The 57,671-nt window shown below is 70.5% G+C and carries 40 protein-coding genes and 4 pseudogenes (2 of these 44 running past the window's edge); 20 read left to right on the forward strand and 24 right to left on the reverse strand.

All coding sequences use genetic code 11. The features are described from left to right. A protein-coding gene (locus ABZX90_RS10770) for a TetR/AcrR family transcriptional regulator C-terminal domain-containing protein (RefSeq protein ID WP_351135010.1) crosses the window boundary here: on the forward strand, positions 1-40 show its end. It extends 704 nt beyond the left edge of the window; the window shows 40 of its 744 coding nt (coding positions 705-744); its start codon lies beyond the left edge, outside the window; the stop codon is at positions 38-40. Between the two features lie 71 nt (positions 41-111). Here ABZX90_RS10770 and ABZX90_RS10775 read toward each other — a convergent pair whose 3' ends face one another. From ABZX90_RS10775 to ABZX90_RS10800, 6 genes and pseudogenes are all read right to left on the reverse strand, one after another. Continuing rightward, the gene (locus ABZX90_RS10775; protein ID WP_355203435.1) at positions 112-1,302 is read right to left on the reverse strand and encodes a DUF2235 domain-containing protein; all 1,191 of its coding nucleotides are present in this window, start codon (positions 1,300-1,302) and stop codon (positions 112-114) included. 352 nt (positions 1,303-1,654) lie between these two features. Beyond that, complete coding sequence (locus tag ABZX90_RS10780) at positions 1,655-1,903, reverse strand: hypothetical protein (RefSeq protein ID WP_355203625.1); 249 nt, start codon at positions 1,901-1,903, stop codon at positions 1,655-1,657. A gap of 330 nt (positions 1,904-2,233) precedes the next feature. Beyond that, positions 2,234-2,332 (reverse strand): annotated as a pseudogene (locus ABZX90_RS10785) (serine hydrolase); the annotation flags it as partial. Between the two features lie 41 nt (positions 2,333-2,373). Continuing rightward, a pseudogene (locus tag ABZX90_RS10790) lies at positions 2,374-2,808 on the reverse strand (serine hydrolase domain-containing protein); the annotation flags it as partial. A gap of 170 nt (positions 2,809-2,978) precedes the next feature. Then, positions 2,979-3,965, reverse strand: coding sequence for an alpha/beta hydrolase (locus ABZX90_RS10795; protein WP_355203438.1), 987 nt, complete (start codon positions 3,963-3,965; stop codon positions 2,979-2,981). A gap of 214 nt (positions 3,966-4,179) precedes the next feature. After that, on the reverse strand, positions 4,180-4,677 hold the full coding sequence (locus tag ABZX90_RS10800; protein WP_355203441.1) for an AMP-binding protein: 498 nt from the start codon (positions 4,675-4,677) through the stop codon (positions 4,180-4,182). Between ABZX90_RS10800 and ABZX90_RS10805 the strand changes: the two genes are divergently transcribed. Next, positions 4,662-5,324 (forward strand): helix-turn-helix transcriptional regulator, encoded by a 663-nt coding sequence (locus tag ABZX90_RS10805; protein WP_355203444.1) that lies wholly within the window; start codon positions 4,662-4,664, stop codon positions 5,322-5,324. The genes ABZX90_RS10800 and ABZX90_RS10805 overlap by 16 nt on opposite strands. A 203-nt stretch (positions 5,325-5,527) precedes the next feature. Here ABZX90_RS10805 and map read toward each other — a convergent pair whose 3' ends face one another. Continuing rightward, the gene (map, locus tag ABZX90_RS10810) at positions 5,528-6,310 is read right to left on the reverse strand and encodes a type I methionyl aminopeptidase (RefSeq protein ID WP_355203447.1); all 783 of its coding nucleotides are present in this window, start codon (positions 6,308-6,310) and stop codon (positions 5,528-5,530) included. 66 nt (positions 6,311-6,376) lie between these two features. Between map and ABZX90_RS10815 the strand changes: the two genes are divergently transcribed. Further along, complete coding sequence (locus ABZX90_RS10815) at positions 6,377-6,661, forward strand: helix-turn-helix transcriptional regulator (RefSeq protein ID WP_351135000.1); 285 nt, start codon at positions 6,377-6,379, stop codon at positions 6,659-6,661. A gap of 127 nt (positions 6,662-6,788) precedes the next feature. Here ABZX90_RS10815 and ABZX90_RS10820 read toward each other — a convergent pair whose 3' ends face one another. Beyond that, positions 6,789-7,394 carry an SMI1/KNR4 family protein gene (locus ABZX90_RS10820; RefSeq protein WP_355203450.1) on the reverse strand — a complete coding sequence of 202 codons (606 nt, stop codon included), beginning with the start codon at positions 7,392-7,394 and terminating at the stop codon, positions 6,789-6,791. A gap of 261 nt (positions 7,395-7,655) precedes the next feature. On the opposite strand from ABZX90_RS10820, the gene ABZX90_RS10825 reads away from it, so the two are divergent. Together ABZX90_RS10825 and ltaE are read left to right on the forward strand one after the other, a co-directional pair. Next, complete coding sequence (locus tag ABZX90_RS10825; RefSeq protein WP_355203453.1) at positions 7,656-9,059, forward strand: NucA/NucB deoxyribonuclease domain-containing protein; 1,404 nt, start codon at positions 7,656-7,658, stop codon at positions 9,057-9,059. Between the two features lie 78 nt (positions 9,060-9,137). Next, positions 9,138-10,265 (forward strand): low-specificity L-threonine aldolase, encoded by a 1,128-nt coding sequence (gene ltaE / locus ABZX90_RS10830; RefSeq protein ID WP_355203456.1) that lies wholly within the window; start codon positions 9,138-9,140, stop codon positions 10,263-10,265. Positions 10,266-10,456: 191 nt separating this feature from the next. Here ltaE and ABZX90_RS10835 read toward each other — a convergent pair whose 3' ends face one another. From ABZX90_RS10835 to ABZX90_RS10845, 3 genes are all read right to left on the reverse strand, one after another. Next, entirely contained in the window at positions 10,457-11,320 is an 864-nt protein-coding gene (locus tag ABZX90_RS10835) for an endonuclease/exonuclease/phosphatase family protein (protein WP_355203459.1), read from the reverse strand. A gap of 105 nt (positions 11,321-11,425) precedes the next feature. Continuing rightward, positions 11,426-13,144 (reverse strand): acyl-CoA dehydrogenase family protein, encoded by a 1,719-nt coding sequence (locus tag ABZX90_RS10840; protein ID WP_351134382.1) that lies wholly within the window; start codon positions 13,142-13,144, stop codon positions 11,426-11,428. 67 nt (positions 13,145-13,211) lie between these two features. Continuing rightward, on the reverse strand, positions 13,212-13,814 hold the full coding sequence (locus ABZX90_RS10845; protein ID WP_355203462.1) for a PadR family transcriptional regulator: 603 nt from the start codon (positions 13,812-13,814) through the stop codon (positions 13,212-13,214). Between the two features lie 193 nt (positions 13,815-14,007). Here ABZX90_RS10845 and ABZX90_RS10850 point away from each other — a divergent pair, with 193 nt between their 5' ends. The 5 genes from ABZX90_RS10850 to ABZX90_RS10870 all read left to right on the forward strand — a co-directional run bounded on the left by ABZX90_RS10850 (position 14,008) and on the right by ABZX90_RS10870 (position 19,122). Further along, positions 14,008-15,369 (forward strand): histidine-type phosphatase, encoded by a 1,362-nt coding sequence (locus ABZX90_RS10850; RefSeq protein ID WP_355203465.1) that lies wholly within the window; start codon positions 14,008-14,010, stop codon positions 15,367-15,369. 289 nt (positions 15,370-15,658) lie between these two features. Next, positions 15,659-16,891, forward strand: coding sequence for a cytochrome P450 (locus ABZX90_RS10855; RefSeq protein WP_355203468.1), 1,233 nt, complete (start codon positions 15,659-15,661; stop codon positions 16,889-16,891). 42 nt (positions 16,892-16,933) lie between these two features. Beyond that, positions 16,934-17,608: a DUF6461 domain-containing protein gene (locus tag ABZX90_RS10860; RefSeq protein WP_355203613.1), complete on the forward strand. Its 675-nt coding sequence runs from the start codon at positions 16,934-16,936 to the stop codon at positions 17,606-17,608. Between the two features lie 209 nt (positions 17,609-17,817). Continuing rightward, a complete protein-coding gene (gene hemC, locus ABZX90_RS10865; protein WP_355203471.1) occupies positions 17,818-18,750 on the forward strand; it encodes a hydroxymethylbilane synthase in 933 nt (310 codons plus the stop codon). 105 nt (positions 18,751-18,855) lie between these two features. Continuing rightward, entirely contained in the window at positions 18,856-19,122 is a 267-nt protein-coding gene (locus tag ABZX90_RS10870) for a hypothetical protein (RefSeq protein ID WP_355203474.1), read from the forward strand. Positions 19,123-19,232: 110 nt separating this feature from the next. Here ABZX90_RS10870 and ABZX90_RS10875 read toward each other — a convergent pair whose 3' ends face one another. After that, the gene (locus ABZX90_RS10875) at positions 19,233-20,237 is read right to left on the reverse strand and encodes a helix-turn-helix domain-containing protein (RefSeq protein WP_355203477.1); all 1,005 of its coding nucleotides are present in this window, start codon (positions 20,235-20,237) and stop codon (positions 19,233-19,235) included. Positions 20,238-20,309: 72 nt separating this feature from the next. On the opposite strand from ABZX90_RS10875, the gene ABZX90_RS10880 reads away from it, so the two are divergent. Next, positions 20,310-21,797, forward strand: a complete 1,488-nt coding sequence (locus tag ABZX90_RS10880) for an MFS transporter (RefSeq protein WP_355203480.1) — start codon at positions 20,310-20,312, stop codon at positions 21,795-21,797. A gap of 42 nt (positions 21,798-21,839) precedes the next feature. Here ABZX90_RS10880 and ABZX90_RS10885 read toward each other — a convergent pair whose 3' ends face one another. The 4 genes from ABZX90_RS10885 to ABZX90_RS10900 form a co-directional block, all read right to left on the reverse strand. Continuing rightward, positions 21,840-23,069 (reverse strand): sigma-70 family RNA polymerase sigma factor, encoded by a 1,230-nt coding sequence (locus tag ABZX90_RS10885; RefSeq protein WP_355203483.1) that lies wholly within the window; start codon positions 23,067-23,069, stop codon positions 21,840-21,842. Next, positions 23,066-23,389 (reverse strand): YciI family protein, encoded by a 324-nt coding sequence (locus tag ABZX90_RS10890; protein WP_351134366.1) that lies wholly within the window; start codon positions 23,387-23,389, stop codon positions 23,066-23,068. Before ABZX90_RS10890 ends, ABZX90_RS10885 begins: the two co-directional genes overlap by 4 nt. A gap of 293 nt (positions 23,390-23,682) precedes the next feature. After that, positions 23,683-23,868: a DUF1737 domain-containing protein gene (locus tag ABZX90_RS10895; protein ID WP_355203486.1), complete on the reverse strand. Its 186-nt coding sequence runs from the start codon at positions 23,866-23,868 to the stop codon at positions 23,683-23,685. Between the two features lie 148 nt (positions 23,869-24,016). Then, positions 24,017-24,763 carry a phosphotransferase gene (locus ABZX90_RS10900; RefSeq protein WP_355203489.1) on the reverse strand — a complete coding sequence of 249 codons (747 nt, stop codon included), beginning with the start codon at positions 24,761-24,763 and terminating at the stop codon, positions 24,017-24,019. Between the two features lie 202 nt (positions 24,764-24,965). On the opposite strand from ABZX90_RS10900, the gene ABZX90_RS10905 reads away from it, so the two are divergent. Continuing rightward, on the forward strand, positions 24,966-25,898 hold the full coding sequence (locus ABZX90_RS10905; RefSeq protein WP_355203492.1) for a hypothetical protein: 933 nt from the start codon (positions 24,966-24,968) through the stop codon (positions 25,896-25,898). Between the two features lie 90 nt (positions 25,899-25,988). On the opposite strand, the gene ABZX90_RS10910 is transcribed toward ABZX90_RS10905, so the two are convergent. The 6 genes and pseudogenes from ABZX90_RS10910 to ABZX90_RS10935 form a co-directional block, all read right to left on the reverse strand. Beyond that, positions 25,989-26,567 carry a dihydrofolate reductase family protein gene (locus tag ABZX90_RS10910; RefSeq protein ID WP_355203495.1) on the reverse strand — a complete coding sequence of 193 codons (579 nt, stop codon included), beginning with the start codon at positions 26,565-26,567 and terminating at the stop codon, positions 25,989-25,991. Positions 26,568-26,754: 187 nt separating this feature from the next. Then, positions 26,755-28,233, reverse strand: a complete 1,479-nt coding sequence (locus ABZX90_RS10915) for a glutamate--cysteine ligase (protein ID WP_351134358.1) — start codon at positions 28,231-28,233, stop codon at positions 26,755-26,757. Positions 28,234-28,463: 230 nt separating this feature from the next. Beyond that, positions 28,464-29,932: pseudogene (locus tag ABZX90_RS10920) on the reverse strand (SMI1/KNR4 family protein); the annotation flags it as partial. A gap of 100 nt (positions 29,933-30,032) precedes the next feature. Continuing rightward, positions 30,033-30,650 (reverse strand): VOC family protein, encoded by a 618-nt coding sequence (locus ABZX90_RS10925; RefSeq protein ID WP_355203498.1) that lies wholly within the window; start codon positions 30,648-30,650, stop codon positions 30,033-30,035. Between the two features lie 114 nt (positions 30,651-30,764). Beyond that, entirely contained in the window at positions 30,765-31,523 is a 759-nt protein-coding gene (locus ABZX90_RS10930; RefSeq protein WP_355203501.1) for an SDR family oxidoreductase, read from the reverse strand. 554 nt (positions 31,524-32,077) lie between these two features. After that, positions 32,078-32,422, reverse strand: coding sequence for a hypothetical protein (locus ABZX90_RS10935; protein ID WP_355203504.1), 345 nt, complete (start codon positions 32,420-32,422; stop codon positions 32,078-32,080). Between the two features lie 294 nt (positions 32,423-32,716). Between ABZX90_RS10935 and ABZX90_RS10940 the strand changes: the two genes are divergently transcribed. The 3 genes from ABZX90_RS10940 to ABZX90_RS10950 all read left to right on the forward strand — a co-directional run bounded on the left by ABZX90_RS10940 (position 32,717) and on the right by ABZX90_RS10950 (position 35,582). Then, the gene (locus ABZX90_RS10940) at positions 32,717-33,511 is read left to right on the forward strand and encodes a hypothetical protein (RefSeq protein ID WP_351134350.1); all 795 of its coding nucleotides are present in this window, start codon (positions 32,717-32,719) and stop codon (positions 33,509-33,511) included. Next, positions 33,504-33,935, forward strand: a complete 432-nt coding sequence (locus tag ABZX90_RS10945; protein ID WP_355203507.1) for a GntR family transcriptional regulator — start codon at positions 33,504-33,506, stop codon at positions 33,933-33,935. Before ABZX90_RS10940 ends, ABZX90_RS10945 begins: the two co-directional genes overlap by 8 nt. 195 nt (positions 33,936-34,130) lie before the next feature. Further along, positions 34,131-35,582, forward strand: coding sequence for an amidase (locus ABZX90_RS10950; RefSeq protein WP_355203510.1), 1,452 nt, complete (start codon positions 34,131-34,133; stop codon positions 35,580-35,582). A gap of 229 nt (positions 35,583-35,811) precedes the next feature. Here ABZX90_RS10950 and ABZX90_RS10955 read toward each other — a convergent pair whose 3' ends face one another. Continuing rightward, positions 35,812-36,510 carry a 2-phosphosulfolactate phosphatase gene (locus ABZX90_RS10955; protein ID WP_355203513.1) on the reverse strand — a complete coding sequence of 233 codons (699 nt, stop codon included), beginning with the start codon at positions 36,508-36,510 and terminating at the stop codon, positions 35,812-35,814. A 150-nt stretch (positions 36,511-36,660) separates the two neighbouring features. Here ABZX90_RS10955 and ABZX90_RS10960 point away from each other — a divergent pair. After that, positions 36,661-36,827 (forward strand): annotated as a pseudogene (locus ABZX90_RS10960) (FAD-linked oxidase C-terminal domain-containing protein); the annotation flags it as partial. Positions 36,828-36,890: 63 nt separating this feature from the next. Here the strand turns inward: ABZX90_RS10960 and ABZX90_RS10965 are convergent. Continuing rightward, complete coding sequence (locus ABZX90_RS10965) at positions 36,891-38,222, reverse strand: beta-1,3-glucanase family protein (RefSeq protein ID WP_355203616.1); 1,332 nt, start codon at positions 38,220-38,222, stop codon at positions 36,891-36,893. Positions 38,223-38,758: 536 nt separating this feature from the next. Here ABZX90_RS10965 and ABZX90_RS10970 point away from each other — a divergent pair. From ABZX90_RS10970 to ABZX90_RS10985, 4 genes are all read left to right on the forward strand, one after another. Further along, positions 38,759-40,039 carry an MFS transporter gene (locus tag ABZX90_RS10970; RefSeq protein ID WP_351134340.1) on the forward strand — a complete coding sequence of 427 codons (1,281 nt, stop codon included), beginning with the start codon at positions 38,759-38,761 and terminating at the stop codon, positions 40,037-40,039. Between the two features lie 257 nt (positions 40,040-40,296). Further along, positions 40,297-41,421 carry a S8 family peptidase gene (locus ABZX90_RS10975; RefSeq protein WP_355203516.1) on the forward strand — a complete coding sequence of 375 codons (1,125 nt, stop codon included), beginning with the start codon at positions 40,297-40,299 and terminating at the stop codon, positions 41,419-41,421. 491 nt (positions 41,422-41,912) lie between these two features. Next, on the forward strand, positions 41,913-43,685 hold the full coding sequence (locus ABZX90_RS10980) for a fatty acyl-AMP ligase (protein WP_355203519.1): 1,773 nt from the start codon (positions 41,913-41,915) through the stop codon (positions 43,683-43,685). A gap of 303 nt (positions 43,686-43,988) precedes the next feature. Then, positions 43,989-57,671 carry the 5' portion of an SDR family NAD(P)-dependent oxidoreductase gene (locus tag ABZX90_RS10985; RefSeq protein ID WP_355203522.1) on the forward strand. The gene runs 948 nt beyond the window's last position, so only the first 13,683 of its 14,631 coding nucleotides appear in the window; the start codon lies at positions 43,989-43,991; its stop codon lies beyond the right edge, outside the window.

Below are 57,671 nucleotides of genomic sequence, written 5' to 3' on the forward strand. Positions count from 1 at the left end.
GCGGCAGTATCCGCACACCGCAAGTACACGTAAACGCTGAGTCGTGAGCTCTTATGCCAACGCCTATGGTCCCATCCGGCCAGCCGATGTGCGGGCGGCGAGATCGCGGAGTCACCTGGCGCGGTCGAGCCCGCTCGGCGCATCGGATGCAGCGGGGGGAATGGGCGGCAGGCCCGCGGCGAGACCCGGCAGCAGTACGGGCTCCAGTCGGACCCGTTCCTGGCCGGCGAGATACCGCACCAGCTCCGGCGGCCTGTAGCCCGGGTTCCGGTCGTAGCGCTCCTTGGCTGGTACCGCCAGGAACTCGTTGCCGTCGAGCTCGCTCTTGTCGTTCGCGGCCTCTCCCAGGGGCCGGTGCAGAGGCTTGGCGAGGCGGAACAGTCCCGTCCGTGAGGAATGGAGGTCGCCCGAACTGTCCGGCCGTATGCGGAAGTCGATGCTCTCGTCCGGCTTCATCTCACTCGGTCCGGCCTCACTGAGCGCATCGGCATCAAACTCCAGACCGAATCTGCGGGCCTGGTCGACCATCCAGAGCAGGGGGATGTCGGACAGCCCTGTTTCCATGTATCCGCCACCGGCATCGCAGTGCACCCCGGCGAACCAGACCTGCTTCAGTTCCTGTCCCCGCTCGAGGGCGCCGGGCTGCTGGTGCCACAGAGTCGGCCGGAACACCGAGCGCTGCTCGTCGATGGCGAGTGCGTGGAAGGCCCCCTTGACCCAGCGGCTCAGGTCGGTGTTGTGGAACGCCCAACGGTGGTTGAACCAGTTCGCTGCCGGCTGGAGCCAAGGGGCGTCCGGGACCGGGACGCCCAGGGCACCGACCGTGTCCCACACGCCGATGAAGTGAATCTCCGTTTCGCGCGCATATGAGCGGCGGAACAAGGTGGCGGCCGCACCGCTCGGTTGCTCGATCCGGTCGCGGTACAGGGCCCAGGCCTCCCGGATCCGGTCGGCGTGGTCGCGGCGCACGATGCCACAATTGCGCACCAGCCCCGCCAGACTGCGCGCGGTGAACGCGCCCCGGCTGAAGCCGAACAGGAACAGCTCGTCGTCGGGCTCGTACGTCTCGACGAGGAAGCGGTAGGCATCGACGACGTTCCGGGACAGGCCGAAGCCGAACGCGCCGCCGCGCAGACGCTCGCGCCGCATGGCGCCGACGCCGCTGTGGTAGTAGACGTGCTGTTCCTTCCCGGCAACGGACCCCGGGCGCACAGACAGAGCCACCTTGGCGACATTGGTCTTGCTTGGCTGGTCGGCGAAGTTCCACGTGCCGTCGCAGCAGATGATCAGACGCTTGGCCATGACATCCCTCTTCGCGAGAGCGCGGAGCGGCGTTTAGCACTACACCCATGCTTGCACCACTCGGTGGGTCGTGCCACGCGACTACCGGCAGCGGGAATTGGGCGTCGGGGCCACGTCCAGAGGCCCTGGACCGCCGGCGAGCGCGGCCAGGGCAACAACGTGGACGGTCCGCCTGTCGCCGAAGGCACCTTGACCGCCTTCGGCAAGGGATGAGGCGGCGCGTTTCACGGCGGCCCAGCGCGGTGTCACCGTGAGCTGCGCCCGTCCGCGGGGATGCTCGGGCATCCCCGGTTGGTTGAGGGATCAAGGGGTGGGGAGTCGGGTGTCGGGGTGCGCGTGCGGCTGTCTCGGCTCAGCCGAAATCGGGAATCGGGTGGTCCGGGGCGAGGGCTGCGGCGATTCGCTGGGTGATCGTCTGCGCGGTGTGGCCGTCGGGAGTGCTGGGACCCTTGGTGGTCGAGACTGCGATGGCCAGGCGCTCGCCGGGAAGGTACGCCTGGGCGGCGGTGTAGCCGAAGAACAGCGGGTGTTGGGAGACCCAGTCGTTCAGGACGAGCAGGCCCATGCCGTAGTGGGTGGCTTCGGTGTTCGCGATGCACACCGTTGCCGGGCAGGTTTTGGTCGGGTGGCCCAGGCCCACCGTCCCGGGGTTCACAGCTCTTGGTAGGCGGACGGGGAGAGCAGTTCGCCCGAGCCGATGCCGGAGGCGGAGCGGGCCAGGTCGCAGATGTCGGTGGTCTGCACCGCCCCGGGGGCGGTGGTCCATGAGGGGTTCCAGAAGGAGGACTCCTCGTAGGTTCCGCGGTCGGCCGTGAAGGCGTGCAGGACGGGTGCAGGAATGTCGGGTGTGGAGCTGTTGCTGGTCTCGCGCGGGCCGAGCCGGACCCATGACCTTTCGCCGGAGCAGGACGTCGAGCGGGGTCCCGGTGATCTTCTCCAGCGCGGCACCGAGGAGGACGAAGTTGGCGTGCGAATAACTCCAGTTGGTGCCCGGCTCGTACCACAGCGGCTTGCTGGTCGAGAGGGCCACCAGTTCCTCAGCCGTCCACTGGCGGAACGGTCCGCGTAGATGCTGTCGGAGAAGCCGGGAGAGGTGACGTAGTCGACGAGCCCGGAGGTGGAGGCGCCGAGCATGCGCAGGGTGATCCGGTCTCCCAGGCCGTGCGGAAGGTCGGGCAGCCAGCGCCCGACGGGGTCGTCGAGGCCGACCTTCCCCTCGTCGACCAGGCGCAGGAGCGCCGTGCCCATGTAGCTGATCGCCACGTTGCCGTTCCGGAAGTGCATGGCGGGGTCGGCCGGTACCCCCGTCATCGACTCACCGAGTGCGGTGGTGATGACCTCTCGGCCGTCGACGGTGACCCGCAGGATGACGGACTTGAGGTCGAGTTCCTTCTTGGCCTGCTCCGCGATCCGACGGATGTCACGCGCCGGGCCGCGGTCGGGCAGCCGGGAACTGGCGCAGGGTCGGCGGTCGCTGCCATTGCTCGGCGCGCCGTTGGCAGCCATGACGGGGGTGCTGAAGGCGATCAGGGCGGTGACCGCGGTCAGGCGCAGCAGAGAAATCGGGCGGATGGTCGCATGTCCCGCAGTATCGGCTCGTAGCCCCCGGACGCCGGCCCGGCGGCCTCACGACCCGCAAGAACATCACCTATCTGTCCAGAAGCAGGTGTCGCTGTTCAGGTCGGCAGGGAGGCGAGCCAGCCGGTCAGGATCTCGTTGACCTCCTCGTGGCGCTCCTGCTGGATCCAGTGGCCGCAGCCGTCGAGGATGGACGAGGAGACCAGACCGGGCAGAGTGGCGGGGTAGGCCTGGATCGCCTCGGCCATCCATGTGGTGGAGGCGTCCAGCGCCCCGCCGAGGAACAATGACGGCTGGGTGATGGGCTTGCCGTTGAAGTCGGCGAGGTCCTCCCAGTCCCGGTCCATGTTCCTGTAGCGGTTGAGCGCTCCGACCGGACCCGTCCGTTCGAACTCCGCTGCGTAGACGTCGAGGTCGTCCTCGCTGAGCCACGCGGGCAGCCGTCCGAAGGGGAACCGGTCGCGCAATGCCCCACCGCGACTGACGAAGTGCGGGTCCAGGGCTCCGGGTGCGGGCATGGTCTCGGCGGAAAACGCGGCGTAGAAGCCCGCGAGCCAGCCGCGGACGTCGGGTTCGATCTCGGCCTCGGCCCGGCCGGGCTCCTGGAAGTAGGAGACGTAGAACTCTTCGTCGCCGCCCAACTGCGCGAAGACCTCGCTGGGCCGCGGGCCACCGGGGGGCGCGTACGGAACGCTGAGCAGTCCGACCGCGCGGAAGACGTCCGGCCTGATGAGGGCGGAGTTCGCGGCGATGGCCGAGCCCCAGTCGTGCCCGACGATCACCGCGGTCTCCTCGCCGAGCGCTTGCACCACGGCCACGTTGTCCTCGATCAGGTCGAGCATCCGGTACGCGGTCGCCTCCTCGGGCTTGGAGGAACGCCCGTAGCCGCGGACGTCCATGGCGACCGCGCGGTATCCGGCCGCGGCCAGCACGGGCAACTGGTGGCGCCAGGAATACCAGGACTCCGGGAACCCGTGCACCAGCAACACCAAGGGCCCAACGCCCTGCTCCACCAGGTGGATCCTGCCGGCGGGAGAGGGGACCTGACGATGTGTGACATCCGTTACCTGGGCGGGCTGCGACATGAGTTCTCCAGGGCTGTCGATCGATCCGCTTGCGCCGCATGCGCCCCCGGCCGGTCTGGGGCCGGCGTGCCTACGACTCAGGCAATGATCATGCGGCAGTCGTGGAGGCCGCCGCGAGTCCTGTTGCCGCTTCGGCAAACGCGTCCAGTCACTCGCCGGCTGATCCCACACCTCGGCGGGGTCCCGCCGGCCGCCGTGCTGGCCCCGGGGATGATCAGCTGGGCGACAGTTCCCAGATCGCCACGTCGAAGATCAGCGGAGTCTTGTGAACGACGCGCTGACCGGGGCGCAGTCCGTAACGGTCCGTCAGCCACCGCAGCCGGCCCGGCGCACAGCGGTGGTCGATGGCGACGCCCTTGGGCGTGCCCGTGGACCCGGAGGTGTAGTAGACGTACGCGACGTCGCCGAGGGCGGTTCCGGCCTCGGCGGGGGTGGCGGGCGGCGGCGCTTCCTCGCGTCCGACCCCCCTTCGCGGCACCGTCAGCCGCTCCAGCAGACCCGTCTCGGTGAGTACGAGGACCAGTCCCGCGTCCTGGGCGATTCCCTCGGTCCGGGCCGTCGGCGCCCGCGGGTCGAGCGGGACGAAGCCGGCACCCGCCTTGAGGACGGCCGGCATGGCCGTGACCATCTCTGCGGACCGCTCCAGGCACACCCCGATCAGGCTGCCCCGCCCGGCGCCGGCCTGACGCAGCCGCCGTGCGAGAGTACGCACCCGAAGTCGTCCACCAGTTGTTCGGCCTGGACGCCGTCCGCACACGGCTCGCGGAACTCGCCGAGTCCGCGCGTACGGAGTGCCTGTCGTTCTCTCCCGGCGGCGCGCAACTGCCGGACACCATGGAGTCCAGCAAGCCACTGGACCAACTCGCGCTGGAGCGGGGCGTCGTGCTGCGCGCGATCTACCAGGACAGCTTCCGCAATGACGCGGCCACCCTGGAGTACGTGCGCTGGCTTGAATCCCTCGGCGGTGAGACCCGCACGGTGCCCGCGCTGCCCATGCTGATGGTCCTGGTGGACCGGGAGGTGGCGCTCGTCCCGATCGATCCGGACGACGGACGCCGGGGCGCGCTGGAACTGCGCAGCTACGGAGTGGTGGCGGCTCTGCACGTACTCTTCGAACGGTTCTGGGCGACCGCCCGGCCCTGGCACGAACTGGATCAGCCGGACGACCGGGGACTCACTCGGCGCGACCGTGAACTGCTCCTGCTGCCGGCCACCGGGCACACGGACGAGAACATCGGCCGCAAGCTCGGCCTGTCCCTGCGGACCGTACGACGCAACGCGTCGGCCCTGATGGAAAGGCTCCATGCGCGCAGCAGATTCGAGGCGGGTGTCCTCGCGGCCCGTGCGGGGTGGCTGTGAGATCCGGGCACTGACGGGCCGTGCGGGGGTTCGGACGATCACGCACCGTCGAGGGCTTGGAAACCGGCCTCGATCTTCCCCCGCGGTCCGGTTCGGCAGGCTCCGCCGACGGAGATTCCTTGCACCGACCGGTAGTTGACCGGCTACCTCCGGCCCGCATCGCGATGCAGCGCTTGTGGCGGAGGGAACTTGGGCCTCCGACCTCACAGCCTCTCTTGCTTCGGCAAGGTGAGGATTTCGGCTCCGTCGTCGGTGATGGCGATCGTGTGCTCACTGTGTGCTGTCCGGCAGCCCGTCGCGCTTCGGAGCGTCCACCCGTCGGCATCGGTGACGAGTTCAGCGGTGTCCGCCATGACCCAGGGCTCCAGTGCCAGCAGCAGCCCAGGGCGCAGTTTGTAGCCACGGCCAGGCCGTCCGGTGTTCGCAACGTGCGGGTCCTGGTGCATCGTCGATCCGATGCCATGACCTCCGAACTCCGTGTTGATCGGGTACCCCGCCTCGCTGAGGACTGTGCCGATGGCATGGGAGATGTCGCCGATGCGAGCCCCGGGCCCGGCAGCGGCGATCCCTGCGGCCAGCGCCCGTTCGGTTGCACTGATCATCGCGACGCTCTCCGGGGGCCTCGCGTCGCCCACGATGAAGCTGATGGCGGCGTCTGCGGCGACTCCGCCTTTGGAGACCGCGAGGTCGAGCGTCAGCAGATCGCCGTCGGCGAGCGTGTAGTCGTACGGCCGTCCGTGGAGCACCGCGTCGTTGACGCCCGTGCAGATGTAGCGGCCGAACGGGCCCCGTCCGAAGGACGGCTCGTAGGCGACGTAGCAGGACTGCGCTCCAGCCTCGACGATCATGGTCTTGGCCCACCGGTCGATGTCCAGAAGGTTCGTACCGATCGCGCTACGGCTCTTCAGCGTCTGCAGGATGTCGGCGACCAGGGCCCCTGTGTCCTTTGCTCGCGCCAGTCGGGTGGGGTTCAGGATCTCGATCATGCGGCGCCCTTCTCACGCGACCAATAACTATACCGGCCAAACTATACCGGTACTAGAATCGGAGTCATGGTCAGGTTGCCGCTCACTCCCGCAGAGGTCGAACGCGGACAGCGCCTCGGCGCCCTCCTGCGTCGGGCCAGGGGAGAGCGCTCGATGCTCGCTACGGCGCTCGACGCACGTGTCTCACCGGAGACCCTCCGAAAGATCGAGTCGGGCCGCGTGGCCACCCCCGCCTTCCCGACCATCGCGGCGATCGCCGGTGTCCTCGGCCTCTCCCTCGATGCGGTGTGGGCCGAGATCAGCCGGCCCGAACGCGGCGTCAGCCGATCCGGTACGGGGAACGTGCGATAGCCCGTCGGCCGTTCGTCGTCCGGACGGCTGCTTCGAAGGCGGTTGAGCGGCGCGCCCGATGGGAGGGGCTTCTCCGGGTTCGGCGTTGGTTGCCGGGCTCTTCGAGACCCGCCCGTCCGGTTCGCCGTCAGTCGCCGTCCCTGTCCAAGTCCTCCAGCGTGTCCGCCACGTGGGCGAGGAGCGTCTCGATGCTCGGCCAGGACGGATTCGGGCCGTGGGACGTGGTGCCGTGGCGGACGACGCACCCGTACTGGTCGCCTGCGCGCAGGTCGACGAAGAGGCCGCCGCCCAGGCCGTCCCCGCCCACTGGCAGCCACTGCGGAAGCCAGAGCGGCGTCACGTCATACGGGTAGTACGTACCGGCCGGGTCCTGGCCGCAGCGGGCGAGCCAAGCTTCCAGAGCGGCGGCGAGCGGCGGCGGCACCGTGTCGTGCGACGAGCGCAGATACAGCTTCCGTCGCGTCAACGCCTCCGCCACCGGATACGGGTCGCATCCGTACGGCAGGAGCCGGAACGGCGCTTCGCCGAGGCTCGGTCGGGCGGGGGAGACTCCATCGGCGGCGCGCCACCAGGCGGCGAGTCCCCCGGGGAGGGGGCGGCCGGTTTCCTGCTCCGCCCGGAGCAGCGCCGCGGGGTCGGCGGGCGGATTCAGCCGGGCGTGACAGGCGGGAGCGCTCCGGGCTAGCCGGCGCTCGATCCGGCTCCACAGCACGTCAAACGGTTCACCGGCCAAGGTCCTTCACTCCCCTTCGGGGCCGGGGACAGATGCCCCACACATGGGGAACGTCTGGTTCCGTCCTGGTCTGGTTTCGTCACCCGCACCAACGTTGTCTGCGTCCATTCAATGGCAGGTTCTGAGGGCTTTGCGTACGCGGAACAACGAGAGGGCGACACCATCGTGGGAGAAACAACCGTAGGGCGCGCAGGGGGAGTCAAGTTACTGTCCGCCGTCGTGGCGGCGCTCGTCCTGATCCTGGGGATGGGGGCGCCGGCCATGTCCGCCACTCCTGCGCCCCCGCCCGGCGACGGGAGTGGGCAACGGACGGCCACCGAAGGCAAGTTGATCGGGAAGCCGGTGATCCTCACCGGCGAGGACGTCGACAAGAAGGCTCAGCGGCCCCGGTCGGCGTGGCGGGCCGCGCCCGCGCCCAAGGCCAAGGCGGCGTCCCTGTCGCCGGAGCAGGCGATGAAGGAAGCCTTGGCCGAGGCGAGGAAGCTGGGCGCCAAGTCCTACCTCGACACCTCCAAGGTGCCGTTGGCGACGGACGGACGGGCCTCCGCGCGGGCCGCCGCCCTCGGCCTCCCCCCGACCAACCTCGGTGACGAGCCCCCGGAGCAGGACACCAACCAGTGCCTCGACCGCGCCGGGGCCTCCTCCGCTCAGGGGGAGACCCTCAACCGCTGGCTGTGGTGCCGGAAGATGCGCATCGGCGTCCAGTACTTCAAGATCATCGATGGTGAGCCGGTGTACCAGGGCACCAACAGCGTGGCCTACCACGCGGTGGCGGTCGGCAACGGCCAGCAGCGCGTCCTGCGCACCTACCTCCAAGCCCAGTACGACTCGGTGGAGTACGACGACTGGAACCTGTGGGACCGGTACTTCACCGCCCCGGACCTCAAGATGTTCATCCTCTCGGACTGCTCGGAGAGCTACGAGTACTGCTTCGCGACCGGCAGCGGTATCGAGCACACCTTCGACGAGTGGGACTACCACCGCGAGTGGCTGCACTGGGACATCTACTCCGAGGCGGAGGCGTCCACCTCCACGGACAAGGTTCTCTTCCACCACTGGCACTTCCGATTCGGCGGCTCCGGCGGCGGCTACGTGGTCACCGATGCCACCACCGCAGACCGCGCCTTCCGCTGCGACTCCGCCAACTACTTCTCGCAGTTCGGCGTCGACTATCCGAAGGCGTGCGTCAACTACGAGGTGATCCCGCACCTCCAGTACGCCATCAGCGACACCCGCGTCACCTCGGTCGCCCGGCACATCCGGGTCGCCCAGGACACCCCCGAGAAGACCTATCCGATCGAGCTGGAGCCCAAGCACATCCCCGGCAAGTACAGCGGTACCCGGGACGACCAGGGTCTGCACCGCGTCGCCGACGGCAGCCCCTCAGCTCAGGCCAACGAGGCCATGAAGGACGCCGCCTGCAACCGGAAACCCCCGTACGAGGACTGGCGGGGACTGCCGCCGTACGACACGGCCACCCAGGACTGTGACGAGTACCCGTTCCAGTCCACCGAGGAAGGCGCGGGCAGCTTCACCTGGGACTTCTCGGTCCGCGCGGTTTCGAACGGCGAGAACCGCTCCGCGGGCGGCCTGCTGCGCTGGTACTACTTCAGCGACCGCATCCTGTACGGGACGGACGCCTTCTGGGTCGAGGTCCGCGACTAGGCCGTACTCCTCGGATCGCCGGAGTGGCCTCGGCCACCCCGGCGATCCAGGCCACGCCTGGCGTGGCAGAGTGTGCGTGTGCCCACCACTGATGCCGCCCGTACCACCGACGCCGTGGATGTCTCCCGTGCCGTGAACGTGACCGACGCCGCCCACGGCGAGCCCGGCCACCTCATCGATCTGCGCAGCGACACCGTCACCCGGCCCGGAGAGGCGATGCGCCGGGCGATGGCCGAGGCCGAGGTGGGCGACGACGTCTTCGGCGATGATCCCACCGTCAACGCGCTGCAGGAGCGGATCGCCGGGCTGCTCGGATTCGAGTCCGCCTTGTTCGTCTCCTCGGGAACGCAGAGCAACCTGTGCGCCCTGCTGACCCACTGCGGCCGCGGGGACGAGTACATCGCCGGCCAGATGGCCCACATGTACCGGTGGGAGGGCGGTGGCGCCGCCGTGCTCGGAGGCATCCAGCCCCAGCCGCTGCCGCATCGGGCGGACGGGACGCTGGACCCGCTGGACATCGCGGAGGCCGTGAAACCGGACGACCCGCACTTCGCGCGCACAAGGTTGCTCTGCCTGGAGAACACCATCGGTGGCCGGGCCGTGTCGACGGACTACCTGAAGACCGCCACGCACGTCGCCCGCGACCACGGACTCGCCACGCACCTTGACGGGGCGCGCCTGTTCAACGCGGCGGTGGCCGGTGGAGGCGACCCGTACGAGCAGGCACGGCTGATCGCCGGCCACTTCGACAGCGTCTCGGTCTGTTTCAGCAAAGGCCTGGGCGCGCCGGTCGGCTCGGCGCTCGTGGGATCACGGGAGTTCGTGGCGGGTGCACGGCGCTGGCGCAAGGTGCTGGGTGGCGGGATGCGGCAGGCCGGCGTGCTGGCGGCCGCGGCACTCCACGCGCTCGACCACCATGTCACGCGGCTCGCGGACGACCATGCGCACGCCGCGCTGTTCGCCGACGGCCTGAAGGACGTGGAGGGCCTCACCATGGAGCCCAGCGGGACCAACATGGTCTTCGCGAAGTCCGCCCCCGGCCTGGAGACCGACGAGGTGCGCGACCGACTGGCGCGCCGTGGCCTGCTGTGCGGGGGATACCCGGGCCAGCTGCGCTTCGTGTTCCACCTGGACGTGACGCGCGCCGACACGGAACGCGCGGTGCGGATCGTACGCGAGACCGTGGCCGAGACAGCAACACGCTGAGCCTGTAGGGCCGTTGGTTCCGCCTTTGTCCAACTGTCCCGCGCGGATTCCCTCACTGGACAGCACGCCCAGTGGCCGCGGAGCCCGCCGGCAACCTCGTGGTCACGGCGCTGGGCAGCCACCAAGGCCCGGGCCGGGCGGAGCGGATCGTCGGCTCCCGAAATCACAAGCCCGGCGGGCCAGGATGCCACTCACGTCGGGTCCAGGTCGCTGTGCAGCAGGTCGTGGTCCGAGTACGGCGTCGGATGCACGCGGTGCTCGTGCGGGACGATGCCTCGTAGGAAGATGTAGTCGAACTTGGTGTGCCAGTCGGTGGTCGGCTCGCAGCTTCCGACGGACGAGGGACGACACTCGGGGTCTGTCTCCGTCGCCAGTGACCATATCCGGGTGAGTTCGGGAGCATCCGGCACGGCGTTGAAGTCGCCGAGAACGATTGCACGGTCGTGCCGAGCGACGTCTGCGGCGAGTACGCCGGTCTGGTCTGCTCGGACTGCTTCCTGACGTCGTTGGGCGAGGTGTGTGTTGAAGACCCGGACGGGCCGGCCACCCACGATGGTGGTGACCGCCATGTAGCCACGGTCCTCGGATCCTCCGTCGGGGTATTCCACGTTGACGCGGTCTGTCATCGGCGCCGCCGAGAGGACCGCCTGGCCGAAGGCTCCCGGACTCCACGGGGCTCCACCGCAGCGGCCCCAATTCCGAAGAACCGTCCCGTACTCGACGTGATAGACCAGCCCGTAGAGGCTCTCCAGATAGTCCTGGATCCTCTCGACGTCACGCACGCACGCTTCTTGCAGGCCGATGACCTGGGGCGCATACGTGGCGATCTCCGCCGCCCGGTCAACGTTGCTTGCCTCGCAGGGGTTGCAGATGTTCCACGTCATGACCCGGTTCGGTACGACATCCCTGACGGCATAGGCGGGCAGTGGCCTGGCGAAGAGGGCACCGCTCGGTGCACTGGGGCCCACAAGCACCATGCAGGCCACGATCACGGCGCCGACGAGCAACCGTGTGTCCCTCCGGAGCACCGTCGCCTCCTCAATGTGCATGCACATGAATCTGACGTCTCCATGCACGAGGTTACGGGACGAGGTTGTCACCCGTGCGCAACAGCCGCCTGTGCGGCGTCGGCTGTTGCGCACGACCTGCTGGCCGCCCTGCTAGAGCGCCATCTCGTACTCCCCGGACAGTGCCTCGACGCGCTGCCAGACCTGTGCCGAACGTGCTTCGTCCACTACGGGACGCCGGACCGCGCCAAGTGCCCAGCGCTGCTGCGGCGCGGTGGCGGAGTCCTTGCCGTGCAGTTCGACGCAGTGTCCGGAGAAGTCACGGACGAGCACGGAGAACAGCTCGTCGAGCACGGACTCGTCCAGGTCCGTGAGACGCGCCTGCTCCAGTATCAGCTGTCCGTACACCACCAGCGCGAACAACTGCCCCACGGAAAGGAGGAAGTCGAGGTCGCGGCTCTGCTCCTCATCGGGGGCGACGGTGGTGACGAACTCGCACAGGGCGTCGGCCTGCTCCCGGAAGCGGGCGACGTTCGGGATCTCGGCATACGCGTCGTAGGAGGCGCGCCAGTCGTGGAAGCGGACGGCACCCAGGCCGCGAGCCGGTCCCTGCCGGAAGAGGAAGTCGTCGTCGGCCGCGTCGAGGCGGGTCGGCACGGCGGGGTGGCCGATCGGCTCTAGCAGGTGGTTGCGCATGAACTTGAGGATCAGCGCGAGGTTGACGTGGACCGTGCCCTCGAGCTTGGGCAGGCCCCGGATCTCGATGGCGGCCTGCGAGAAGTAGTTGTCCTTCTCGAAGCCCTTCGCGGCGATGACGTCCCACATCAGGTCGATGACCTTCTCGCCCTCCGTGGTCACCTTCATCTTCGTCATCGGGTTGAAGAGCAGATAGCGGCGGTCCTCCGGTCCGGCCGAACGGAAGTAGTCGACGGCGCGGTCGCTGAACAGCTTCATACCGACAAGGCGGACGTAGGCCTCCGCCAGCTCCCGGCGGACATGGGGGAAGGCCGTGACGGGGCGGCCGTACAGGATGCGGTTGTGCGCATGGGTGACGGCCTCGTACATCGCGTGCTCGCAGATGCCGATCGAGGCGGTGCAGAGGTTGAACTTGCCGACATTGACGGTGTTCAGGGCCGCGTCGAAGGCGGCGCGTCCGGTGTGCAGGACGTCCTCGGGGGCGACCGGGTAGTCCTCCAGGCGGAACTCGCTGACGAACTTGGAGGAGTCGACGACGTTCTTCACCAGGTGGTACGCCGGGTGGCGGCTGTCGGCCGCGAAGAAGACGTATCCGTCCGGGCCGTCGATGTCGGTGCGGCGGCCGAACACGGAGACGAGGCCGGCGGCGTTGCCGTTGCCGATGTAGTACTTGGATCCGCTGGCCCGGAAACCGCCGTCGGCCTGGGGCTCCAGCAGCATGTCGGTGGAGTAGATGTCGGCGCCGTGGGCCTTCTCGGACAGGCCGAAGGCGAAGACCTCTCCCTGGGAGAGGAGGTCCGCGGCACGGCTGCGAGCCGCGGCGTTGTCGCTCTGCCAGACCGGGCCGAGACCGAGGATGGTCACCTGCCAGGCGTACCAGTAGTCGAGACCGTAGAACCCGAGAATCTCGTTCAGGGCGGCGATCCGGGCGGTGTCCCAGCGCTGGTCCTCGTCCGTGGCGGCGGAGGCCGGGGTGAGGAAGGTGGCGAACAGGCGCTCCTTCGCGGCGAAGGCGAGGAAGTCACCGAGCCAGGCGCGGGTGCGGTAGTCCTCGATCAGACGGCGCTTGCCACGCTCCTCGAACCAGTCGACGGTGGCGCGCAGCAGCCTGCGCGTCTCGGGGTCGAAGTGCGTCGGGTCGTAGGTGTGCGGGTTGAACAGCAGGGGAGTGGCCATGGAGGGTCGCCTTCCGAGGGATGGGAGGAGGAGATTGCCGTACGGGGATGGAGGGTGAGGGTGCGACTCAGGCTGACGGCCCCGACGGGCTGCTGTGTGGATCGGCCGTGGCACCGGTCGTCATGCCCAGGGTGTGCAGGGTGGCGAGGACGTCGTCGAGCCAGGCGATCGTCATGCGCTCGTACGCGATGCCTCCGCGCAGCACGACGTGCTGCAATTGCTGACCGGCGTCGAGCGGTGCGGGGGCGTCAGGCCCGGTGAAGTCGCGCAGTTCCCCGGTGAGATAGTGCGCGAGCCGGTCGCTGTGCACCTGGTGGTGCCGCTCGACCTCGTCGACGAGCGCCGCCGGGTCGTCGAAGGCGCTGCCGCGGATCTTCACCGCGAGATCGTGACGAAGGCTCTCCGGTTCGATCGGCTCGTGCAGCCAGCGGGAGAGGGCCGTGCGGCCGGGGTCGGCGACGGAGTACTCCTTCTTGTCCGGCCGTCCCTGCTGCGGCACGTCGCGGACGGCGAGAAGGCCCTCGTGCTCCATGCGTTTGAGAACGCGGTAGATCTGCTGATGTGTGGCGGTCCAGAAGTAGCCGATGGACCGCTCGAACCGCCGGGCCAGCTCGTAGCCGGAGCCTGGCTTTTCCAGCAGGGAGACGAGGATCGCGTGTTCGAGCGCCATACGGCACAGCTTTCTATGCAACTCGTTGCATAGGCAAGCGCCGTCGCTCGGGTGAGACGCGGCTCACCCGAGCAGCGGAGCCGAGGGCTGACCCGCCCTCCTGACCCGCCACTCCCGAGCCACTCCGCGTTCACATCGGCCGTCGACCATACGGAAGATCACCTCCGTGACCTTCCGACGAAACGGCCCGTCCATGAAACGAGTCACCCCCGCTCTGGCCCTGGGGCTCTGCGCGCTCCTGGCGAACTCCGTACCCGCCCAGGCCGGCGAGCGGACCACCGACAGCTACGGCAGCAAGGCCGTGTACGAGGCGCGGCAGGACGCCCGCACCTATCAGCGGGCGCCCCGCGGCTTCGTCCCGGTCTTCACCGAGAACGTCTCCCGCCACGGGGCGCGCTCGGCGACCGACAGCGAGGACGGCGACCTGATCCTCGCCCTGTGGGACAAGGCCGAGAGCGAGGGCGAACTCACGCGGAAGGGGCTCGGGTTCGGGCCCCGGGTGCGCGCTCTCCTCGACGCCATGGCGAAGGTCGGGTACGGCAACCTCAGCGGACGCGGCAAGCGCGAGATCCAGGACACCGCCGTCCGCATGGAGCGGCGGCTGCCCGGGCTCTTCGACCGGATCGCCGCCGACTCCGAGGGCATCGACGTGGTCAGCTCCGGGCAGGGCCGTGCCGTCGACAGCGGCAACCTGTACGGTGCCGCGCTCGCCGCCGCCGACCCGGACCTGGCCCCGCTGATCGGCCCCACCCGCACGGACAAGGACCTGCTCTACTTCCACAAGGCCGCGGGAGGTGCCGCCTACCGGGACTACATCGCGAACGATCAGCGGCTCGCGACCACCCTCAAGAGCATCACCGACCAGCCCGCCACCCACCGCGCCGCCCGCGGCGTACTGCGGCAGATCTTCACCGCGGACTTCGTGCAACGCGTCACCGACGGTGAGTTCTCCGCCCTCGGCAGCGACGTCGCCGCCGCCGAGGCCGTCTACAACCTGTACGCCATCGCCCCCGCCATGAGCGACGAGAGCCCCGGCGGCAGGGGCTGGGACATGCAGCGGTACATCTCCCGGCACGACGCCGCCTGGTTCGGATACCTGGGCGACACCGAGGACTTCTACGAGAAGGGCCCGGGCTTCGCCGACAGCGACATCACGTACAAGATGGCCGGCGTCCTGCTCGACGACTTCTTCCGGCAGGCGGAGGCGAAGCGCGCGGGAACCAGCAGGCTCGGCGCCGAACTGCGCTTCACCCACGCCGAGGAGATCATCCCATTGGCGGCTCTGATGGGCCTGCCCGGCAGCACCGAACCGGCCACCCCCGGACAGCCCTACACCTACGCCGACAATCCCTGGCGCGGCGCTTCCGTGGCACCGCTCGGCGCGAACATTCAGTGGGACGTCTTCCGTAAGGGCGGCACCTACCTCGTCCGCATGCTCTACAACGAGAAGGAGACCGCGTTCAAGGCGAGCTGCCGCCCGGTGTCGAAGGGCAGCACGTTCTACGACCTGAACGAACTGGAACGCTGCTTCGGGCGCGCGTACCCGGTCTCCTGACGGAACCCGTGAGCACGGCGGCGGAGGCCTGGCCTTCGCCGCCCTCCCGGCGGCGAGCCGCCCTGAATCCACGTCTGGCCCGCACTCACGGGTACACCGTGCCGCTGCGTATGGGTGCTGCGCCTGCATCAAGCCGGACAGGCCGAAGGCCGGCCGGCGGGGGAGTCCCTGTCTGCGGCTGCGTCAACGTGCCGGTGGCCCTCGGCGGGTAGGCTGCCCGGCGGAGTCTGGACTGCCGTCCGTTCCGGCGGCGCCGCTCGGTGCGGATCGTTCTAAGTAGGCTCAGGGCGTGACCTATACAACTTCCGGTCGGCAGGCTCCTATCGACCCTGCGGGACTTGCCGACGATCCGTACGCCGTGTATGCGCAGCTTCGCGAAGCCGGGCCCGTTCACCGGATCACCGGGACAGACGGGCTGCCTGCCTGGCTGGTGACCCGCTATGACGACGTACGCGAGGCTCTCGCAGACCCGCGGCTCTCTTTGGACAAACGCAACGCGGCGCCCGGCGGCTACCGGGGCATGGCCTTACCACCGGCGTTGGACGCGAACCTGCTCAACATGGACCCCCCGGACCACACCCGCATCAGGCGCCTGGTGGCCCGGGCCTTCACCCCGCGCCAGATCGAGCAGCTGCGCGAGCCGATCCAACGCACCGCTGACCAACTGCTGGACGCCATCGCCGCGGATGAACGCGCGGACCTGATCGTCTCGTACGCCGCGCCGCTGCCGATCACCGTGATCTGCGACTTGCTCGGCGTAGCGCCGGCCGACCGGCTCGACTTCAGGTCATGGACCGACGCTCTCGTCGCTCCCGATCCGGCGCGGCCGTCCCTCGCCAAGGAAGCGGTCGGCAGCATGCTGTCGTTCCTCACACAACTCATCGCCGACAAGCGAACCGCCCCAGCCGATGACCTCCTCTCCGCACTGATCGCCGTACGCGATGAGGAAGACCGGCTGAGTGAGGACGAGTTGATGTCCTTGGCCTTCCTCATCCTGGCCGCCGGGTATGAGAACACCGTTCACCTCATCGGGAACGCGGTCCTGACTCTGCTTCGCCACCCCGATCAGTTGGCCGAACTCCGGGCCGATCCCACGCGCCTGAGCGCCGTGGTGGAGGAGCTGGCCCGCTACGACGGCCCGGTACCCCTGGCCATCCGCCGGTTTCCGACCGAGGACATCACCATCAGCGGCGCAACCATTCCGGCAGGTGAAACCGTCCTGCTGTCCCTTGCCGCCGCACACCGGGACCCGCACCGCTTCACCGACCCGGACCGCTTCAACATCGACCGCGACGCCACCGGTCACCTCGCCCTGGGCCACGGCATCCACTACTGCCTCGGCGCTCCCCTCGCCCGTATGGAAACCGAGATCGCGCTGTCTGCGCTCCTCGACCGCTTCCCCGACATGGCCCTGGACGTCTCGCCGAGCGAACTGCAATGGCGGCCCTCGATGCGATCCCGCGGTCTGCTCGCCCTTCCGGTGCGCACCGGCACCACCGAGGAGGCCACTACGGATCAGTGATTTCGTTACTGGGATCATGAACGCATACTCGAGGGCGGCTTGATGAACCGGGGATCTACGGAGAACGGGCTGCGCTGGATAGCCGATGCCTACAGCACCAGCTTCACGCTCACACTCAGCGAAGGCCTCTCGCCGGACGAGCTGCTGCGCCGCGTAGGTGCCGAGGAGCGCCACATGGTCCCGCTCACCCGCTCCGCAGCATGCGAGCTGCTGCTGAGGGATGAGGCGGACCACATCAGCGACCTCGACTTCCTGGACTGGGAAGACGAAAGGGCGGTTGCCCAGCTGACAAGCGCCGGCTTTCTGCCCGCCCCGCCGGACACCATCGTCCGAGCCGGCTCGGTGGCGGGCTGGGCGTATGCGCTGGAGGAATTCCACTGTCGGACAGGCACGTACCTCTCGACGCTGTCCGAGCGGGGACGGGCGTTCTGCGTGCATCGCAACGCGAAGGGCTTCAGCCGCGTCGGCTATGCCTGCCACGGTGATGCGGTGACGTCCTTCGAGCCTGACCTGCCACACCTTTCGAACGGCGCCCCAGCCGAGGTGGCGCTGGGCTTCGTGTACCACGGTGACGAGCTGGGCGATGTCGCGTTCCTGCGGTTCCTGGAGGGCGAGCTCGGCATCAACCTCCCCTGGGAGGAGACGGAGGCGAAGCTTCCGGCAGCCGCTTTCACTGACGCCGCCCTCGGACAGCGAGGTCCTGTTTACCGCTGGTGAGACACGACCACAGGGCTTCGTGGCTTGCCGGGCCGGATCCCCTCGGGTCGAACGGCATGCTGCCTGAACCGAGGACCGGCCAGGCGGGGTCAGTCGCTGTCGTCGTCCTCGCACACCTGCCCGATACCCCCAACGTCCTTGCTGTGCCGATGAGATGGGCCTCCGGGTTGATACCGGGAGTCCGGCTCCGACGCACTATCGTGTACGACATGTCCGCCCCTGAGCTGATCCGCATCGTCTCCCGTGACTCGCCCATGGCCCTGGCCCAGGTGGAGCGCGTCCGCACCGAGCTTCGCCTACTTCATCCTGATATCCAGACCGTGGTGATCCCGGTCAAGACAACCGGCGACAAATGGATGGGGGATCTCTCCAAGGTCGAGGGCAAGGGGGCGTTCACGAAGGAGGTCGACGCCGCGCTCGTCGCCGGGGAGGCGGACCTCGCAGTGCACTGCGTCAAAGACGTGCCGGCGGACAGGCCGCTGCCGGCCGGTACGACCTTCGCGGCGTTCCTCAAGCGTGACGACATCCGAGACGCCCTCGTCCACCCCGGTGGGCTGCTCCTCGACGAGCTTCCTGCGGGAACCCGGATCGGAACCTCCTCGGTGCGCAGGGTCGCGCAACTCGCCGCCTCCCACCCGCATCTGGAATGCGTGCCGTTCCGCGGAAACGCCAACCGCCGCCTGGACAAGCTCGCCGCGGGCGAGGTCGACGCTCTGCTGCTGGCCGTGTCCGGCCTGGAGCGCATCGGCCGGCCCGACGTGATCACCGAGGTCCTGTCGACCGAGGCGATGATCCCGCCGATCGGTGCCGGCGTTCTCGCTCTTCAGTGCCGTGAAACCGACACCCCCACCATCGACATCATCAGCGGTCTGAACGACTCCGACACCTATCGAGAGACCACCGCGGAGCGGATGTTCCTGCACGTCCTCCAAGGCCACTGCAACAGCCCGATCGCCGGATACGCGCAGGCATCTCGGGGTGATCTGTCGCTGCGCGCCTGCGTGTTCAGCCCGGACGGAAAGACCGTCCTGAACGCTCACGAATGGGCCGGGCGACTCAGTCCCTCAGACCTCGGTGCTTCCGTCGCACTGGCTCTGCTCCGGCAGGGCGCCCGCGAACTGATCGACAGCATCGCCCACTGACGGCCGAACGTCGCGCATCCGTGTCACCGGGCGACAGCCCCTCAGGCCGGGATCACCCTGGAGGGGATTGTCCTGGCGCGGCTTTCTGGCGCTGATCCCGTGGCCGTGGCGTCACCGGCGGCGAGCACGCAGCTCCTGGCGAGGGCCATGGGGCCGCTCGCGCTGGACTGGGACGATTTCACGGTCGCCCCGGAAGAGATCTGTCCGACCGGCGACAGGGTCTTCGTGACGGGCAGGTACAGCGGAGTTCATCGCGGGACCGGGAAGACCGGTACCGCACGTTTCGTATACATCTGGTACGTGGAGGAGGGTGCGGCCACGCGGTTCGAGACTGTCTTCGACACCCACCTGGTCCGGGCAGCCGCCCAGTAGCCGCTTGATGCGCAGGGATCCGGTGCCTCTCCTCCTGAGGCACCGGAGAGGGTGCCAGGGAGCGCTTCGGCGGTCGCAACTGGTTCGGTCGGCGCCTCATGCGGCGGGGACTACCCGGCTTTGGCCTGCCCGGCCTCGTTCGCGCGGAACGCGCGCCGGTAGGCGGCGGGCGTGGTGCGCAGGGCCTCGTGGAAGCGCCGACGCAGGTTGACGGCAGAGGAGAGGCCGACCCGGTGCGCGATGGTTTCCACCGGCAGGTCGGTCTCCTCCAGCAGCGCCCGGGTGGCGGCGATCCGCCGGTCCAGCAGCCAGCGTCCGGGACTGATGCCCAGTTGCTCGGTGAAGCGCCGGGTCAGGGTGCGGGCCGAGACCTGGGAGCGGGCCGCCATCTCGGTGACGCTGATCGGCTGGTCCAGTCGTCCGGCCAACCACTCCAGCAGCGGGGCCAGCGAGTCGGTGACCGGCCCGGAAGTGGGCAGCTCGGCGTACTGCAGCTGGCAGCCCTCGCGGTGTGGCGGCATGACCATCTGCCGGGCGATCCGCAGCGCGTACGCGGCGCCCTGGTCGGCGCGCACCAGGTGCAGGCAGAGGTCCACGCCGGCCGTCGATCCGGCGCTGGTGGCGACGTCGCCGTGGTCCACGTAGAGCACCGCGGGGTCGACCCGGACCTGCGGAAACCGGGCGGCCAGCTCGGCGGCCTGGGCCCAGTGGGTGGCGGCCCGCCGGCCGTCCAGCAAGCCGGCGGCGGCGAGCACGAAGGCGCCCGAACAGATGCCGACGATCCGTGCGCCGCGCAGGCGCGCCCGGCGGACCGCCGCGACGACCGCCGGGGCCACCTCGGTGCCGGGAGCCTGCTGCCAGCCGGGGACCAGTACCGTGTCCGCCCGCTCCAGCGCGTCCAGGCCCGCCATGACCAGCAGGTCGTAGCCGGCCTGGGTGCGCACCGGGCCGGGGTGCTCCGTGCAGACCTCGAACGTGTAGCGAGCGGGGATCGCCGGGCCGTGCTCGCCGAACACCTCGGCCGCGCACGCCAGCGGGAAGGTCGACTGCGGGGGCTGCAGCAGGGCCACCACCCGGTGCAGCGCCGGGGACTTCGGCAGCGAACGAATCGTCATGGCGCGAAAGTACCCAGTCATGTCGTTCGGGACACTGGGGCGGCCGATTAGTCCAGACCAGGATGGCGTGCTGTGACCACCACGCAGGCACAGACCCAGACCGTCCCGTCCAGCGATCCGTACGGCGACCGGCCGCCCTTGTGGGACCGGCGCTTCACGCTCTACTTCACCGCCCGCACGGTCTCGCTCATCGGCGACGCCATGATGCCGGTGGCCGCCGCGCTCGCGGTCGGCGCGCTCTACGGGATCTCCGGAGTCGGCTTCGTCCTCGGCACCTGGACCGGGACGTTCGTCGCCCTGGTCCTGTTCGGCGGCGTGTTCGCCGACCGGCTGGGCGCGCGGCGCATGATGGTCGGCGCGGACCTCGCCCGGGTGGTCACCCAGGGCGTGCTGGCAGCCGCGTTCTTCGCCGGGCCGCCGCCGTTCTGGCTGCTGGTGACCATGGCGGCGTTGGCCGGTGCGGCCGCCGCCATGTTCCAGCCGGGAGTGAACGGGATGGTCCCGCTGGTCGCCCGCGAGCCGCAACGGGCCAACGCCACGCTCAAGGTGGCCGACGCGCTCGCCCAACTGCTCGGCCCGGCCCTTGCGGGGCTGCTGATCGCACTGACCGGCGCCGGGACCGTGTACGCGATCGACGGCGGCACCTTCGTACTCAGCGCCCTGTGCCTGGCGCTCATCCGCCTCGCCCCCACCGGCGAACTCGCCCCCACCGGCGAACTCGCCCCCACCGGCGAACTCGCCCCCACCGGCGCGCTCGCGATCGCCCCGAACGACGCCGACTCTCCCCAGTCCAGCGGAAGTTCACTGCGCCGCGACCTGCGCCAGGGATGGCACGAGTTCCGCTCCCGCACCTGGATGTGGGCGGTGATCCTGATCTGGGTGGGCTACGGCGTGCTGCTCTTCGGCCCGCTGGTACCGCTCAGCTCGGCGCTGGTCGGCGCCCGGCTCGGCCCGAACGCCTACGGTCTGGCGATCTCCTTCCTCGGCGTCGGAACGGTGCTCGGCGGCCTGCTGGCGCTGCGGCTGCGCCCGGCCCGGCCACTGGCCGCCGGTGCGGTGGCGATGGCGCTGTTCACCGTGCTGCCGCTCTGCGTGTCGCTGGGCGCGGGACTGCCGGTGCTGCTGGCGGGCCACGTGCTCGGCGGGGGCGCCTGGGCGTTCTGGTCGGTCATGTGGGCGACCAGCGTGCAGACCCACACCCCGCCCGCGGTGCTCAACCGGGTCACCGCCTACGAGTTGGCCGGCTCGGTGTCCGGAATCGCGCTCGGCCAGATACTGGCGGGGCCGGCCACCACCATGGCCTCCCCGGAGCGCCTGCTGCTGGTCTCGGCAGTCGCCTGCCTGGCGGGCTGCGGGGCACTGATCGCGATCCCGGCGATCCGCACGCTGCGCCGAGCCGCTCCCGCGGATGGCGATACTTCCACGCGATCGCGGATATCACCTGGCACCGGGCCCGCCACCGGTCGCGGCGGCGCGGCGACCGGTCAGGCAGGAACGGCTCGATCAACGACCACTGGGCATCCGTCATCGGCCATCCCGGACAGCGATCAGACGAGCTGAAATGGGGACGGTGGGACGGACATGTTCCGCAGATCCGCGGGACTACCCCAGTTGGTCGCGGCGGCGGGTGAGGTGGGCGCTTTCGGCGGTGTTGCCTGCCAGCTCGATGGCTTTGTCGTAGGCCGCGCGCGCCTTCTGGCTGCGGCCCAGCCGACGCAGCAGGTCGGCTCGGGTCGCGTGGTAGGCGTGATAGCCGGCCAACTCGTCCGCGAGACGCTCGACGAGCGCCAGCGCCACCTGCGGGCCGTCGAGCTCGGCGACCGCGATGGCCCGGTTGAGGGCGACGATCGGTGAGGGGTCGAGGCGGACGAGCTGGTCGTAGAGGGCGAGGACCTGCGACCAGTCGGTGTCGCGCACGTCGGGGGCGGAGGTGTGCACGGCGTTGATCGCCGCGAGGATCTGGTAGCGACCCGGAGCCACACCGGCGGCCAGGCGCTCGCGCACCAGCCGATGGCCCTCGGCGATCAGCGCCGCGTCCCAGGCCCCACGGTCCTGCTCGTCGAGGGCGACCAGTTCGCCGCTCTGCGAGACCCGGGCGGTACGGCGGGCCTCGGTGAGAAGCATCAGCGCCAGCAACCCGGCCACCTCACCGTCCTGCGGCAGGAGGGCACGGATCAGGCGAGTGAGCCGGATCGCCTCGGCGGTCAGGTCGTGGCGTACGGGATCGGTGTCGGGGCCGGTCGCCAGGTAGCCCTCGTTGAAGACGAGGAAGAGGACGGCGAGCACGCCCGAGAGGCGTCCCGGCAGATCCTCCGCGGACGGCACCCGATAAGGGATGCGTGCCGCCTTGATCTTGGCCTTCGCGCGGGTGATCCGCCGCCCCATGGCACTCTCCTGCACCAGGAAGGCACGGGCGATCTCGGTCAGGGTCAGACCGCCGACCATGCGCAGCGTCAGCGCCACGCGGGTCTCCATCGCGAGCGCCGGGTGGCAGCAGGTGAAGATCAGCCGGAGCCGGTCGTCCTCGATGGGACCGAGAGGCTCGGGCGGGTCGTCGTATGACATCTGAGCCTCCTTCTGCTTGTCGTCGCGCTTGCTCTCGCGCCGGATCCGGTCGATGGCCTTGCGGTTGGCGGTCGTGGTCAGCCAGGCACCGGGGTTGGGCGGCACGCCGTCGGCCGGCCACCGCTCGACGGCGGTCGCGAACGCGTCGGCCGCCGCCTCCTCGGCGGTGTCGAGGTCACCGAAACGCCTGGTCAGGGCGGCGACCACCCGCGCCCACTCCTCGTGGTGGGCCTGGGTGATCGCCTCCCGGGCGTCGATCACGCTCACAGGAACGGTCGCACCTCGAGCTTCCGGTTGCAGGCCTTCGACCCCTCGGTCGCGAGTTTGAGCGCCACGTCGAGGTCGGGAGCCTCGATGATCCAGAAGCCGGCGAGGTACTCCTTCGATTCGAGGTAGGGCCCGTCGGTGAACACCGCCTCCTCACCGCGGTTGTCGATCACCGTGGCCGTGCCCGGCGCACCGAGGCCACCGGCGAAGACCCAGTGGCCCTCGGCCTGGAGCCGCTCGTTGAACACGTGGATCGCAGCCATCTCGTCCGGGGTGCCGAGGTCCGCCTTGTCATGGAGTACGGAAAACAGGTACTGCATCTCGGATCTCCTCCAGTGCTTCGGGGGCGCCCCTGGCGGGCGACCGCTCACCCTTACTACGAACACCTCCGCCCCGATCCGACACCGCGCCGACTGCTGTCGAGGTCTTTCTGGTGCGCCGGTTGTGAGCGATCCGGGTTCACGACTGATCCCGCTGATCCAGGCCGTCCCGCCGAGCCGCGGCAAGGGCGGCCAGCCACTGCGCCGCCCCAGGTGAGCCTCACAACTCACCCCACCCATGCGGCCCTTCTCACGTCACGGGCCGATCGCGACTGCCGCCACTCACAAGGTCCCTACGACCGTGCCGGCCAGACCAGCGCCTGAGCGACGATGACGCTCTCACCGTTGAAGGTGACGGCGGGGCCTTCGTGCAGTTCGTAGCCAAGACCAATCGCTTCACTCACACGCTGGCAGAACGCGGCGTCGTCCGGTCCGGTCAAGACTCGGTAGATGGGCAATCCCCCTGGTGGTGTGCTCATGAGGAGAAGGATTCCAGACACACCCGCCCGCCGAGCCGGCATGTCCCGAAGTCAATCGCTCCCCAGGTCGTAAGGGCGGGTGATCGCCCCAGAGGATGGCACGCTCGATGCGTCAGAACGCACTCACAGCAGTCGGGCTCGCGCAGCCTCACATCCGGGATCTCAGCACGTCGACCTCGCAGCCCGGCGCGGACGGGTCGAAGCCGTGCTCGATCAGCCAGCGAACCACCAGCAGGCTTCGCAACGACCACCACGCGTGGATCACGTCGAGGTCGATGTCGGTGCCATAGCCGGCGATGACGTCGTCGAGGTGCTCCTCGTGTCCGAGCGTGAAGGTGGCGAGGTCGTACAGGGCATCACCCTGGCCCGCCTCGGACCAGTCGATGATGCCGGTGACCTCGTCGCCGTCGACGAAGACGTGCGCGATCTGCAGGTCGCCGTGAGTGAACGCCGGAGTCCACGGCCGGAGCGCGGCCTCGGCGACCTGGCGGTTGCGGGTGACCAGGTCGGCGGGCAGGAGGCCATTCGTCACGAGCAACTCGCACTCGTCGTCGAGTTCCGCCGCCAGCGCGACGATGCTCCGGCCGGCCCGGCCGGGCCGGGCCGGCAACGGCGCGTCGTGCAGCTTTCGGATGGCGGCGCCCGCCGCGGCCCACGCCGCCGGCGACCCGGTCGACGGCCCGCCGAGGCGCCCAAGCGTCGTCCCCGGGAGTGCAGCCGTCGCGAGCACGGGCGGCTTGCGCCACAGGACCTCCGGGGTCGGGACCGGCGCCAGGGCCATCGCCTCGACCTCGACGTCGATGCGCGCCTGATCGGCGGCCACCTTCAGGAACACGTCGCCGACGCGCAGGGTCGCGCGCTCGGAATGGGCGACGACGACTTCGACCTCATCCATGGGTGACCAGTATCCGGGGGATGACCGCCGACGTCGCCGGGTTTATCGCGTGTGACTACGCGGCCGACCGCGTCCCGCTACCCGGCAGCCTCGTGCACGACACCGATCTCTGGGCCGCAGACCCTCGGCGAGGGGATCGCCGGCTTTTCAGCTACCGAGGGCGCCATCGGCGTCCCTCGCAGCCTCCGTCTACGCTCTCGGCATGCAGCGCAGCAATGTCACGCGGGACGACGGCACTTGGGTGGGCCTGTCCCTGGACGTACAGGACCGCAGCCTGCCGGGGCTGTGCGTGTTCAGTGCCGGGGCGCGACTGCTGGTCTCCCGGCTGTCGCGGCCTGTGCTGCTTGCTGTTGTTGACGAGCAACTCCAGGGCGTGGACTTCTGGCGCACCGACGAGTACCGCTCCTTCGTCCCGCCGCTGCGCGCCGATGTGGGGCGCGCCCTGGCGGGCAGCCAGGAACGGTGGGCTCACCGTTTCGCGCAGTACCTCATCGACTCGCCGGACAGCCCGCTGCACGAGGGCCGATGGCTTCTCACGTGCGAGAGTCCCCTTCGGCGCTGGCGTCACGCTGACGCTTCGCATGCCGAGTACTGGAGCTCGATGCTCGTCGACGGCCATCCGGACGGATACATCGACTGGTTCGTCCATTCTGGTTCGTGGGAGATCCTTCCGCTGCGGCCGATGCCCGGCAGCGACGACAGTCGGGTCAAGGCGTACCGCAAGCAGGCCCGGGAAGGGACGCTCCCACCCGTGCTGTTGTGGTGGGTCAGCGGCCTGGACTGCCATCTGATCCTGGACGGTCACGCGCGGCTCGCGGCCGCGATCGCAGAGTCCGTCGAGCCTCCGCTGCTGCAGTTGCACCGCACGGTGCCGCGCGATGACCTAGCCGCGTGCACCGATGAGGCCGTGGGCTTCTACGAGTACGAACTGGCACGCTTCGCCGAACTCCGCGCCGTTCACGGCCCCACTGTTCCGGACAGTGCCGCCACCGCCGGCCCACAACTCGTCCGCCGCCTCCGCGACCTGAACACCGCGCAACAGCCGAGCTGGGCCTGGCCTCTGCCCGGCGGGGAGGCGCAGTGGCGTCGCATCGAACGCGAGGTGACCGTCGGCCAGGACTGGCCCCGTATGTGAGCCCCGTACCTGAGTCCTGCCGAGTCCCTCCCGCCGGCCCTGGCGATCATCCGCACAAGGTGCTTGACAGGGTGGGGTGCATGGATGGACTCAGACATGCAGGGTGGGCCGGTACGTGAGCTCTTGGATGTGGCCGTCGAGCGTCCGGCACTCGATCAGCTCAAGGTCGAAATCGGCGGCTCCCTGGAAGATCGGGTCCAGCCCGGTCTGACCGGTGATCACAGGGAAGAGCGTCACCTGGACGCGGTCGACCAGACCGGCGGCCATCAGGGCTCGGTTCATCGACAGGCTGCCGTGCGAGCGCATCGGTACCTCGGACTCCTCCTTGAGCCGAGCGACGACGTCGACGGCATCGCCCTTCGCGACGTTCGCATCCGGCCAGTCGAGGGGTCCTTCGAGTGTGGTCGACACCACCGTTGCCGGCAGGCTCCTCATCCGTGTGACCCATGGGTCTCGCACCTCGGACTCCTCGGTGCTTGAGGCCAGCATCTGCGCGAACGCCCGATAGGTGTTGGCCCCGAAGATCATCCGCTGCTCCTCGTCGTACAGGGCGAGGCGGTGGTCGAGGAGTTCGGGGCCTTGCTTGCCCCAGTAGCCGGTCCAGTTGCCGCTGGCGGCGCCGAAGCCGTCGAGGCTGGAAAAGACGTCGAATGTGTAGGCAGCGGTCATGATGCTCTCCTCGAGTGCGGTTGATCGCGTGCTGGGAATACAGACAGGCGACCACGGCGAAACTCATCGCCCCGGGGACTCCTGGAGTCAGACCGCTCCGGATGCGAGACAGGAGCTCTACTACGGCCGAGAGGGTGGACGTCCACGCGATCGGCGACACCTTGCGTCGCGGGATGTGCTGCTTTCGTCAGTCCACCGGCCACGTGTGGACCGGCGCGTTGAGGTGCATGTAGTCGATGTACTGCTGTGTCATGCGCCGCAGGGCTTCGTGGCGGCCGCAGTGGTCCGACGCTTCGAAGCGGTGCAGCATCTCCTTCTGCCAGACCGCGCCGTTGCGCGCGGTGACGCACCGCTGCTCGATGATGCCGAGCAGCGGTTCCCGCCAGACCGCGTCCATGCCCGAGCGCTCCAGGCCCTGGTGCGCCAGCGGCAGCAGGCGTCGCAGGACGAGTTCGGGCACCGGTACCTCGCCCGCTCCTGGCCAGTACAGGCGGGCGTCGATGCCCTCTCGTGCCGCGGCGTGCAGGTTGTCCTCCGCGGCCGAGAAGGACATCCGTGACCACACCGGCCGGTCCTCGTCCACCAGAGCGCGGGTGAGGCCGTAGTAGAAGGCGCCGTTGGCGAGGGTATCGGCGACCGTCGGGCCCGCGGGCAGCACGCGGTTCTCCACTCTCAGGTGCGGTCTTCCCTGGGCGACGGCGTAGACCGGACGGTTCCATCGGTAGATCGTGCCGTTGTGCAGGGTGAGTTCGGACAGGTCCGGGGTGTCTCCGCGGTCCAGCGTCTGGGTGGGGTCCTGGTCCTCGCACAGGGGCAGCAGCGCCGGGAAGTAACGCAGGTTCTCCTCGAAGAGATCGAAGACGCTGGTGATCCACCGCTCCCCGAACCATACCCGGGGCCGTACTCCCTGTGCCTTGATCTCCTGCGGGCGGGTGTCCGTCGCCTGCTCGAAGAGCGGGATGCGGGTCTCGTGCGCCAGCTCCTTGCCGAACAGGAAGGGCGAGTTGGCCGCCAGCGCGACCTGGACTCCGGCGATCGCCTGCGCCGCGTTCCAGTAGTCGGCGAACTCCTCCGGTGACACCTGGAGATGGAACTGCGTGCTCGTGCACGCGGCCTCCGGCGTGATGGTGTCCGCGTAGGTCCGCAGTCGGTCGACACCGTTCACCTCGATCAGCAGATCCTCGCCGCGTGCCGCGAAGACCTGCTCGTTGATCAGGTGGTAGCGGGCGTTCTCGGACAGGGCCTTCGGGCCGACGTCTTCCTCCCGCAGGGTGGGCAGGATGCCGATCATGATCAGATGGACGCCGATGGTCCGGGCGCGCTCGTCCGCGTGGTTCAGCGCGGCGCGGATCTCCTCCTCCCAGGCGTCGGGTCCGCCCGCGGTCAGCCGCCGGGGAGGAATGTTGATCTCCAGATTGAACCGGCCCAGCTCGGTGTCCCAGGCGGGATCGGCGATGGCGTCGAGCACGTCACCGCTCCGCATGGTCGGCTCGCCCTCGGCATCGGTCAGATTCAGCTCGATCTCCAGGCCCACCTGAGGGCGCTCCGTGTCGAACCGTGACTCGCGCAGCATCTGTGCGAAGGCGTCGAGACATTCCTGCATCTTGATCCGGTACCGGCGACGGTCCTCGCGGGTGAAGACCAGCGCCGGAACGTCGCGTCCCATCGGCCCTCCTGGGTGGCCCCACGGATACCTCTCCCCTCCAGCGTCGCACCACGGAGCGGGTCTGACCATGCGGGACGGGCCCCACGCCGTGGGCGGGGCCGCGACCGGGGGCCGCCTCAGCTGGCCCCGGCCTGTCCATGGCGTCCGGTCACCGCCACCACGGCGACCGCGCAGAGCCCGCAGAGCCCGCAGAGTCTGCCGAGCCCGCAGACAGAGCACAGCGCACAGCGTAGCGACCGTTCCACCGCGGCCCCGTCCTCCGGAGTGCCCAAGAACCGGTTCGGATCCAGCGCCCGCGGTATCTCCCCGCTCCGCCGGATCTCTCCGTCCACGTACGTGAATGCATACTGCTCGCCACCATCTCGCGCCACCGAAAGGTGGAAGAACGGTTCCCCATGCCGGGCCCAGGACGAACCGGAAAGAGGTGCGGTTGCTGCTCCGGTCAGGCTCCGCGAGCCAGGCCAGGTCACCCGGGTCGAGCGCGGCCGTCCGCCTCGGTGCCTCACCTGCCTGCCTGCCCGCCCCTCGGCGTGCACAGCAGCTCCCGGCCCCGCTCCTCGGTCAGCAGCGGCCCGAGCACCGGGTCGGCCACCCACCCCAGCGGCGCCAGATGGTCCGGCCCCAGCGGCTCCCACAGGGGCAGAGCGTCCATCAGCGTCCGCCATGCCCCGTCGGTGTCTCCCCACCGCGCCAGTTCCCGCGCCCTCTCGACCGCCTCCCCGAAGGGTCCGGCCGCCGTGTACCGGTACGTGCCATTCCTCACCTGATCCAGCGTCGCGTAAGCCAGTGACACCACGTCGTCGTCGGCGCCCCGCAAGTGGAACATCAGCGTGGAGTCGTCCTGGTACGAGTGCGCCGCGTGCTCGGCGACCAGCGGCGGCAGCAGCTCGGGCGCGTACTGCGGGTCCGTCACCAGATCCTCGAAGTACACCATGTAGGTCTGTCCGAGCAGGCGACGTATCTGGTCGCCCAGCCCGGCAGCCCGCGGCCTGCCATACCCCTTGGCCTCGTCCAGCGCCTTCGCAGCCTGCTCCCAGCCGCCGCTCAGCGCTTCCAGCCGGGCTCCCTCCATCAGGCCGTCCAACTGTCGCGTCGTGTCGTTGGCGAACACCGGATCCCCGTCGCTCCGGTGCGTCCGCAGGCTGTGGAACTCCCGGTACATGTCCCGCATGAACTCAAGGAAGTTGGCGTACCGCTCGGGCGGAGCGGCCCGCCAGCTCGCCCATGTGTACACGGCCCACTCACCGTCCTCGTCCACGTCCTCGGGATCCAGGAGGACGTGGGTGATGTCGGACTCGACGTCGAGCTGCAGCCCGCGCCGCCAGATGTCCACCTCCCGCCGCTCCTCGGGCCCGGCGTCCTCGTCCAGGTACTCCTCGAACATGTCCGCGAGTCCCGACTCGTTGTTGTGCCAGCGCGCGCCCTCGGTCCCCGCCAGGAGCCACACAAACCCGCCCGCGTGCCGCCATCCGTCGCTGACCTTGAGGAACTCCCGGTACGACGGGGGCATCCGCTGGCCGAGGCGCTCCTCCATGGCGGCGATTCGCTCCTCGGACGCGGGCGGGAACCCCAGCCACCGCGCTTGCCGCGCGGTCTCGTCGTCCTCGCCCCGCGTCTCGTCGTCCGGAAGGGAATCCGCCCACTCCCCGCTCCACCTGAGCAGGAGGGACCGCCAGTCGAATGCCGTGGTGTCCGTCATACGTCCGATGCTGCCACCCGACACTGACAGTGCTCCGCTGACTGCTGGTAGGTGTCCAAGACGACGACGATGTGGGCGGTGCAGCAATGCGTCCGACCGCTCACGAGGGCGGTTCCGTCCCCGCCTGCTCGCTCACCATGTATTGCGCGTACCAGGTCGGCCAGTCCGGGTCCTCCGCCCCGATGCGTGCCTCGTGCTCGCCGTGCGCCGCCGCGGCCCGCCGCAGCGCGCTCGCAAGGTCCTCGGCCGAGGCGAACGAGGTGGTCGCGGGGTCCAGCCGTCCCGGAAGCCGTGTGGTGATCTCCTGCAGGATCCAGCCGTTGCCGTCCGGGTCGCTGAACGACAGGAAGGAGCCGTAACTGCCGCGTTGAGGATCGGGGCCGGGCACCCGGGCATCAGTGCCGGCGTGGTGGAAGACGCCGCCGGCGTCGTGAAACACATCGCTCGGGTCGGCTCCGCCCCGGCTCAGCTCGTCGCGGGCGGCCTTGATGTCGTCAACGACGAGGTGCAGTCCGCGAGCGGATCCCGAGGGCTGATCGGTGACCGATCTGCCGAAGATGACCGAAGCCGGGGAACCCGGAGGGGTCATCTGCACCACCCGGAAGTCCCCGTCGGTCGCGACGTCCGCGTCGAGTCTCCAGCCCAGCGCCGTGTAGAAGTCCTTGGCCCGGTCGACGTCGGACACCGGCACCACGACAACCTCGAGTTTCATGTCCATGGCTTGTTCCTCTCGTCTCGGACCCCGACGGGATACCGCGACGACGTGATCCGCGAGTGGCGCCGGGCCGCGCCCGAAGGCTTGCTGCGGCTTGGGCCGGGGGCAGTGAACGGGTCAGTGCGCGACGAGCTGCTGGCCGCCGTCGATGTCGTATGTGGCGCCAGTGAGGGCGCTGTTGGCCATGATGTGCAGTGCGAGGGCGGCTACATCCTCAGGTCCGACCACCCGGCCGATGGGCAGTGTCTTCCTCAACTCCTCGCGTCGTGCTTCGAGTTGGTCACCGAGGAGGGAGGCCGACAGCGGTGTGTCCACGAACCCGGCCGCGATGAGGTTGACCCGAACAGGAGCGACCTCCAGTGCCAGGTTGGCGGTCAGGGCCGGCAGCGCCGCGGTGAGAGCGCCCGTCACGGCCATCCCGAGCGCGGGCCGCCGGCCGCCGGTGCCGCCGATGAACAGCAACGTTCCCCCAGCTCTGACCTTGTCCCGGCTCGCCCGCGCCACTGCCAGCATCATCGCGATACGCCCGCCGAAGTCATACCCGGCCTTGGCGAGGTCGAGTTCGGCGATGGGGGTGTACGACGGGCTGCCTGCCGTGACCATCACATGGTCGACCTGCCCAGGCAGCTCTCCGATGAAGCGCTCCAGGCGTTCGACGTCCCGGGCGTCGAACGCGGCCGTGCTCAGCGGGTTCAGTTCGTCCGCGGCCCGCTGGAGGCGTCCGGCGTCGCGCGCCACGAGAACCAGCTCGCCGCCGGCCGCACGTACCTGTCGCGCGGTCTCCAGACCGATGCCCGCGCTGCCTCCCACCACCACGACCGTCTGCCCGGCAAGCCCTCCACGTGCTCCACCGGCTTCTCCATCGGTCCCACTCACAGGGGGTCACCACCCTCAGAACATGGATTCCGCACGTTCCCCGCTCGCGCCTACGAACGCCGGCTTCGGCCCCTGCCGAAGGGAGGTGGTGGAAGGCTCCAGCCTGTTTCGACCAGGTGCGCACCGCGCTCGCCATACCCCTCGGCTGGGGCTTCTTGCGCTGGCCGCGTCATGCCCCATGCCCTCCGGCACAGACCGCCGATTCGACATTCAGTCTGTCACTCGTTCGACTGGACGGCATCCGCGCCGCGGGTCGGGCGGTGGTCGTCGTCGACCGGATTCCAGTCGTGCGACATTGCGTCTCGGGAGGCAGGCCGCGAAGCGCGGATGGCATCGACCTGGCCAGGAGAGTCCACGCAGTCGACAACCGACATGTCGTCAGATCCCGCTGCGTGCGGCAACCGGGATGGGTTCGTCCGTCTCATGAAAGCAGTGGATGCGTTCAGGATGGATGGCGCCGCTGACGATCCTGAAGCTGCCCACAGGCGGTCGACCAAACGATCTCGAACTCATCGGCCGACAACCTTGTTTTCGGGCTCCTGCAACTCGACGTGTCACTGGTTCACCGCGTCGAAGGGCTCGTCGTGCCAGCGCCAGCCGGCGGTGCCGTCGTCGTGGATGTGCAGCATGAACTCAGCGACCGGGCTGCCGTCGGGGAACGTCATGGTGAGCGCACTGCGGATCTGTGTGTGGAAGGCGTCGGCCTGCTCCCAGTCCTCCTCATCGACAGCCCGCTCTTGCTCAGTGAAGAGGAGACGGAACTCTTCAAAGCCAGGAAGGGTCTCCGCTTCGGCATGAGCCCACGGCATGTCGGTGCCGGTCACGGTCAGCCGGGCAATCTCCCGGTCGCCGTGGTGGAGCCGCCAGACGCTGCCGGTTGTCAGGTGCGGGTTGGTCATTTCCCCATGATGGCGATCACCACTGACAGGCGGGGGCGTGAGGGCATCGCACCTTCTCGATCATGGGCACACCTTGGGCACACCATGGGCACGGCCACGGGCACACCATGGGCACGCTCACGGGCACGACCAGCGGGCACCCTGGGCCGGAGGCCGTCCCCCTTGCGCCGGCTGAAACCCCGTGCCAGAAGCTGCCCTCCTGCGTACCGCCTTGTACCGAGCGTTTGACACAAGATTCCGCCCAGGGCATCTTGTACCCACCGCTTGATACAAGATTATCCGGGGGATCTCCATATGCTCGACACCGTCCCGCTCCAGTCCCGGTTCCTCGCCCACGCCGACCACTACGCGCGCTGGTCCGGCCTGGCCATCGGCATCGTGGTCGCTCAGCACTTGGTCACGATGGACAGCGGCGACATCACGATGCCTCTCGTGTTCGCCATCACCGCTTTCGGCCTGTGCGCGGTGGGCGGTGTCCTGCTCGGCGACGCCCTGACCCTGCATCCCCAGGAAGCGGTACGCACAGCGAGCCTCGCCCCGCGGCTGGTCCGAGACCAAGTGCCGCCCCGTATGACGCCCCTGCTTCTTCTGCAGGCGGCGTCCCTCGTCACCATGCTGCTGATGGGGGCGGTCACGGCCTCCTCCGACTTTGACCGCACAGGCAGAGCGGGGCGTGTCATGATCGTCACCTGTGAAGGGATACGCACATCCCTGGGTCCCTGGCCCGGCCTGTACTACAGCGGCCCGATGATCGCCGCCCTCGCGGTCGGAACTCCCGTCTGCGTCTGGGCCCTGCGCCGCATCGCTCACGGCCCGGGCGACGATCAGCAGCGCCGCGATCGCGCGTGGGCGATCACCGGAGCCTGGGGGCTGCTGGTGTCGAGCCAGGTGATGCTCGTCGTCTTGATGCTATTCGTCGCGCTCACGGACAAGGCCTGTGCCGGCCCGCTGGGCGCCGCCACGATCGTGGCGATCTGCCCCCTGGGCCTGCTGAGCATGTTCACCTTCGGATGGTCCCTGGTCACCGTGGTGGCACCCCGGGCGGTCGAAGACGAGGCAGCCGGCGATGGGACGTTCGACGATGAGTGACTCCGCCGTCCGTGTCGACACCACTAGTCAGGTACCGCCGTACGAGCAGATCCGCTCTCAGCTGGCCGCGCTGATCCGCACCGGCCGACTGGCCGAGGGCGAGCGCCTGCCGACCGTGCGCCAGCTCGCGGCTGACCTCGGTCTGGCGCCGGGCACCGTGGCCCGCGCCTACCGCGAGCTGGAGACTACCGAGCTGATCCGCACCCGCCGTGGCGCGGGCACCCGGGTCGCGGCGCTCCCATCAGAATCGCACGCGCACGATGCCAGCCAACTCGCCACTCTGACACGGGACTTCACCTCAGCCGCCCGAGCGCTCGGCGCCGACACCGAGGACATCCTGACCGCCGTCCGCGACGCCCTGGACCCGGGGCCCGCCTCCTCCACGGCCGCCGACGAGAGCGGAGCGGGTGGCCCCAGACGGTAGCCGTCCTCATCGTCGAGTGACCGGAGCTACCACCCCACTCATAGGCTGACCACCGATGCCGCCGCGCGTCGCCGTCGTCAGCGGTGAGGCGAATTGTCCGTGGCCGGAGAGGAGCGGGATGAGTATGGCGACATCAATGCCGTTGTGCGAAGCGGCATTTCGTGACCTGTTCCGGAGGCCCGTACGGTCGGATTCATGGAGTGGAATTTTCAGACGGCCGAAGAACTCGCAGCTGCCTTGCGTGCCGGTGAGGTGACCTCGGCGGAACTGACCGATGAGGCGATCGCCCGTATCGAGCGGGTCGACAAGGCGATCAACGCGATCTGTGTGCCGGACTTCGACCGTGCACGGGCCGCCGCGCGCGGTGCCGACCAGGCGCGCGCCCGCGGTGAGGACCGGCCGCTGCTCGGCATTCCGGTGACGGTCAAAGAGTCCTACAACATCGTCGGGCTGCCCACGACCTGGGGCATGCCGCCGCACCGGAACTACATGCCGGCCGAGGACGCGGTGCAGGTGTCGCGGCTCAAGGCCGCAGGCGCGGTGGTGCTCGGTAAGACCAATGTGCCCTTGGGGCTGCAAGATCTGCAGAGCTTCAACGAGATCCACGGCACCACCAACAACCCGTGGGATCACGTTCGCACGCCCGGTGGATCCTCCGGCGGATCAGCCGCGGCCCTGGCGTCCGGATTCGGCGCGCTGTCCATCGGTTCCGACCTGGCCGGTTCGTTGCGCACCCCAGCACATTTCTGTGGTGTCTACGCACACAAGCCGACGCTCGGGCTGGCGGCGACCCGCGGTATGGTCCCGCCGCCCGGCCCAGCATTGCCGGCCGAACTTGACCTCGCCGTCGTCGGTCCGATGGCGCGCACTGCCCGCGATCTCACGCTCCTGCTCGACGTCATGGCCGGACCGGACCCGCTGACGCTCGGTGTGGCGCACGCCTTGACGCTGCCGCCCGCGCGCCACGAGCGGCTCTGCGAATTCCGGGTTCTGGTGCTCGACAAGCATCCACTCATTCCGACCGGGGCCGCTGTGCGGGCGGGCGTGAACCGGGTGGCGGACGCGCTCGCCGACAGTGGCGCCCGCGTCGAACGGCACACTCCGGTACTGCCCGATCTGACCGAAGCCGCGATGCTCTACACGCAGTTGCTGTTTTCGGGCTCCGTTGCACGTTTTCCCGTCGAAGCGTACGAGCAGCTGCAGACTCGCGCCGCCGGACTGAGCGCGGACGACCAGAGTCTCGATGCGGCGCGGCTGCGCGGCATGGTGTTCAGCCACCGCGACTGGATCGAGGCGAACAGCCGTCGCGAGCTCCACCGCCACGGCTGGCGGCAGCTCTTCGCCGAGTTCGACGCCGTGGTGTGTCCCATCACGCCCACCCCCGCGTTCCCGCACGACCACAACCCCGACCTGATGAAACGCCGGATCGACATCGACGGCGTCGAGTACCCGTACTTCGACCAGCTCGTCTGGGCCGGCCTGGCCTCCATGCCAGGCCTACCCGCCACCGCCATACCCGCGGGCCGGTCCGCCGAGGGTCTGCCGGTGGGAGTGCAGCTCATCGGTCCGATGTTCGAGGACCGCACCCCGCTGCGGCTGGCCGAACTGCTCGAGCAGGAGATCGGCGGCTTCCAGGCGCCGAGGTAGGGCGCACCACGAAGGCGACGAAGTGCGTCGGCCACTCGCTCGCAGATCAGGCCGCACCGGCGCCGCACCGCTGCTGGAGAGAAAGCTGCGGCACAACACGGTTCGGTCAGGAACGGTGCGGCTCGGCGGCTACGGTGTGGCCGTAGCGTGCGCCACAGGTGTGGTGCTGTCGCTGGATCTGGTGAGTGGGCGGCGGGGCAGCTTCGCGTAAGTCCAAAGTTCCGGCAGGTCAGCGGATATTGGACGGGATGTCAGGCACCGCAACGGGACGGAGCACCGTCAGAGAGTGTTCCTGGCGAGCCATCATCGCAAAGGGGAACCTGTCGATCTCCAAGCAGAGATCGACATCGTCTGGGTGGTATCCGCTCCGCAGCCCACCGGCGAGGTCTGCCGCGGCACGAGAAGTCCTCGCGCGGTGGAGATACGGGGCCGCCTCGACATCGCCTCCGGCCATGGATCGAGCAATGAATTCGGCGCAGGCCAGGTCCTCGTCGGCCTGGCCACCCTCGCCGGTGACAACGAACGTCACCGGACCGGAATCCTTGGTCTGCAGGAACCGCGCGGTCGGGCCGGCCACCACGAAGCTCGCGCACAAGACCAGCGGCGCGTTCGCGACGGCCAGCGCGCCCACGGTCCCGGCCGTCGTCTTCTGCACCAGCGTGCGGCCGGTGAAATCGCATGACCTGAGCAAGCCGGGTGAGTTCACCGCGTCGAATCCCGCTGCTGGAGCCCCGTCCTTCAAAGCCAGCCAACCCGAGTGGCTCTCCTTCAAGGCAAGTGCCTCACGCTCGGTTGAGGCCAGGACGATCCTCTCGACGCCACGCGAGAAGGCCCAGGCAGCCACAGTGAAGGCGCGCATGACGTCGATGACGACTGCGACACGGGGAACGCCCGTCAACTCCGGGATGCCAACGAAGTGATGGTCCATCGCGCCATTCTGACGCCCCTGGATCATCCGAAGGGCACGATTGATCTGGCCGCGGTCGGGATGACGGTCAGCGAAGCGATTCCGGTGCCCGTCGGATCCCGTCGGAGCAGTGGGGCGATCAAGCAGGCGGTCTCCGCGGCCCTGATCGTGCAAGGCGCCGGCATCACCCACCACCATACGGTGGGCCGGGGGACCGCCGGCCTTGGTGCGACCGGCAGCGCCCCGACCCCTTCGCCGCCGCCCTGCGGGCGGGCAAGGCCGTGCTGGACCCGTCCGGGATCCTCAATCCCGGCGTCGTGATCGATCTCCTTTGCTGACACGACGGTGACGAGGCGTCGTGGCCCCCGTGGGCCCCATGGCCCCCGCGGTCCCGGACGCGGCTACCAGCCGACGGCGACCAGCAGCCACTGCGGGTTGCCGTGGGAGATGAACGAGGACTGACCCGCGACGTCGTCGTAGGGGAAGCCGTAGGCCAGGTGGTTGATGGCGTTGTCGTGCCAGAACTTGGCGTAGTAGTTTCCGGGCGCCGCCTTGTAGTACTGGGCTGGGTCGCCCTGTTGGGAGGCCGGCAGGGTGGCCACATGGCGGTTGAGGGCAGCGCACATGTCGGGGTTGCTCGCGAGAGCCGCCGCGCAGCCGAAGATGTCGGAAGTGGCGGCGTTGACGCCCACGGACTGGGCGTAGGCGGTGAAGTAGTTCGCGTTGGCCCCGCCCGCCCGGAAGCTCGGGTCGCTGCCGGGTGCGGTGATCCGGTACGGGGCCTGGCTCTGGGCCAGCACCTTGAACTGGTCGGGAACGGCGGCGGTGAACCGCTGGAAGGTGGTCGCGCGGTCCTCGGCGAAGGTCCCCCGGTCCTCACCGACCTCGACGTCGTACCCGTCCTTGGTGTGCAGGCGCATGGCCAGTTTCAGGCCGAAGGCGTCGACCCTGGTCGTGTTGCCGTTGAAGACGTTGTTGCCGACGGTGAACTCGATGAAGTCGTAGTAGGCACCGCCCGGAGAACCGAGGTAGAAGTACATGCGGCCCGCGGAGTTCGCCGGCATGTCGAGGTACGGCTGCTCGGCTATGGAGTGGACCTGGCCATTGAAGCTCCAGTACACCTGGCTGTCGGGGTACTTGCCGTTGGTGCGGTTGAGGATCTTCACTTCGACGGCGTTGTTCGCGGCGGGTATGTCACTGGTCGTGCCCCAGAAGGCGTCCGGTGGGGTGGTGCTTCCGGGCCCGTACACCTGGAACTCCCACAGGGAGTAGCCGTAAGGGGTGGCTCGCGCCGTTCCGAGGATGCGCACGTATCTGGCGCTGCCGGAGATGGCGATGTTCTGGGTGCCACCGGTGCCGGTTGTCGTGGAGAACGTTGTGGCCCAGGTGTTCGCGTCGGTGGAGGTCTGGATCTGGAAGGCCGTGGCGTAGGCGGCCTCCCAGTTCAGGGTGACGCGGGTGAGCTGCTGGACGGAACCGAGGTCGACACGCAGCCATTGCGGGTCGGAGAAGGCCGAGGACCACCGGGTCCCGGTATTGCCGTCGACCGCGGCCCCTGCCGGGAAGGAGCCGTTCTCGACCGACGACGCCGTGGCGGGGCGCCCCTGGGAGAGCAGTTGGTCGGCGGCTTGCGCGGGTGACGGGGTCAGGACGGCGACGCAGGCGGCGAGCAGGACGACGACCAGACCGAGAGCCGTACGGGCCCGTGCGGTCATGCCCGACGGTGCGGTCATGCCCGACGGTCCCTGGGGAGGGGCGCTGGTTAAGGACTGCATGCGGAGTCTCCTCGTGCCGAGTCGGCGTGTGTGGGGGCGGAGCAACAGCAGACGGAGAGCGCTCTCTCCGGGTTGTATCCCCACACGTTCCAGACGTCAACAACTGAAGCCGAAATGAAGGAAGTTCGGGTGTCCGGCACAGCAGAGCACCATCTGGCGCCTCCTGTGCCGCGTCCGACCGCCCGACGTCTTCGGACCCCGACGGCTCGACCGGCCTGTGGTCGTGCCACGCATTCAAGACTTGGCTTCTCGCGCAGAAGGGCGCCCGCGAGGCAGCGGGACCTCGGGTGCGGGTCATGCTCCCCACCCGCGAGGCATGGCCCTAGGCGGCTATGGGGCGCCGGTCAGCTGCGCCGTCGGCGGGATTCGACGACGATGGGCGCCTTCTCCTGGAACGGGCTCCGACCTGGAGAAATTCAGGTGGCAGGCAAGGCTGGGCCGCTTTAGGATCGGGCGCTTCGCCTTCTGTCCCCTTGCCTCCGATCGGCCCTCACGTGAAGTTCTTGATTCCTGGCGTGCTGCGCGATGAGCCTCAGTTCGCCCGCCTGTTCATCGGGCAGTCGCTTTCGGTGCTGGGCGACCGTGTTTCGTTCGTAGCCGTCCCCTTTGCCGTGCTCTCGGTCGGCGGGTCCGCTTCCGACGTCGGGCTGGTAGCGGCCGCCGGGCTGTTTCCCATGCTGCTCTTCGCCCTGGTGGGTGGTGTGTGGGCGGACCGTTTCCGGCGGCACCGCGTCATGCTGGTCTCCGACGTGGTGCGGTGTGCTGTGCAGGGGCTCATCGCCGCACTGCTGATCACCGGTGCTGCCAAGATTTCGCACCTTGTGCTGCTCATGCTGGTGTTCGGCACAGCAGACGCGTTCTTCATGCCCGCTGCCACGGGGCTCATGCCGCTGGTGGTCGGGCCTGACCGGCTGCGGGAGGCGAATGCCCTGCGTGGGTTCACCCAGTCGTCCGCGCTGGTGCTCGGTCCGGCCCTGGCCGGCGGCGTGGTCGCGTTGCTCGGCCCCGGCGGAGCTCTGGCACTGGACGCGTTGACCTTCGCGGTCAGCGCCGCGTTCCTTGCCCGACTGAGACCTCGTAGTACGGCTCAGGAGGCAGCGGAGCCCACCGCAGGGGGATCGTTCCTGAAGGAAGTGCGCGCTGGTTGGGTGCAGGTGCGCAGCCGGACATGGGTGTGGTCGGGCATGGCCGCCATAGCGGTCTATCACGTTGTCGTGCTGCCGTCGGTGTTCGTGCTGGGGCCTGTCCTGGCCGAACAGGAGTGGGGCGGTGCGGCAAGCTGGTCGACAGTGACCGCAGGCTTCGGTATCGGCTCCATCGTCGGAGATGTGTGTGCCTACCGGCTGAAGGTCCCGCGTCCCATGGCCCTCGCCGCCGCAGGGCTCGCCGTGGGCTCCTGCCAGGCCATCATTATCGGATCCGGCACCTCACTCGCCATGATCACGATCCTCGAAGCGGTCACCGGTGTCGGCGTCTCGCTCTTCTTCGTGCTGTGGGAGACCGCGCTGCAGACGCACGTGCCCGAAGCCGCCCTGTCCCGCGTGAGCTCGTACGACTACCTGCTGTCGGCCGGACTCATGCCTCTGGGCCTTGCGCTGGCCGGTCCGGTGTCCGAATCTCTCGGCGTGCGACCCACCCTTTACGCGATGACAGCCCTCGCGGTCCCCGCTGCCCTCGCGCTGCTCTGCGTCCCAGCCGTACGACGCCTCCCCGCGCATGCCTTGGGCGCGGCAAACGGCAGTGGCAGCGTCCTCGCTGTCTCACCGCAGGCCTGACAGCCTGGCTCAGGGGCGCCTGACGGCGGGCCGCCCGCCGCGGGGGGTCCGACGGCGGGCGGCCGGCCGCGGTGAGTCGCCGGATCTGCTCTGCGGCGCCGACGGGCGGGGGAGTCGACGCGCGGGCTGAGTGATCCGTCAGGATTCCCGTCGAGCGACGCGTGAACCGACCCATCCCCACGCCCCGCCGGAACCGCCCGCCCCCTGTGGTCGTCTTGTGCGCTGACTGTGTACGAAGCAGGGATATGGGGGATGTTGTGACGCGGAACGTGACGAAGGCCGGTCTCCTGATGGTGGCCATGGCGACGGTGCTCGGGGCCTCGGCCTGCGGCGGGGACGCCGGCGCGGCGGCCGCGGGGAACGGCGGGACGCTTCCCGCGCACGGGAAGGGGGAGTCCGTGGCGCCCTTCGAGGACGGGGCGTCGTCCGGCTCGGCGCCGACGTCTCCCGGCAGCGTGGGGAAGTTGTCGGGGGTCGCGCGGACCACGGCGTCGCCCATCACCCGGCACGTGCCATGGAACCTGGACATTCTGGACCAGCGGTCGCGGCCGCTGAACGGGAAGTTCACCACCACCGCCACGGGCAAGGGCGTTCACGTCTATGTGATCGACACCGGGATGGACATCGCGCACAAGGAGTTCGGCGGACGCGCCCACCTCGGCGCCGACTTCGTGGGCCCGAAGGACTCCGGTGACTGCTTCAGCGAGGCGGGCATTGGCCACGGCACGTTCGTCGCGGGCATTATCGGCGGAACGAAGTACGGGGTGGCGCCCAAGGCGGAGCTCGTACGGGTCCAGGGTGTCCTGTGCGAGAGCGAGGGCAGCGGTTCCCCGGCGGCGGCCGAGGCGGCCGTGGTGAAGTCGGTCAAGTGGGTGACCGCGCACGCGCAGAAGCCTGCGGTGGTGAACATGTCGCTCAACTTCGACCACCGGTCGGCGGCCGTGGAGTCCGCCGTGAAGAAGATGGTGGACGCGGGGATCCCGACGGTGGTGTCGGCCGGTAACTTCCATGACGACGCCTGCAAGCACTCCCCGGCCGGTGTCCCCGGCACGATCGTCGTCGCGGCCTCCACCTCGAACGACCGCGCGTGGAGCGACGGCGGCTCCTACGGATCGGGTTACGGACGGTGCGTGGACCTGTACGCCCCCGGCCAGAAGTTGACCGCCGCCCTCTCCGGCGGCGGTACGACCACGGAGAACGACGGCGCGACGTCCTGGGCCGCGCCGCATGCGACCGGCGTGATCGCGCTGTACCTGTCGGCACACCCCCACGCCACGGCTCACGAGGTCCACGTCTGGCTGGACCGCACCGCCACCCGTGGTGTCGTGCGCGGCGTCCGCTCCGACACTCCCAACCGGCTGCTCAACACCGGCGGCCTCTGACCCGCCCCGGCCGCCCCGGCCGCACGGTCACCCGGTGAGGGTTTTCGGCGGACCGCACGTCGCGCGGCGCGGTCCGCCTCACTCCTGCCCGGAATGTGGGCGGCACCGGACGGCGGGGGAGTGGTCGGATGGCCCGAACGCTGTTCGGAGTACGTGACGCGGCACACATGTCCCTCCGGGCATCCCGCGCACCAGCCACTTCACCCGGTTCGCGTGTGGTGACCGACTGTCAGAACGCCCAATTCCGCATTTAGTACCTGGGGTTACATCTGCGGGGCCGGTCGGACTTGCTATCGTGTTACTCGTTGGTAGCAATCCGTAGGGGGCCACGGGGAGCCGGCGCGAGCACCGCCGCCGCTTCCCGGGCGGATTGGTCGAGAAGGACGTTCTGGCAAGGGGGCCAGGCGGACCCGGCATCTGCGCGTACCTATGACGCGGCCTCTGAACTCCAGTCTTCTCGCTCACTTATCCGAACAGGTGAGACTCCTCTTATGGCTCGTTCCCTGGTCGATCTACTGACCACGCACGCCTCCCGACAGCCCGACCGGACTGCCTACCGGTACCTCGTCACGGGTGACTGCGACGGAGAGATCCAGGACATCTCCTACGGGCGGCTCGCCGAGCGGTCCCGGGCCGTCGCCGCCTGGCTGCAGGAGCGCGGCCTGGCCGGTTCCCGCGCCATGCTGCTGTACCCGCCCGGCATCGAGTTCATCTGCGGTTACCTCGGCTGTCTTTCGGCCGGAGTCGTCGCCGTGCCGGGCCTGCCCCCGCTGGGTCGGTCGCAGAACCACCGCGCCCTGCTCCGGATGAAGCGCCTGATCGCCGACGCGGACGCCAAGGTGATCCTGGGCAGCCGCGAGGTGATCGCGGCCCTCGCCACCATGTCGGAACACCTGCCCGAACTGGCCGAGATCACCTGCGTCGCCACCGAGGACATCCCCGACGAGGCGGCCGGTTCCTGGCGCGAACCCGACCTCACCGCCGACTCGGTCGCCTTCCTCCAGTACACCTCCGGGTCCACCTCTGCCCCGCGCGGGGTGATGGTGACCCACGGGAATCTGCTGGACAACGAGCGGGTCATCACGGAGCGGATGGGCCACACTCCCGATGTGATCGAGGAGTACGACCATGAACTCTTCGTCAGCTGGCTGCCCGTCTACCACGACATGGGCCTCATCGGCCCGGTCCTGAACGCGGCCTACCTCGGCGTGACCGCCACTCTCTTCTCTCCGCTGCACTTCCTGCAGCGGCCCGAGCGCTGGCTGACCGCCATCAGCCGGTACCGCCCGCACACCAGCGGCGGCCCCAACTTCGCGTACGAATTGTGCCTGAAGCACGCCACTCCCGACCTTCTCGACGGCCTCGACCTGAGTCGGTGGAAGGTCGCCTTCAACGGCGCCGAACCGGTGCGGGCCGCGACCCTGCGCCGGTTCACCGAGACCTTCGGCGCGGCCGGCTTCCGCCGTGAGGCCCTGTATCCGTGCTACGGCCTGGCCGAGGCCACGCTCATCGTCACCGGCAGCTCGGTGCACGCCCCGCCCACCCTGGCCACTGCCACTGCCACTGCCACTGCCACTGCCACCTCCACCGACGGGACCGGGCCGCACGCCGACGCGGCGGAGTCCAGGTCGGCGGACGCGGCAGCGGTCGGCTCCGGCCGGCCCGGCCCCGGCATCACCGTGGTGATCGCCGACCCCGAACGGCAGGAGGAGCTGCCCGAGGGCGAGGTCGGCGAGATCTGGGTCTCCGGCGCGAGTGTCGCCAAGGGCTACTGGCGCAACGCGCTCGCCACCCGGCAGACCTTCCGGGCCACCCTCAGGGGTCGCGAGGGCCGTTTCCTGCGCACCGGCGACCTCGGATTCCTGCGGGACGGCGAACTCTTCGTCACCGGCCGTCTGAAGGACCTGATGGTCATCGACGGACGCAACCACTACCCGCAGGACCTGGAACTGTCCGCCGAGATGTCCCACTGGGCGCTGCGGCCCGGCTGCACCGCCGCCTTCTCCGTGGACGGCGGAAGGGAGGGCGAGCAGCCCGTCGTCGTCGCCGAGACGGCACCGGAGGCGGCGGGCGAGGCCGAGAAGATCATCGATCAGATCCGCGGCGCGATCGGCGAGGCGCACGGCCTGCCGCTCCGCGACGTCGTGCTCGTCCACCCCGGCACCATCCCCAAGACGTCCAGCGGGAAGATCCAGCGCCGTGCCTCCCGGGCGGCGTATCTCGACGGCACTCTCTCCCTGGTCGGCGGACCCGCGACGAGATGACCTCCCCCGCCGGCGGCGTGCCCACGCGCCGTCGGCGGCTCAACGGCGGCCTCGCGTAGGCCTGTTGCTCGGACGCAGGTCGTCGCTACGTCGGTCGTGCGTCGGTGCCATGGGGGTCGTACCGCGCGTACAGCCGCCGGAATCCGCCGCACGCCACCCGAATTCACGGTTTGCCGTCTGCCATCTCCCGTCTCCCGTCTGCCATCCGCCGTGCGTCGGCGGCATCAGTCGTACGCCGTACGCACCCGTGCGTCGGCCGTACGGAACCCACCTGAGCCCAAGTTCACGAGGACACCAGCCCAGATGCCTGCGAACGAGTCCCCGAAGCAGTTCCCCGACACGTCCCCGACGACCCCCGAGGGGGTGCGGGCCTGGTTGACGTCGGCCGTCGCCGAAGCGGCCGGGCTTGCCCCGTCGGCCGTCGCACCGGAGCGCCCGATCGCCGAATTCGGTCTGGGATCACGGCAGTTGGTGGCGTTGGCCGCGGGTCTGTCCGAGTGGACCGGGCGGCCCCTTGAACCGTCCCTCGTCTTCAACCACCCCACGATCGCGGGCATCGCCGACGCTGTCTTCGACGAACAGCCCCTGGGCACGGCCGATCCGGCCCCGGCCTCCGCGCCCGCTGGCCCGTCCGTGCGGAGGGACGACGACATCGCGATCATCTCCATGGCCTGCCGGTTCCCCGGCGGCGCCGACGACCCGGAGGCCCTCTGGCGGCTGCTGGCCGCGGGCGAGGACGCCGTCGGCGAGGTGCCCGCGGGCCGCTGGGACACCCAAGGGCTCTACGACCCCGACCCGGAGGCCACCGGCAAGGCGTACACGCTGCGCGGCGGCTTCCTGACCGGCATCGATCGTTTCGACGCGGCCTTCTTCGGGATCTCGCCGCGCGAGGCCGCGGCCATGGACCCGCAGCAACGGCTGCTGCTGCAGACCGGCTGGGAGGCGATCGAGCGCGCCGGGATCGTCCCGGAGACGCTGAACGGCAGTTCGACGGGCGTCTACGTCGGCCTGTACGACAGCGGATACCTCGCCTCGGCCCCGCTGGACCGGCTCGACGGGCACGTCGGCACGGGCTCGGCGTCCAGCGTGGCGTCCGGGCGCATCGCCTACACCCTCGGACTCCAGGGGCCGGCCGTCACGGTCGACACCGCCTGCTCCTCCTCTCTCGTGTCCCTGCACCTGGCGGCGCGGGCACTGGCGAGCGGCGAGTGCGACCTCGCGCTGGCCGGTGGCGCGACGCTCCTCGTGACACCGCGCGGGCACGTCGAGTTCAGCAGGCTGCGCGGGCTGTCGCCGTCCGGGCGGTGCAGCCCGTTCTCCACCGAGGCGGACGGGGTGGTGTGGGCCGAGGGCTGCGGTCTGGTGCTCCTCAAGCGGCTCGCGGACGCGCGCCGGGACGGCGACCGGGTCCTCGCGGTCGTCAAGGGGTCGGCGATCAACCAGGACGGCCGCAGCCAGGGCCTGAGCGCGCCGAACGGTCCGGCGCAGGAACGGGTGCTGCGCGCCGCCCTCGACGACGCCGGGCTCCGGCCGGACGACCTGGACTACGTCGAGGCGCACGGTACCGGCACGCCGCTGGGCGACCCCATCGAGGGCAGGGCGCTCGCGTCGGTCTTCGGACCGGGCCGCCCGGCGGACCGGCCCCTGGGCGTCGGCTCCCTGAAGTCCAACATCGGTCACACACAGGCCGCGGCGGGCATCGGCGGCGTCATCAAGACGGTCCTGTCCCTCGGCCACGAACGGCTCCCGGCGTCCCTGCACGCCGAGACCCCGACCGAGCACGTCGGCTGGGAGGACGGCGGCCTGCGCGTGCGCAGCGACGCCGAGGCGTGGCCACGGCGCGCTGACCGAGTGCGGCGGGCCGGGGTGAGCGCGTTCGGGATCAGCGGCACCAACGCGCATGTGGTGCTGGAGGAGTCACCGGAGGACCTGACACGCCCGACACCGACATCGGCTCCCACTCCCACTCCGACACCGGCTCCCGCTCCGACATCGACGTCGGCTCCCACTCCGACATCGACACCGACTCCCGTTTCGACGCCCGCCCGGCGCCCCCGTTCCGGCGGCGCGACCCCGACGCCGGCTCCCACTACGGCGCCCGCCCGGCATCCTCGTACCGCGGAGCCCGTCCTCTTCCCGCTGTCCGCCCGCACCCTCCCGGCCCTCCAGGGACAAGCGGCCCGCCTGCTCGACGCGCTCGCCGCACCACCGCGGCCGGCCCTGACCGACGTGGCCGCAACGCTGACGCACCACCGCACACACTTCGAGCACCGCGCCGTCGTCCGGGCGGGCGACCACGACGAACTGCTCGCCGCGCTCCGCGGCCTCGCCGAGGGGAACCCGGACCCCGACCTGGTCGTGGGCCCGCAACAGAGCCTCCCACCGGGCAAGTTGGCATTCGTCTTCCCCGGCCAGGGTGCCCAGTGGTCCGGCATGGCCCGCGAACTCCTCCACCGCTCACCGGTGTTCGCCGACGAACTCGACCGCTGCGACGCCGCGCTGCGCCCGTTCACCGACTGGTCGGTGGCGGCCGTCCTGCGCGGCGACGAGGGCGCCCCTGCCCTGGAACGGGTGGACGTGGTCCAGCCGGTCCTCTTCGCCGTGATGGTCTCCCTGGCGGCGGTGTGGCGGGCCCGTGGCGTACGCCCGGACGCGGTGATCGGGCACAGCCAGGGCGAGGTCGCAGCGGCCTGCGTCGCCGGGGCGCTGAGCCTCAACGACGCCGCGGCGGTGGTCGCGCTGCGCAGCCAGGCCCTGACCGAGGTGTCCGGCACCGGGACCATGGCCGTCGTCGCCCTGCCGCACACCGAGGTCGAGGCGCGCCTCGCCGACCTCGGCGGCCGGGTGTCCGTCGCCGCCGTGAACAGCGGGCGCTCGACGGTGATCGCCGGCGAGGTGGAGCCGCTCGACGCCCTGCTCGCCGACCTCGACCGGGAGCAGGTGTTCGTCCGCCGTCTCGACGTCGACTACGCCTCCCACAGCGCCCGGGTCGAGCCACTGCGCGCGACGATCCTCGACGAACTCGACGGCGTCACCACCTCCCCGACCACCGTCGCCTGGTACTCCACGGTCACCGGCGAGCCGGTCACGCAGGAGCTGGAGGCCGACTACTGGTACACGAATCTGCGTGAACCCGTGCGCTTCGCGCCCACCGTGGAACGCATGGCGGCCGACGGCTACCGCCACTTCGTCGAACTCAGCCCCCACCCCTCCCTCGTCACCGCCGTGCGCACGGTCGCCGAGGACCGCGGCCACGAGGACCTGGTCGCCGTCGGATCGCTGCGCCGCGACGAGGACGGGCCCGCCTGTCTGGACCGGGCGGCCGCCGAACTCCACGTCCACGGACGGCGGATCGACTGGCGGCGCGTCGTTCCCGACGCGGAGGCGGCCGACCTGCCCACGTACGCCTGGGATCCGCAGTCCTACTGGATCGAGCCCGAACCCGGGTCCGGGGCCGTGGCCTCCGGTCTCTTCGACCGTGCCGCGCACCCGTTGCTGGGCGTTCAGCTGCAGTCGGCGGACGAGACCCGCTGGACCTTCCGCAACGAATGGTCCCCGGCCACCGCCGACTGGCTGCCCGACCACGCCGTGTTCGGGCGGACCGTGGTGTCGGGCACGACCGTGATGGAGCTGTGCCGTGCCGCGCTCGCCGTGGCCCGCCCGGACACTCCCGGCGACGTGACCGATCTGCTGCTGCTCGCGCCCCTCGTGCTGCCGGAGACCGGCACGGTCGAGGTGTCGGTCGAGGTGGTCACCACGGGATCCGCGCCCGAGGTCACGGTGCACAGCCGTCCGTGCGGCCGGGAGGCCCCAGGCTGGACCCTGCACGCCACCGCGTCGGCGGCCGCCCCCGCCCCGGTGACGGCGGCACGGCCGCCGGTGTGGCCGGAGGCCGCCGAGTCCGCCTGGAGCGCAGACACGTACGAACGGCTGGCCGCGCTCGGTCTCGGCTACGGTCCCTCTTTCCAGGGCGTCCGGTCGGCGGTCACGACGACCGCCGACGGCGAGTTGCTGGCCCGGCTGTCGCTGCCGGCCGTGGCCCGCGACGCGAGTGAGCCCTACCCTGTCCACCCGGCGCTGCTGGACGCCGCACTGCACGTGGCCGCCGCGCTGGACGCGTCCGACCGGCGGGTGCTGCTGCCGGTCGCGGTGGGCCGCTGCGTCCTGCCGCCCGGCGGCGCGAGCGACCTCACGGCGCTGATACGGCGGTCGGGCGGCTCGGGGACGGACCTCACCCTCGACGTGACCCTGTGGGACACCGACGGCCTCCCGGCGGGCCGGCTGGAGGACGTACGGCTGCGGGCCGCCGACCAGGCGGACCTGAACGGCGCCTCGGAGAACGGCCGTCACCTGTACGAAGTGGCGTGGACGGCCGTGACCGAACAGCCCGTAGCGGTACCGGGCGCCGCGTGGGCCGTCCACGGCGACCGCTCGGACCCGGAGGTCGCGGCCGTCCTGCGCGGCCTGGCGGCGGCAGGCATCCAGATGCGCGAGACGGGCGCCGACATCGTCGTACGATTCTGGCCGCGTCCGGCAGCTGATGCCGAACCGGCCGCCGCAGCACAGGAGTTGGCCGCTGCGGCGCTGGCCGAACTGCGCGACCTGATCGCGCTTGAGGACGACCGGCCGCCCGCCCGGACCGTCTGGGTGACCCGTGGCGCGGTCGCGACCGGTGCCGGGGACACCGTGCCCGGCCTGGCCCAGTCAGTCCTGTGGGGCCTCGCCCGCAGCGCCCGGGCCGAACACCCGCACCTCGGGCTGACCCTGCTCGACCTCGGGGGCTCCGATCCCGCCGACGTCCTGCCGACGGCCGTCGCCCAGGCCGGCGAGCCCGAACTCGCCTTCCGGGAAGGCTCCTTGCTCGTGCCAAGGCTGGTGCGTGCCCGCGCGGCCGACGCGCTGCGGATCCCGGCCGGTGACTGCTACGAACTGGCCGGTCCCGAGAGCGACCCGACCCTGCGCGCGGTGGAGTCCCCGGCCCTGGCTCCGGGCCGGGTCAGGATTCAGGTGCACGCGCTGGCGGTTCCCGGGCCCGGCGGGGAGCGGCCGCGTACCGCCTGCGCCGGTGTGGTCACCGAGACCGCCGCCGACGTGAGCGACCTGAGCCCCGGCCTGCGGGTCGTCGCCCTCGCCGACACCCCGCCCGCCTCCATGGCGGTCGCCGACGCACGGCTGGTCGCGGTGCTCCCGGACGACATGCCGTTCACCACCGCGGCCGCCCTGCCCCCCACGCCCAGCGGCGACACCGGTACCGAAGACGCGGCCCGGACGCTGCACGAGACCGTCGCCGGGCGGGCGCGTCCGGCCCGCCCCCAGGTCCTGCCCGTCACCGCCGCACGCGAGGCGATACGGCGGCGCAGGGTGTCCGGTGCCCCTGTCGTCCTCGACCTCGTCGGCCGCGACACTCTGGCGCCCACCGACGGCACGGTGCTGATCACCGGCGGGCTCGGTGCCGTCGGGCGGCACATCGCCCGGCTTCTCGCCGAACACGGCGTCCCCCGGCTTCTTCTGACCTCACGTCAGGGCGCGGCGGATCCACGTGCCGCCGAGGTCACCGCCGAACTGACCGCACTCGGAACCGTGGTCGAGATCGCGGAGTGCGACGTGGCGGACGCGACCGCCCTGGCCGGCGTACTCGCAGGCGTCGGGGCCGAGTTGCCGCTGCGCGGTGTCGTGCACTGCGCCGGAATCCTGGACGACGGGGTGGTCGCCGAGCTGACGCCCGAACGCCTCGCGCGGGTGCTGCGCCCCAAGGTGGACGGCGCCGCCCATCTGCACCGGCTCACCGCCGACACACCGCTCGACCTGTTCCTGCTGATCTCCTCGGCGGCCGGCGTGCTCGGAAACCCGGGCCAGGGCAACTACGCCGCGGCCAACGTCTTCCTCGACCAACTGGCCCACCACCGGCGGGCCCTGGGCCTGCCCGGAGCCTCGGTCTCCTTCGGCGCCTGGGCGGGCGAAGGCCTCGCCGCCGAACACGCCGACCTGGACCGGATGGCCCGGCTGGGCCACCGCGCCCTCACCCCCGACCAGGGCCGCGAACTCGTCGAACTCGCCCTGCGCCGGGGCGCACCGCACCTGATCGCCTGGTCCCTGGACCTGCCCCGCCTGCGCGAGACCACGGCTGCCACGGACGACGGAACGGCGGCCCTCTGGCGCTCCCTGCTGCCCGCGCCCCGCACCGGTCAGGACGGCGGTACCCATCTGGCGGACCGGCTGGCCCGGCTCCCGGAGGCCGACCGCGCCGCACGCGTCCTGGCCCTGGTCCGTGAGGAGGCGTCCCGGGCGCTCGGCCTGCGCTCGGCGGAGTCCGTCCGTCCCGACCAGCCGCTGCGTGAGCTCGGCATGGACTCGGTGACGGCGGTCGAACTCCGCAACCGCATCGGCACCCGGATCGGCGCCAGACTCCCCGCCACCCTGCTGTTCGACCACCCCACCGCGGCCCGGCTCTCCGCCCACCTGCTGACCACCGCACTCGCCACCGACGGCCGCACCACCCGGCGCGGCGCACCCGATCCGCGGTCCCCCCGCACACTGGCGTCGGCGTCGACGCCGGACGAGCCGCTGGCCCTGGTGGGCATGGCCTGCCGTCTGCCGGGCGGCGTGAGCGACCCCGAGGGACTGTGGCATCTCGTCGCCGAGGGCCGTGACGCGGTGAGCCCGTTCCCGGCGGACCGCTGGGACGTGGAGTCGCTGCACGACCCCGACCCGGAGGCCCTGGGCACGTCGTACGCCAAGGAGGGCGGCTTCCTCGACGACCTGGAGTCCTTCGACGCGGGCTTCTTCGGCATCACCGCGAAGGAAGCGGACGCCATGGACCCGCAGCAGCGGATGCTGCTGGAGACGGCGTGGGAGGCACTGGAGCGCGCCGGGATCGTGCCGGCCGAGCTGGCGGGCAGCACCACCGGTGTGTACGTCGGCATGTTCGGCAGCGACTACCTCGCGGGCTCCCGGCTCGACCAGCTGGACGGGTACGTCGGCACGGGATCGGCGCCGAGCGTGGCCTCGGGCCGGCTCGCGTACACGCTGGGCCTGAACGGACCGGCGCTGACGGTGGACACCGCGTGCTCGTCGTCCCTGGTGGCGCTGCACCTGGCGGCGCAGGCGCTGCGGTCGGGCGAGTGCGACCTGGCGCTCGCCGGTGGTGTGACGCTGATGGTGACGCCGGGAACCTTCGTCGAGTTCAGCCGTCTGCGGGGGCTGTCCCCGACCGGCCGCTGCCGCTCCTTCTCCGACGACGCCGACGGTGCCATCTGGGCCGAGGGCGCGGGCATGGTCGTACTGAAGCGGCTCGGCGACGCGCGGCGCGACGGCGACGAGGTGCTGGCCGTGCTGCGCGGTACGGCCGTCAACCAGGACGGCCGCAGCCAGGGCCTCTCCGCGCCGAACGGTCCGGCCCAGGAACAGGTGATCCGGCGGGCATTGGAGCTGTCCGGTCTTGAACCCGCCGACATCGACTACGTCGAGGCGCACGGGACCGGCACCACCCTCGGCGACCCGATCGAAGCGAACGCCCTCGCGGAGGTCTTCGGCACCTCGCGCCCCCAGGGCCGCCCCCTGTATCTCGGCTCGCTCAAGTCCAACATCGGTCACGCGCAGGCTGCTTCGGGCGTGGCCGGTCTGATCAAGGTCGTGCAGTCCCTGCGGCACCAGTCCCTGCCGCGCACCCTGCACGCCGGAACGCCCAGTCGCCACGTCGACTGGGACGACAGCGGGCTGCACCTGCTGGGGGAGACGGTCGCCTGGCCGTCGTCGGGCGAACGCGTACGGCGAGCCGGTGTGAGCGCCTTCGGGATCAGCGGAACCAACGCGCACCTGATCGTGGAGGAAGCCGATCCCGCGGAGGTCCTGCCGCTGGACGAAACCGCCCCGGGCACAAGGCTGTTCACGCTGTCCGGGCGCGGTGAGGCCGCCGTGCGGGGGCAGGCCGCACGGCTGGCCCGGTACCTGGACCAGGATGTCGCCCTGCCCGACGTCGCCCACACCCTGGCGCGACACCGCAGCCACTTCGAACGGCGCGCGGGGATAGTGGCCGGCGACCGGGACGAACTGCGCTCACGGCTCGACGCGTTGGCGACCGGACGGACGCCGCTGGCCCCGCCCCGCGCGGAGCACTCGGGCAAGGTGGCCTTCGTCTTCGCCGGGCACGGCGGCCAGTGGCCCGGCATGGGCGTGGAGTTGGCGGCCGAGTCGGAGGCCTTCCACGAGGAACTGGCCCGTATCGACGAGGCGGTGCACCGTCACGTCGGCTGGTCGGTGCTCAACGCGCTGGCGGCACCCGAGGAGTTCGCCCCGTTCGACCGCACCGAGTACCTGCAGCCGGTGCTGTTCGCCGTCAACGCGGCCATGGCCGCCGCCTGGCGTGCGCTCGGCGTCCGACCGGACGCCGTGATCGGGCACAGCCTGGGCGAGATCGCCGCCGCGTACAGCGCGGGCGCCCTCACCCTGGACGACGCCGTGTCCGTCGTGACCGGGCGCGCCCGAGCGGTCGCCCCACTGGTCGGAAAGGGCGGCATGCTGGCCCTGGAACTGCCGCCCACGGAGGCCGAGAAGCTGCTCGCGGCCCACCCGGACCGGCTGTTCGTCGCGGCGGTCAACAGTGCTCACTCCACGGCCGTCTCCGGCGACACCGAAGCGCTGGCCGAACTGCGCGGGCACCTCGAAGCGCGGGACATCCGGGTACGGCGGCTGTCGACGCCGTTCGCCTCCCACACCCCCTTGATGGACCCGGTTCGCGCGGATCTGCTGGACCGGCTCTCCGGCATCCGGGGCACGCGCACGACGACCCCGCTGTACTCGACGGTGCTGGCCGAACCGGTGCCCGGCGACCGGCTGGACGCCGACCACTGGTACGCGAACCTCGGGCGCCCCGTCCGTTTCGCGGACACGATCCGGCGGATGCTGGACGACGGCTACCGCTACTTCGTCGAGCTGAGCCCGCACCCCTCGCTCACCGCGTCGATCGAGGCGGTGGCCGCCGAGGCGGGGATCGACGCGGTCGCGGTCGGCTCACTGAGCCGTGAGCGGGACGGACGGGGTGTACTGCTGGGCCGGCTGGGGGAGTTGTACGAGGCCGGGTACACGCCCGACTGGCCGGTGCTGCTCCCACAGGGCCGCCGGATCGACCTGCCCACGTACGCCTTCGCCCGCGAACGCCACTGGCGCGCACCCGCCCCGGCCACCGGGACGGCCGGGGGCTCACCGCTCCTCGGCACGCATGTCGAGGCCAGCGACACACCCGGCCGGCACATCTTCCAGAGCGACATCGACCTGCGCGACAGCCGCTTCGCCTACCTCACCGACCACCAGGTCACCGGCGAGGTCTGGCTGCCCGGCGCAGCCTTCCTCGACCTGGCACTGGAGGCCGCGTCCGCACTGCGGGACGGCGGCGAGGTACGACTGGCCGACGTGAGGTTCGTGCGGCCCCTGGCTCTGGACGCGGACAAGCCCGTACGGCTGCAACTGGTTCTGCAGCCCGCCGGGGAGGACGGCTCACGGGACTTCACCATCGCCTCGGCGGCCACCGGGGAGCGGCGCGTGCCGTGGGAGCGGCACGTCACCGGACGCGTCGTCGACACCGCCGTCGAACCCGCGCCCGCCGCGCCCGACGCGGGCGAGGAGCCCGCCGTGCTGCGCGAGCGGTGCGACGAAGCGGCCGACCTGCCCGCCGTCTACGCGGGGCTCACGGCCCTGGGCATCGACTACGGCCCGGCCTTCCGGGTCCTGGAGCAGGGTCACCGCACGGATGCCGCGGCGATCGGCCGACTCGCCCGCCGGCCCGCCGCAGGGCATCTGCTGCACCCCGCGGTCCTCGACGCCGCCTTCCACACGGCGGCCCTGCCCGCCGACGCGCCCGCGGGCCGGGCCTTCGTGCCCGCCGGTGTCGGACGGCTGCGCTTCACCGGCCTGCGCTCCGCGCCCGCGTGGGCGACCTGCCGACTGCGCTCCGTGGACGGCGACACCGCACTCCTGGATCTGCGGCTCTGGGACGAGAAGGAGCAACTGCTCCTGGAAGCGACGGAGTTCGAACTCGCCGCGCTCTCGCCGCTGGACGCCGCGCTCTTCGAGACCCGCTGGCAGCCGCGCCCGGCCGCACAGGAGCAGCCCGGCGACGGCAGCTGGCTCGTCCTGGCCGACGAGACCGGGGCGGCCGACGCGCTCGCAGAACGGTTGGCCTCGGCCGCCGTGCCCCATGTGATCGTGCGCAGGGGCGCGGAGTTCGGCGCCGAGGGCCCCGGCCGCTATGTCCTCGACCCGTCCGATCCAGCGCAGTTGACCCGTCTGCTCGACGAGGCCTTCGTCGACGGGCCGCCGGAGCGGGTGGTGCAACTGTCCGCACTGGACGCGCCGGCCGTCGAGGACGCCGCCACGGCCGAAGAGGCCGCGCGGTGCTGCTGCTTGAGCACCCTGCACCTGGTACGGGCGTTCGCCGACCGTCCCCGGGGCCGCGCCCCGCGCCTGTTCGTGGTCGTACGGGGCAGCCAGGCCGCCGGTGACAGCACGCAGGTGACGCACCCTCAGCAGGCGCTCGCCTGGGGCTTCGGACTCTCGGTGGCCCAGGAGTACCCGGAACTGCTCACCACGCTGATCGACCTGCCGGCCACGGACGGCGCCGACGACCTGTGGACGCAGCTGCGGCACGCGGACGACGAACGGCTCGTCGCGCTGCGGGAATCGGGCCGGCTGGTGCCACGGCTGGCCCGCACCCGCCCGGACGACGGCGGGCACGGCGGGATCACCGCGGACGGCGTGCACCTGATCACGGGCGGTCTGGGCGGCCTCGGCCGGGTGGCCGCCGAGCGGCTGGTCCGCCGGGGTGCCCGCCGACTGGCCCTGCTGAGCCGGGGCGGGCCCGACGCGGCCGCGGAGAGCTGGATCAAGGGGATCGAAGCACGCGGTGTCACCGTGCACCTCGCCCGCGCGGACGTCGCCGACCGTACAGCGCTGACGGCCGCCCTGGACGCCGTACGACGTGCGGCCGGACCGATCGCCACCGTCGTCCACGCGGCAGGTGTCCTCGACGACGCCACGGTGGCGAACCTGACCGACGAACGCGTCCTGCGCGTGCTCGCCCCCAAGGTCCTGGGCACCACCCTGCTCACCGAACTGGCCCCGGAGGCCGAGAGGTTCGTCCTCTTCGCCTCGGTGGCGGGCATCCTCGGCTCGGCCGGCCAGAGTCCCTACGCGGCGGCGAACGCCTTCCTCGACGCCTGGGCCCACCACCTCTCCCGCACCGATCGCCGGGCGCTGAGCCTGGACTGGGGCGCCTGGACGGAGGTCGGCATGGTCGCAGGTTCCGGCACCCGGGCCGCCGAGACCAGCCGTTCGGGTCTAATCGCCTTCACCCCGGCGGAAGGCGGCGACCTGTTCGAGCGGGTGCTCGCCACCTCCCGCCGCCAGCTCGCCCCCCTCGCCCTTGACCGGGAGGCACTGGAACTCGACCCGGACGCGGCGCGCACTCGCCCCATCCTGGGCGACCTGATCACCGCCACCGCGGACCCGGCGGGCACGGACGACCTCGTCGCACGAGTGTTCGCGGCGACGACGGACCAGGACCGGACCGCACGGCTCGAAGCGTATGTACGGGCCAAGGTCGACCAGGTCTCCGGCGGTGCCGCGGAGCTGTCCGCGACCACGGCCCTCAAGGAACTGGGCCTTGACTCGCTCATGCTGGTCCGGCTGCGCAACGCCTTCACCCGCGAACTGGGCGCCGAACTCCCGGCCGCCGCCGTCTTCTCGGCGTCCGACATCCGGGGCCTGGCACGGGCCCTGGGCGAGGTGCTGCCCGAACGCGCCGCCGGGGCACGGAGTGCGGAGCCCCAGCCCGACGTCACCTCCGAGGTGCCCGAGAGCGAGCTGCGGCCCGCGACCCGCGACGTCGTACGGCTGTTGCGCAGCGCCCAGCCGGGCATGCCGGACGCGGCGCACGCCGTCGGCCTGGCCGTCCGGCTCACCGCGCCGACCACCCGCAAGGCGCTCACCGACATCGTCACCCGGCTCGCCGGACGGCACGCGGCCCTGCGCACGGCGATGGCCGCAGGCGCCGGACGGGGCCGACAGCTGAGTGTGGAGCGCGAGTTGACCGTGCCGTTGCTGCGCTGGACGGACGTGCCCGCCGATGCCGTACTCGACGCCGACGACCGGTTGTCCCGGCTCCTTGAGCCGGCGTTCGACCTGGCGAAGGCGCCGCTGTGGCGGTTCGAACTGCTCGACGCCGACGCGCGTGGCCAGCTCCTGGTGTTCGGCGCGCACCACGCGGTGAGCGATCTGCAGTCGCTGCTGCTCGTCGCGGGGGAGATCGACGCCGAACTGTCCGGTACCTCACTCGGCGACGCCGTCACCAACCGTGACATCGACCTGCTGATCGAGGCCCAGCGGACCGGCGACGCCTCCGGCGGCGCCGGCGCCGAATGGCGCGAGGCCTTCCAGGGCAGCGAGCGTCTCGACCTGACGCTCGCCCGGCCGCGCCCGGGGACGCGTTCGTACCGGGCCGGGAGTGTGACCGTGGCGATACCCGACGGGCTGATGGAGCGGGTGTCGGCGGCCGCGAGCAGGCTCGCCGTCACCCCGGCCGCCTTCTGTCTCGGCACCCTGACCGTCCTGCTCGCCAGGATGCGGGAGCGGGAGCGCTTCGTGCTCGCCGTGCCCGTCGACACGCGCATCCACGCCGACGCGTACGACGCGGTGGGCTTCTTCGGCGTACCGGTGCCATTCCCCGCACAGGCGGCGGCGGGGGAGCGGATCGAGGAGGTACTGCGCCGGACGGACGCGCGCCTGGACCGGGTCCTGGCGAAGGGCGCCATGTTCTCGGACGTGCTGTCGACCCTGGCCGGGCAGGGGCTGCACCGGGCGAACGCCCCGCTGGTCGAGGTGTACTTCAACTACGTACGCTCCTCGGCGGCCCGCCTCGGCCGCCTGGAGGTGCTCCCGGCCGGAACGGGATACTCCGACCTCGACCTCATGGTCACCATGACCCCGGACGCGGGCCGCGTACGGCTCGACCACAACCTCGACATCCTGGACGCGACGACCTCCACCGAACTGGCGGAGGTGTTCCTGCGGCTGCTCGCCGTGACGGCCGACGACCCGACGGCGGCGGTCCGGGCGAGGGGTGCGACGGCAACTGTCGCGACGGCGACGCCGATCGACACGGGCACGACGGCGACGCCGATCGCGACGGGGTCGACGGCAGCTCCGATCGCGACGGGTACGACGGCAGCTCCGGCCGCGAAGAGCGCGACGGCAACTCCGACCGAGACGGGTACGACGGCAACTCCGACCGAGACGGCAACTCCGGTCGCGCGGGAGCCCGCTGCCCACCTGCGCCGCACGCTCGCCCTCGCCGCCACCTTCGCGCTCGGCAATCTGCCGCTGCTCTGCGAGGCGGCGGTCGAGGAGGGCACCGGGGAGGGAACCCGGGAGCGGGCACGGGACCAGGGGCTCACGGTCGCGGAAGCGCCGTACCACCAGGTGCTCTCCGCCCTGCGCGATCCCTCGGGCGTCTTCACCGATCCCACGACAGCGGTGGGCGTGGTGCTGCTGCGGGCGGCGGACCTGGAACGTTTCGGCCCGGTGACCGACACGGTGCTGACCGAACTGCAGACCGCCTACCCGGCCGCGCTGCGGGCCCTGTCCGAGCGGACCCGCAGACCACTCATCGTCGGCATCCTGCCCTCGGCGCGGCAGGACGACCGCTTCGCGCGATGGGAGAGCAGTCTCGTCGCCGAGCTGACCGATTCGCCCGGCATCGCGGTGCTGGGCCCGGACGACTGGACGCGCCACCACGCCGTCGCGGAACGCTTCGACGAACGGACCGAACGGCTGGCCCATCTCCCCTTCACCCCGCACTTCCAGGCGGCGGCGGCCCTGCGGCTGGCCCAGGTGGTACGAGCGGTACTGCGTCCCGCGCCGAAGGTGATCGCGGTGGACGGCGACGAGACCCTGTGGGGCGGGATCGCCGGGGAGATCGGCGCCGAGTCGGTGGAC

It is taken from the genome of Streptomyces sp. NPDC002935, from assembly GCF_040611295.1.
Classification (GTDB): domain Bacteria; phylum Actinomycetota; class Actinomycetes; order Streptomycetales; family Streptomycetaceae; genus Streptomyces.

Coding starts and splice junctions, on each gene's coding strand:
- ABZX90_RS10890 (WP_351134366.1), bottom strand. CDS start 23,389: ATGCAGTACCTGTTTTCCGTACTCCATGACAAGGCGGACCTCGGCACC.
- ABZX90_RS10945 (WP_355203507.1), top strand. CDS start 33,504: ATGAGTGACTCCGCCGTCCGTGTCGACACCACTAGTCAGGTACCGCCG.
- ABZX90_RS10840 (WP_351134382.1), bottom strand. CDS start 13,144: ATGGCCACTCCCCTGCTGTTCAACCCGCACACCTACGACCCGACGCAC.
- ABZX90_RS10875 (WP_355203477.1), bottom strand. CDS start 20,237: ATGACGATTCGTTCGCTGCCGAAGTCCCCGGCGCTGCACCGGGTGGTG.
- ABZX90_RS10915 (WP_351134358.1), bottom strand. CDS start 28,233: ATGGGACGCGACGTTCCGGCGCTGGTCTTCACCCGCGAGGACCGTCGC.
- ABZX90_RS10980 (WP_355203519.1), top strand. CDS start 41,913: ATGGCTCGTTCCCTGGTCGATCTACTGACCACGCACGCCTCCCGACAG.
- map (WP_355203447.1), bottom strand. CDS start 6,310: ATGATCGAGATCCTGAACCCCACCCGACTGGCGCGAGCAAAGGACACA.
- ABZX90_RS10815 (WP_351135000.1), top strand. CDS start 6,377: ATGGTCAGGTTGCCGCTCACTCCCGCAGAGGTCGAACGCGGACAGCGC.
- ABZX90_RS10935 (WP_355203504.1), bottom strand. CDS start 32,422: ATGACCAACCCGCACCTGACAACCGGCAGCGTCTGGCGGCTCCACCAC.
- ABZX90_RS10850 (WP_355203465.1), top strand. CDS start 14,008: ATGAAACGAGTCACCCCCGCTCTGGCCCTGGGGCTCTGCGCGCTCCTG.
- ABZX90_RS10940 (WP_351134350.1), top strand. CDS start 32,717: ATGCTCGACACCGTCCCGCTCCAGTCCCGGTTCCTCGCCCACGCCGAC.
- ABZX90_RS10825 (WP_355203453.1), top strand. CDS start 7,656: ATGTCCGCCACTCCTGCGCCCCCGCCCGGCGACGGGAGTGGGCAACGG.
- ABZX90_RS10895 (WP_355203486.1), bottom strand. CDS start 23,868: ATGAGCACACCACCAGGGGGATTGCCCATCTACCGAGTCTTGACCGGA.
- ABZX90_RS10845 (WP_355203462.1), bottom strand. CDS start 13,814: ATGGCGCTCGAACACGCGATCCTCGTCTCCCTGCTGGAAAAGCCAGGC.
- ABZX90_RS10965 (WP_355203616.1), bottom strand. CDS start 38,222: ATGACCGCACCGTCGGGCATGACCGCACGGGCCCGTACGGCTCTCGGT.
- ABZX90_RS10795 (WP_355203438.1), bottom strand. CDS start 3,965: ATGTCGCAGCCCGCCCAGGTAACGGATGTCACACATCGTCAGGTCCCC.
- ABZX90_RS10900 (WP_355203489.1), bottom strand. CDS start 24,763: ATGGATGAGGTCGAAGTCGTCGTCGCCCATTCCGAGCGCGCGACCCTG.
- ABZX90_RS10905 (WP_355203492.1), top strand. CDS start 24,966: ATGCAGCGCAGCAATGTCACGCGGGACGACGGCACTTGGGTGGGCCTG.
- ABZX90_RS10925 (WP_355203498.1), bottom strand. CDS start 30,650: ATGGACATGAAACTCGAGGTTGTCGTGGTGCCGGTGTCCGACGTCGAC.
- ABZX90_RS10955 (WP_355203513.1), bottom strand. CDS start 36,510: ATGGACCATCACTTCGTTGGCATCCCGGAGTTGACGGGCGTTCCCCGT.
- ABZX90_RS10910 (WP_355203495.1), bottom strand. CDS start 26,567: ATGACCGCTGCCTACACATTCGACGTCTTTTCCAGCCTCGACGGCTTC.
- ABZX90_RS10950 (WP_355203510.1), top strand. CDS start 34,131: ATGGAGTGGAATTTTCAGACGGCCGAAGAACTCGCAGCTGCCTTGCGT.
- ABZX90_RS10860 (WP_355203613.1), top strand. CDS start 16,934: ATGAACCGGGGATCTACGGAGAACGGGCTGCGCTGGATAGCCGATGCC.
- ABZX90_RS10775 (WP_355203435.1), bottom strand. CDS start 1,302: ATGGCCAAGCGTCTGATCATCTGCTGCGACGGCACGTGGAACTTCGCC.
- ABZX90_RS10835 (WP_355203459.1), bottom strand. CDS start 11,320: ATGTGCATGCACATTGAGGAGGCGACGGTGCTCCGGAGGGACACACGG.
- hemC (WP_355203471.1), top strand. CDS start 17,818: ATGTCCGCCCCTGAGCTGATCCGCATCGTCTCCCGTGACTCGCCCATG.